Below are 41,298 nucleotides of genomic sequence, written 5' to 3'. Positions count from 1 at the left end.
TGCAGATGAAAACGTCCGCGAAACCCGAAAGCTTCACAAGCTCTCAGGGTGACGGATCAGGACGATCGCCAGACGAAACGCGTGCCGTGCCCTTACGCCGGCGTCAGCTTGGCCACTTCCGCCTTCATGTCGTTCAGCACGCCCGTGATCGCCGCGACCAGCTCGTCGATCTGCGCCTTGGTCGTGATCAGCGGCGGGCAGATGGCGATGGCGTCCAGCATGTTGCGCGAGATCACGCCGCGTTCCTGCAGCATGCGGCTGGCCATGCCGCCGACGGCGCCGGGCGTGCTCGCGGCGGTCTTGCGGCCCTTGTCGAGCACGAGCTCGATCGCCGCGATCATGCCGACGCCACGGACCTCGCCGACCAGCGGATGACTGGTGAGCTCGCGCAAGCGGCCCTGCATGTAGCCGCCGAGCTCGGCGGCATGCGCAACCAGGCCGCGCTCCTCGATGATCTTGAGGTTCTCCAGCGCAACCGCCGAACCGACGGGATGACCGCCCGCGGTGAAGCCGTGGCCGAGCACGCCGATCTTGTTGCTCTCGTCCGCGATCGGCTCGAACATGCGGTCGTTCATGATGATCGCCGAGAACGGGAAATAGCTCGACGTGATCTGCTTGGAGACCACGAGCACGTCGGGCTTGATGCCGTAGGTCTCGCAGCCGAACATCTTGCCGGTGCGGCCGAAGCCGCAGATCACCTCGTCGGCGACCAGGAGAATGTCGTACTTCTTCAGCACCGCCTGGATCTTGTCCCAATAGGTCGCCGGCGGCACGATGACGCCGCCTGCCCCCATCACCGGCTCGCCGAAGAACGCCGCGATCGTATCCGGCCCCTCCTTCTGGATCAGCGCGTCGAGCTCCTCCGCCCGGCGCGTCGCAAAGGCCTCCTCGCTCTCGCCGGGGGCGCCGTCCTTGTAGAAATGCGGCGAGCCCGTGTGCAGGATGTTCGGCAGCGGCAGGTCGAACGAGCGGTGGTTGTTCGGCAGGCCTGTGAGGCTGGCGGAGGCGATGGTGACGCCGTGATAGGCGCGCATCCGACTGATCACCTTCTTGCGCTGCGGCTGGCCGAGCGCGTTGGAGCGATAGGCGATCAGCTTCAGCACGGTGTCGTTGGCTTCCGAGCCGGAATTGGTGAAGAACACCTTGCTCATCGGCACAGGCGCGAGCGCGACCAGCTTCTCGGCGAGGTCGATCGAGGGCCCATGCGATTTGGCAGAAAACGTGTGATAGAACGGCAGCGCCTGCATCTGCTTGTGCGCGGCCTCGACCAGCCGCTTCTCGTTGAAGCCGAGCCCGACGCTCCACAAGCCCGCCATCGCCTCGAAATAGCGCTTGCCCGACGCGTCAAAGACGTAAGGACCTTCGCCGCGTTCGATCACCAGAGGACCGGCCTGCTGATGCGTGCGTGCGTTGGTGTAGGGATGGAGCTGATAGGCCACATCCCGGGCTTCTTGCGAATTGGGCAGCATGGACATTGCTTGAGATCCTTGAAAGCGTCACGTCGCAGGCAGAGCCCGCGTCATCACTCGATGATCAAGCTCCTTGGCTATTGCGACAGCGCGAAGCTTGCAACGCCAATTCGTCGGCAGCAAGCGCTCAGCAGCGTTGCACAAAGCCGCATATCGGGCAGCGTCTACGCCGCGTCATCGTCATGCCCGTCGTCGGCACCGGCAGCGGCTTCCCTCACCTCCACCAGCGCCATCGAGAGCAGATAGACCGTCGTCGGCAGACCGAGCCTGCGCGCCTTCTCGGCGGCATGCGACAGGTCGCTCGCCAGCTCCTTGAGCTCGTCTCCCCGTGACAATCTCGCACCCCATCCGCCGGTTGCGGCGGCCTACACCGCAACGGCGCCGCTGGTTCTGATCAGTTCGGCGCTGGGGAGGATTGTAGCAAAATTCGCAACGACATTCACTACCGCAAGCTTATAGGCGGCGGCATCGCCTGCGCCGGGTTGCCGGCAGGCCACGGCGTCGGCGACCACCTGGTAGCGATGGCTGCGGTGAAACCCGTCGACCGCGGTGGCCAGAATGGTCTCGTCGAGGGAAAAGCCGATCAGAACACAGCGCACAGCGCGGATATTGGACATGTAGTCCACAAACCGCGACGAGCTGTAGGCGGACGGCAGCGGGTGCTCGAACGTCATCTCGCCCGGCCGCGGCCTGGCCTCCGCGACCCAATCGGTCAGCCTCGATGCCGGATTGAACCAGGCGGCCTGCGCGATGCGCTTCAGATGCATCACCGGCCACAGATTGCCGCGCCACAGCGTCAGCAGTTCCAGGCAGCGTGCGGTGGCGCCGTCGCCATCGAGGATGACGTGGCGACGCCCGGGCGTCAGATATTCGACCTGCAGATCCGCGCAGATCAGGATCGGCGGATCGTCGTGTATGGAAGCCAGCATTGTCTTGCGCCGAGCTGCACCAATTTCAGCTGCCGGCGAGTGCGAGGTCCCGCAGCGGCGAGGTCACCGCCCGCCCCGCCGAGGCGTCGAGCACGCCCGGCCGATCCCAATCGCCCTCGGGCCGGATGATCACATAGGGATCGCTGTCCAGCGTGATCGCGTCCGGACCCGGCTCGATCTCCAGCAGCATTTCCGTGTAGGAAAAATCCGAGAAGGTGATCTTGCGGTTGTGGCCGAGCGGCTTGGCGCCAAAATGGGCCCAGAAATCGACCAGCCGATCCTGCGCCTGCCCGTAGATCTTGCGGAATCCCTTGCGCTTCACGTAATCGACGCTCGCCTGCACCAGCTTGAACGAAACGCGCGAGCGCCGGTACTGGTGCCGCACCGCGAGCCGCTCCACCTTGGCGAAATCGCCGAAGAAGCGCACCCGCAGGCAGCCTGCAGGCTCGTTGCCGACGAAGCCGATGAAGTGCGCGGCGACCATGTCGTTGCCGTCGAACTCCTCTTCGAACGGGCAATCCTGCTCGGCGAGATACACCGCGGACCGAATGGCCGTGACCAGCATGAGATCGCTGGGATCGCGCGCCAGACGAACGGTGATGGCGCGGGAACTGGGCTTGGCGAGGGGAATCCTAGTACCGTGCATCTGCAAAACTCCTTGCTTGGATGATGGCGCCCGGCATGTGCATCGGTTGCCGATGCCAGGGCCGCTCGTAGCACCAGAGGTCGGGCTGGAAGCTTGGGACCGGCACGAAGCCGGTCGCCTTCATGATGTCGCGTCCGGCCACCGTTGACGGCTGCGCATAGCAATCGGCGCCGCGAAATCTTAGCTGTCGCAGATGCGCCGCAGCCTTGCCGAGACCGGCGATCCCGCGCCCCGTGGCGGCAATCGCCCAGATGTAGATCGCCGCGACGTCGTCCTTCGCGGAAGCGAGATAGTGCGTCTCGGGCGCAGTGAGGCAGATCTCGTCGAGCAGCAGCGCATCGTGCCCGCGGTCATTGAGAAACAGGAAGGCCATGCCGCCGACCAGATCGCCCTTCCGGCTGAACGTCAGGATGCTCTGCGGATCGAACGCGAAATATCGCGCAAGCTCCGCGGCCCCGATCCGCACGCCCGGCACCAGCCGGTGCGCCATCTCTGCCAGCGCAGCAATTTCGGAAAATTGCGCGCAACGGACTTCGACATCCGGGCTCAGCGGCAAGGCATCGAAATCATGCCTTGCGGCAAACGAGCCCCTTTCCATACCCATATCACGCCTCTATCGTTCGAGGCTTTCGTGCCCCGCTATGTCGACGAGCTTAGCGGCTGGGGATCAGGAGTATGCAGCAGTTATTGCACCGGGGTGCTGCGATGACGCAGCACCGTGAAGAAGCCCTGGATGCGTCCTGGGATGATTTGAAGCTATTTTTAGCGTGCGCGAAATATAAAAGTTTCCGCAATGCCGCCGAGGAGCTCGGGCTCACCTCGACCACCCTGATGCGCCGCATCGACCGGCTCGAGGAGAGCATCGGCTGCAAGCTGTTCCTGCGCGACCAGAGCGGACTCACGCTCAGCGATGAAGGCACCGCGATGATCGCGGACGTTGCGCATATGGAGCGTCATGCCTTCAACGTCTTCCGCCGCGCCTCGCGATCGTCGAACGACACCTCGGGCACGGTGCGCGTCGCGGTGACGGAGGGCCCCGGCAATTTCTGGATCCTGCCGCGGCTGATCGACTTCCAGAAGACCTACCGCAGGATCACCGTCGATCTGCGCTGCGCGATGGAGCAGGCCGACGTCGCGCGGCTTGAATCGGACATCGCGATCCAGCTCGAGCCGCCGACCAATCCCGACCTGATCGTCGCCAAGCTCGGCCGCCTCCACATCTATCCCTTCGTCTCCAAGGAGTACGAAAGCCTCTACGGTGTGCCGGCGTCGCTGGCCGAGCTGAAGAACCACCGCATCATCAAGCAGAGCGCGCCGCAGGTCGACGACGGCGCCTATGCGCGCGTGCTCGGACTGAAGTCGCTCGAGGGCATCGTCGGGATCAAGACCAATTCGTCGGTCGGCGCGCTCTATGCGGTGGAGCGCGGCGCCGGCATCGGCTTCCTGCCGACGGTCTCGATCGCGCTCGGCGCGCCGCTGATCGCCGTGGATCTCGGCGTCAGCCACCATGCCGATCTCTGGCTCACCTATCACAAGGAGTTCCGCGCCTCCGAACGCCACAAGATCGTGGTCGACTGGCTGAAGAAGATCTTCGATCCCAAGACCTATCCCTGCTTCCGCGACGAGTTCATCCATCCGAACGCACTGGTGCCGATGATGACGGCGGCGCGAGAGGGTTTTGGACTGACGGGATATGTCGCGGCGACGCCGACTTGAGAGGCCAAAGCGCTTTCTGGCGAAGTGGACACCGCCGCGCCTGAAGAAAACGCGTCCGAACAGGAATCCAGAGCCCCGCTCCGACCGCATCGGGCGCTCGTTCAACTCACCATTTGTATTCGAAGCCGACCGTGCCCTGGTGCGAGGTCAGCTCGTTGCGGAACTTGCCGTCGTAGTTGACGTAGAGCCGCGCCACGTTGGTCAGGCTGAGCGAAGCCGAGGCGCCGGCATCCATGCCGTAACGGCTCTCGCCGATGCCGGGGACCACGATGTTCTGGGCGCCGAGGCTGACCTGAACCGATCCCAGGTCCTGGTGGAAGTTGTCGACGAACTTGCCATAGGCCGACAGGTCCAGGATCTTCTGGTCGATGATGAAGTAGCGACCGATCTCGGCCCCGATCATGATGCGGGCACGCGAGAGCGCCGTCGAGCCGACATTGAGCGGATCGAGCCCACCGGTCTCCTGGAACGCCGCGCTGGTGGCGCGGACATATTCCAGCGCGCCCTTGGGCACGATGCGCATCTGGTCCTTGGTCCAGTAATAGCTGATCTCGGTCAGCGCACCGTCGACCGCGGCGTGATAGCCCGCGGTCGCAAGGCCGAGGCCGGTGTCGCGGCTCGACCGGACCTTGCCGAAACCATGCACGACGGCGAAGGCCCAGGTCCAGGGGCCCTTGTCGACCGAGCCGTTGAAGCCGATCTGCGTCAGATCGAGCGTTGCCGACTGGAGTGCAAGCGGCACGTCGACGTCGGTGTGGCTCTGGTCGACGGAGAAGCCGAGATTGACGCCTGGGGCCACGCGCGCACCGAAGCCGGCAACGCCGCCCACCGTCTTGCGCCGGTCGCCGACGAAGTCCCCTTGCGGGTCGGTGCGGACCGAGATGCCGTAGCCCTCGAACCAGGTCCGGTAGCGCGGATCTTCCGTGCTCGCGGAGGCGCCGCCGCCGCCGGGATTGGTGCGGAACGTCCGGTTGATACCGTTCGATGCCTGGTTGCCGAGCCGCTCCAGGAAGTTCGAGCCGAGGTCGAGTGCGCTGTTGCCGACCGAGCGGTCGTAGGTGATGGACGTCGGCACAGGCGTCGGTGATGGCGTGGGCGACGCTGCCGGTGTCGGGGTCTGGGCGAAGCCGGGCGTCGCGGCCGCCATCGTCAGGACGAGCACCAGCGCGACCGTGATCGACGCCGCGATCCCGCGAACGCGGTCGAGCCCGATCACCTGCCGTGTCCCGGAGTGCTGCGAGGTGCAGCGCATGACGATTGATCCCGAAGCAAAGGGCGACACGCAAAAATACAACACGAACGCGCCGCAGCCTGCGGCGATTTGTGCTGAACTGCCACGGAGCGTCAATCGGTTGGAGCGCTGAGACAGGGGTGATTGCCCTCGATTGTGGTTCCACGGCCACAGGTCGCAAATTGATAGAGGAACGCGCCCGGCTCGGTCTTGAAATTTACGCGCAGCTTGCTAACGGGCGATTTTCATGTTGCAATATTGGCCACAATCGGAATTGGCCGCTCGGCTGTGCGTTTCGCGACATTGAGCCTCAAGACTCGAACAGACTTCGGAAGCCCGTTTGTGGCGTGGCACGCGAAAAAGCGGCCGCGTCTTTTTTATATCTAGTGGAGGAGACTAGCGATGCCGCAAAAGGGCACCGTCAAATGGTTCAACCCGACCAAGGGCTATGGGTTCATCAAGCCGAACGGCAGCGACAAGGACGTGTTCGTCCACATCTCCGCCGTCGAGCGTGCCGGACTCTCCACCCTCAACGAGAACCAGGTGGTTGAATACGACCTCGTGGAGAACCGCGGCAAATCATCCGCGGAGAACCTCAAGGTCTCCTGATTTCTCTCAAGTCGATACGCGAGAGATCATGACGTTGCCCCCGGCTTTGCCGGGGGATTTTGTTTGGGGGGCGCCGATTCCTCGCGATTTGCCTCGACGTTGATTTCCGGTTATATTTCCGGAAATCAACGTCGAGGCGAAGCCATGGCAACCAAGTCGCAGCGAAAGGCAACACGCACACATCGGCGCCGCGCCGCAGCGCGTGGTCTGGTGCGCGTCGAAGTCCAAGCCGCGAAGAACGACGCGAGCCTCATCCGTGCATTGGCCGAAACCCTGCGCGACAGACCGGAGCGAGCGGCGGCTATCCGATCAACGCTCGCTAACGCCCTCCTCGATCCCGACGTCAAGACGGCCTTCGACGTCTTCGGATCCGATCTTCCCGATGAGGCCTTCGACGGCGTATTTGATCAGACGCGACGTGATGGCTGGCGCGAGGTCGATTTGTGAGATTTCTCCTCGACAGCAACGTCATTTCCGAAATCCGAAAACGCGAGCGCGCCGACCCGAACGTCGTTCGTTGGGTTGAGCAAACCCCGGCGGAGCATATCGGAACCAGTGTGTTGGTTCTGGCCGAAATTCGTCGAGGCATCGAATTGAAAAGGCGAAGTGACCCGCTCCAGGCGAAGTCTCTCGACCGATGGTTTTCGCACATGCGAATCCGCCTGGCCGATCGGGTTCTCCCCATCGATGAGACCATCGCCGAGACCTGGGCCCTCCTTGGAATTCCCAATCCGCTGCCGCTTGTTGACAGTCTGCTCGCCGCCACCGCCAAGGTCCAGGGCCTGACACTGGTGACGCGCAACACCGCTGACATTAGATCGACCGGCGTAGCTCTGCTCGATCCGTTTGCCACGCCATGAGCGAAGATGAATCAGCGATCGAAATATTTCTCTGTCGCCAATGACACCAAGTGGCGCGAACTGCGGGACGCCATGCTCAATCTTGCTGCACCCGATCGACCCCGATTTTACATCGAGTAAGGCTGAGCTGCCTTAGCGCACCACCGGCGCAACCAGGAAATTCTCCGACGGCCCGCTTCCGTCCGTCTTGCACACATCGCCCTCGATCCGCACCTTGCCGGTAGCGAGCAGCCGCAGCGCTTCGGGATAGATGCGGTGCTCGACTTCGAGGATGCGCTCCGAGAGCGTGTCGCCCGTGTCGTGATCGCTGACGGGAACCGCGCCCTGCATCACGATCGGACCGGCATCGGTCTCGGGGATGACGAAATGCACCGTCGCACCGGACAGCTTGACGCCGGCGCGCAAGGCCTGGCCATGCGGGTCGAGGCCGGGGAAAGACGGCAGCAGCGAAGGATGGATATTCAGCATCCGCCCGTACCAGGCCATGGTGAACTCGGCCGTGAACAGGCGCATGAAGCCGCCGAGACAGATCAGCTCGATGCCGTGCTCGTCGAGCGCCGCCTGCAGCAGCTTTTCGAAGCCGGCGCGGTCCTTGCCGAACGGCTTGCTTTCGATCACCAGCGTTTTCACGCCAGCCGCCCCGGCCCGTTCCAGGCCGGGCGCATCGGCCTTGTTCGAGATGACGAGCGAGATCTCCGCCGGGAAATCCGGCGCGCTGGCGGCCTTGATCAGCGCGGCCATGTTGGAGCCGCGGCCGGAGATCAGGATGGCCACGCGGCGCTTCGTCACAGCGCCAGTCATCACAGTGCCATGTCGAGATGGCCGTTATAGACGACGCGGTGCTCGCCCTCGGCCGGGATCACGGTGCCGAGCTGCGCCACGGTCTCGCCGGCATCGGTGAAGACCTGCACGACCTGCTCGACCTTGTCGGGCTCGACGATCGCGATCATGCCGATGCCGCAGTTGAAGGTCCTGAGCATCTCGAGCTCGGCGATGCCGGCCTGCGCCGCCAGCCATTTGAACACCGGCAGCACCGGCAGGCGCGCCAGGTCGATGCCGACGCCGAGGTTCTTCGGCAGCACGCGCGGAATGTTGTCGGTGAAGCCGCCGCCGGTGATGTGGGCAAGGCCCTTCACCGCACCGGTCTCGCGGATCGCGCGCAGGCAGGATTTGACGTAGAGCTTGGTCGGCGTCAGCAGCGCGCCGCCCAGCGTCATCACCGGCGCGAACGGCGCCGGCGCCTCGAAGCCGAGGCCGGATTGTTCGACGATCTTGCGCACCAGCGAGAAGCCGTTGGAATGCACGCCCGACGAGGCAAGGCCGATCACGGCGTCACCCGCGGCGATATCCCTGCGCGGCAACAGCGTACCGCGCTCGGCGGCGCCGACGGCAAAGCCGCCGAGGTCGTAATCGCCGTCCTTGTACAGGCCGGGCATCTCGGCGGTTTCGCCTCCGATCAGGGCGCAGCCGGATTCGCGGCAGCCTTCCGCAACGCCCGCAACGATCGAGGCCGTGGCCTCGGGGTCGAGCTTGCCACAGGCGAAATAGTCCAGGAAGAACAGCGGTTCGGCGCCCTGCACCACGAGGTCGTTGACGCTCATGGCGACGAGGTCGATGCCGATCCCGCCGTGCAGCCCGGTTTCGATCGCGATCTTGACCTTGGTGCCGACCCCGTCGGTCGCGGCCACCAGGACAGGATCCTTGAAGCCCGCCGCCTTGAGGTCGAACAGGCCGCCGAAGCCGCCGATCTCGGCGTCGGCGCCGGGCCGCGCGGTGGCGCGCACCATCGGCTTGATCAGATCGACCAGGCGGTTGCCCGCGTCGATATCGACGCCTGAATCGGCGTAAGTGAGGCCGTTTTTGCGGTCGGTCATGCCCGATTTCCAGTGGGTTTGCGGCTGGTTACGTTGAATTCCGGGGACGCGCAATGGCTCGCATGGCGCTCCTCCCTATACTATGTAGATATCAACCGGTTCAGCCTCCCGAGGGGCCGGATTCGAGGTCAGACCGGGTGCCGGGAAGCGCTTTCGTGAGTATTCCGAACATCATTACCCTGGGCCGCATCATGCTGGTCCCGATCATCGTCTGGGCCATCGTGTCGAGCCAAATGGAGGTCGCGTTCGCCGTCTTCCTGATCGCCGGTATCAGCGACGCCGTGGACGGCTTCCTGGCCAAGCGCTTCAACATGACGAGCGAGCTGGGCGCCCTGCTCGACCCCCTCGCGGACAAGGCGCTGCTGGTCTCGATCTACATGGCGCTCGGCATCTGGGGCGCGATCCCGCGCTGGATCGTGATCCTGGTGGTGTCGCGCGACATCATGATCGTCGCCGCCGTGATCGTGTCCTGGCTGTTCGACCGGCCCGTCGAGATGAAGCCGTCGAAAGTGTCCAAGCTCAACACGGTGGCACAGGTGGCGTTCGCGGCCCTGGTGCTGGCGGCGCTTGCGTTCGGCTTCAAGCCGGCCCCTTATGATATCATCCTGATGGGCCTCGTCACGGTCTTCACGCTCTCCTCGGTGTCGCTCTATCTCGTCGAGTGGCTGCGGCACATGAGTACGATCGAGGCCAAGTAGCGCGAGCGAGGCCAAATGAGCCGGATGTGGCCCTGCAAAAGGCCAACTCTCGCTCGATGAGGTCGGAATTCTCTTCAAACAGGCCGGCACGCCGGCTGGAGCAAGATTAGCGTGGCAGGCCGCGTCCATCCCCGACAATTGGCGTTTTCGCTTCCGCATGCGGAAAGCCTCAGCCGGGACAATTTCCTCGAAGGCCCCGCCAACGCGGCCGGTCTTGGCCTGATCGACAGCTGGCCGGAATGGCCGAACCGGATCATGTGGCTGGCGGGCCCGGAAGGCAGCGGCAAGAGCCATCTCGCCGCGATCTGGGCTGAGATCTCGGGCGCCCGCTCGACCGCGGCCAACGCCCTGACCGCAGCGGCCGTTCCGGGCGCGCTGGCCACCGGTGCGCTGGTGGTCGAGGATCTCAAGGCGGGGGACTTTGACGAACGCGCCCTCTTCCACCTGATGAACCTCGCCCGCGAGGACGGGGCCTACGTCCTGTTCACGGGACGCCAGGTCCCGGCCGCGCTGGAGATCGAGCTTCGCGACCTGCGCTCGCGCCTGCGCGCCTTGCCCGTGGTCACGCTGCTGCCCCCCGACGACCAGCTGTTCCGCGGGCTGATCATCAAATTCTGCGCCGACCGCCAGCTCGCCGTGGACGAGAGCGTGGTCGGCTACCTCGCTACCCGCCTGGAGCGGTCGTCCGCCGCCGCCCGCCAGGCCGTGGAACTGCTCGACAGCGAAGCCCTCAGGCTCGGCCGCCCCGTCACGAGGGCGCTCGCCGCCGAGCTGCTCCGGGACGCCTGAACCCAGCAAGCATGCGCGAAGTCCGCTTGACGCCGCGAAGCGGCGGAACATCAATGTCATCGAAACGTCATCGCTCTAACACATGCTCCCGCAGGTTTTGCGCATAGATCGCAAAGTGAGGCGAGACAGGATGGACCGACTTCTGATGGACTCTGCGCAAGCTGTTGAAATTAAAGAAAAAGCTCCGGAAACCGAGGGTCTGCCGGCAATCGCGTCGAGCCCCGAACGATTCATCAACCGCGAGCTGTCCTGGCTGCATTTCAACCGCCGCGTCCTGGAGGAATCGGTCAATCCCAGCCACCCCATGCTGGAGCGGGTGCGATTCCTGTCGATTTCGGCGAACAACCTCGACGAATTCTTCATGGTCCGCGTCGCCGGCATCAAGGCCCAGGTGCGCGAGGGCATCGCCGAACGCAGCCCCGACGGCTTGACCCCGTCAGAACAACTCGCGCTGATCAACCGCACCGTGTCCGAGCTTGCTTCCGACCAGCAGGCGATCTGGCGCGACCTGCGCGGCACGCTGGCCGATGTCGGCATCGTGCTGGTCGACGGCAAGGACGTCACCAAGGCGGAGCGGACCTGGATCGAGGACTACTTCCTCAACAACGTGTTCCCGCTGCTGACACCGCTGGCGATCGACCCGGCCCACCCCTTCCCGTTCATCCCGAGCCTCGGCTTCACCATTGCACTCCAGCTCACGCGCGCCGCCGACGGCAGGCAGATGAACGCGCTGATCCGCATGCCCGGCAAGATCGACCGCTTCATCCGCCTGCCCGCCGACGGCAAGATCGTTCGGCTGATCTCGCTGGAACAGGCGACCTCCCTGTTCATCAACCGCCTGTTCCCCGGCTACAATCTGCACGGCCAGGGCGCCTTCCGGATCATCCGCGACTCCGAGCTCGAAATCGAGGAAGAGGCGGAAGACCTCGTCCGCCTGTTCGAGACGGCGCTCAAGCGCCGCCGCCGCGGGTCGGTGATCCGGCTCGAGATCGACGCCAAGATGCCGGAGGAGCTGCGCAGCTTCGTGCAGCACGCGCTTTCGGCCGCCGATGACGAGGTGTTCCTGGTCGATGGCGTGCAGGCGATGAACGAGCTCTCGCAGCTCACCCGCCTCGACCGGCCCGACCTCGAATTCACCCCTTACGTGCCGCGCCATCCCGAGCGCGTCCGCGAGCACGGCGGCGACATCTTCGCCGCGATCCGGCAGAAGGACCTTGTGGTCCATCACCCCTATGAATCCTTCGACGTCGTGGTGCAGTTCCTGCAGCAGGCCGCGCGCGACCCCGATGTCGTTGCGATCAAGCAGACGCTCTACCGCACCTCCAACAACTCGCCGATCGTGCGTACGCTCGCCGAAGCTGCCGAAGCCGGCAAATCCGTCACGGCGCTGATCGAGCTGAAGGCGCGCTTCGACGAAGAGGCCAACATCCGCTGGGCGCGCGATCTCGAGCGCGCCGGCGTGCAGGTCGTCTACGGCTTCCTCGAGCTGAAGACGCACGCCAAGCTCTCGATGGTGGTGCGCCGCGAGGGCGGCAGCCTCACCACCTATGTTCACACCGGCACCGGCAACTATCATCCGGTCACCGCGCGCATCTACACCGACCTCTCCTACTTCACCTCCGACCCGACCATCGGCCGCGACGCCGCGCGGGTGTTCAACTTCATCACCGGCTACGCCGCACCGAGCGATCTGGAAAAGATGGCGGTGTCGCCGCTGACCCTGCGCAAGCGCATCATCGAGCACATCCAGGGCGAGACCGCGCATGCGCGGCACGGCCGGCACGGCGCGGTCTGGATGAAGATGAACGCGCTTGTCGATCCCGACATCATCGACGCGCTCTATGAGGCCTCCCAGGCCGGCGTGCAGGTCGAGCTCGTGGTGCGCGGTATCTGCTGCCTCCGTCCGGGAATTCCCGGACTGTCGGAGAACATCCGCGTCAAGTCGATCATCGGGCGCTTCCTGGAACACGGGCGAATCTACTGCTTCGGCATGGGCCAGGGCCTGCCGAGCGCCAAGGCGGCTGTGTATATCTCCTCCGCCGACATGATGCCGCGCAACCTCGACCGCCGCGTCGAGGTGCTCTGTCCGTTGCAAAATCCCACGGTGCATCAGCAGGTTCTCGAACAGATCATGGTTGCGAACCTGAAGGACAATGAGCAGAGCTGGCAATTGTTGCCGGACGGGTCCTCAACGCGTATGAAGACCGCGAAGGGCGAGGAGCCTTTCAACGTGCACAACTACTTCATGACAAATCCGAGTCTGTCTGGCCGTGGAAAGTCGCTCAAGGAATCCTCGCCGCGTCGTCTCACGCGCCGGAACGAACGCCATCAATCCTGATCAGGGATTTTCGACGTGAAGCGGCCGCGCAAGCGCGGCTCGAGCGTCGCGGTCATCGACATCGGTTCCAACTCCGTCCGTCTCGTGGTCTACGAGGGACTGACGCGGAGCCTCATTCCGATCTTCAACGAGAAGACGCTGTGCGGGCTCGGACGCGAGGTGCAGAGCACGGGCCTGCTCGCCCCTGACGCCGTCGACAAGGCGCTGACCTCGCTCAAGCGCTTTCGCGCATTGTGCCGGGTGATGCAGGTCGGGCGCGTGTTCGCGATCGCGACCGCGGCCTGCCGCGATGCCTCCAACGGCCCCGATTTCATCGCCAAGGCCGAGCGCATCTGCGCCGTGAAGATCGAGATCCTCTCGGGCCCGCGCGAGGCGCGGCTGTCGGCGCTCGGCGTGATCTCCGGCATCCACCACCCCAACGGCATCGTCGGTGACCTCGGCGGCGGCTCGCTCGAATTGATCGACGTACGCAGGAACAGCGTGCGCAGCGGCGTGACGCTGCCGCTCGGCGGTCTCGCGCTGCAGGACCTCGCGCACAAATCGCTCAAGCGCGCCGACCGCATCGTGCGCGAGGAGCTCGACGAGGTACCGCAGCTCACCGCGGGCCGGAGCCGCACCTTCTACGCGGTCGGCGGCACCTGGCGCGCGCTGGCCCGCATCCACATCATCCAGAGCGGCTATTCGCTCCAGGTGATGCACGGCTATTCGCTGTCCGCGGCTGAGGCGCTCGACTTTTCCCGCAGGCTGAGGCGCCTCGCGGCTGCCGACATGCTCGCCGACATCGAGAGCGTCGCGGACGCGCGCCGCCCGCTCCTCACCTATGCGGCCTTGGTGCTCGAGCACATCATCCGGGTGGCGAAGCCGAAGACCATCGTGTTCTCGACCTTCGGCGTGCGCGAGGGCCTGCTGCACGAGAAGCTGACGGAGGCGGAACGCAGCAAGGACGGCCTGATCTGCGCCGCGGAAGAGCTCAACCAGCTGCTGTCACGTTCGGCCAAGCACGCCCACGAGCTGATCGCCTGGACCGACCGCCTGGCGCGCGTGGTCAAGCTGCGTGAGACCGAGGAAGACCGCCGCCTGCGCCACACCGCGTGCCTGTTGTCCGACATCGGCTGGCGCGTGCATCCCGATCATCGCGGCGAGCAGACGCTGAGCCTCGTCGTCAACGGCAATTTCGGTGCGATCACCCACACCGAGCGCGCCTTCGTCGGCCTGTCGGTGTTCTACCGCTATGCGGGACTCTCCGAGGAAAACCAGCCGCCGACCACCATGCAGGAGCTGCTGACGCCGGCGCAGCTCGAACGCGCGCGCCTGCTCGGTGCCGCCTTCCGTGTCGCACATCTCATCTCGGCGGCGCGCCCGGGCGTGCTGCCCGCAACGCATTTCCGAAGCCAGGGCCGCAAGCTGATGCTGGTGTTCGAGCATCGCCTCGTCGACCTCGTCGCCGACCGCGTCGGCAGCCGCTTCAAGCAGCTCGCCCGCCTGATCGGCCGCGCCGGCTCGATCGTGCGGCGCTGACGCTGCAAATGCGAATCCATTGCAGATAGGCGACATCGCCCTTCGCCGCCGATCATGAAACATTCTCCATGCACGGCGCCGGTTGATGCACATCAACCCGCCGGCGGCGTGGCGGATTAGCGTGCAGCCACGTTGATCCGGACTCCCATTCGCCATGCAGCTCCACCCAGGGATTTGCCGTTCGCTCCGCGCCCGGAAAGCTGTTGGCGTGGTCCTTCTTGCGCTCGCATTCAGCCTGCCTTCTTCCGCGTCGATGGCACAGGATGAGGTGAAGCTGAGCGATGCGCAGGCGCGCAATCTCGGCGTCCGCGTCACACATCCGATTCCGAGCCGAACCGATCTGACGCTGCCCTATCCCGTCCAGATCGTGATTCCCACGCAGCAATTGTGGGTGGTCAGCGCGCCCGTGGCCGGCATGGTCGCCAATCTCCTGGTCGGGCGCGGCGACCGCGTCACGGCCGGTCAGCCGCTGGTCAAATTGGAGAGCCCAAGCTTCGTCTCGCAGCAACGCGACTATCTGCACGCGATCGCGCAGGAGCACCTCGCCAGCCAGCAGCTCAATCGCAACGTCGATCTGTTCGAGGGCAAGGCCGTGCCGCAGCGCGTGCTGGAGGCCAGCCAGGCCGAAGCGCGCCAGGCCGCTCTCGTCGTCGCCGAACGGCGCCAGATGCTGCGCCTGAGCGGGATGTCCGACGAGGCCATCTTGCGGCTGACCCAGGAAGCGGCGATCAGCGCAACGCTCACCGTCAACGCGCCGCAAACCGCATCCGTGGTCGATCTTGCGGTGTCGCCAGGACAGCGGCTCGAACAATCCGCGCCGCTCGTCAAGCTGGCGCGACTGTCGCCGCTCTGGGCCGAAATCGCAGTGCCGGCCGCCAATATCCGAGCGATCCGCACTGGCGCGAAGATCGAGATCGAGGGCTATGCCACCCCCGGCAAGGTCGTGCTGGTCTCCGAGACCATCGACCCCGCCACCCAGACCATTCTGGTGCGCGCGGAAGTCCCCAACGACGGCGAGTTGCATCCCGGCCAAACCACCGCGGCGCGCATCGGATTTCTCTCCGCCGGCGAAAGCGCGTTCGAGATTCCCTATAGCGGCCTGATCCGGCGCGGGGAGCAGACGTCAGTCTTCGTCGCCATCGACGGCGGCTTCCGCCTCGTCCCGGTGAAGCTGCTCGCGGAAGATCAGGACCACGTCGTCGTGTCGGGCCCCATCACGGACCGGGACGCGATCGCGATCGGCGGCATCTCGGCGCTTCGCGGCATTCTCTCTGGACTGGGGCAGTAAATGCTCCGCCGCCTGGTTGCGTTCGCATTGTCGCAGCGATTGTTCGTGATGCTGGGCGTGCTGCTGGTGATCGGCGCCGGCGCCGTCCTCCTGCCCGGCCTGCCGATCGACGCCTTTCCCGACGTCTCGCCGGTCCAGGTGAAGATCATCATGAAGGCGCCGGGCCTCACCCCGGAAGAGGTCGAGCAGCGCATCACCGTCCCGGTCGAGCTCGAGCTGCTGGGATTGCCAAACAAGAAAGTGCTTCGCTCCACCACGAAATATGCGCTGGCCGACATCACCGTCGATTTCGAGGACGGCACCGACATCTACTGGGCGCGCAACCAGGTTTCGGAGCGACTGTCGAACATCTCGCGCGATTTCCCGGAAGGCGTGACCGGTGGACTTGCGCCGATCACGAGCCCCCTCGGCGAGATGTTCATGTTCACGATCGACAGCCCGGAGCTTTCGCTCGCCGAACGCCGCACCCTGCTCGATTGGGTGATCCGCCCTGCCTTGCGGACGGTGCCCGGCGTTGCCGATGTCAACGCGCTCGGCGGCTATGTCCGTGCCTTCGAGATCGTGCCGCGCAACGATGCGCTGGCCGCGCGCGGCATATCCTACGAGCTGTTTCGCCGGGCCATCGAAGCCAACAGCCGCAACGACGGCGCCGGACGGGTGAACCAGGGTGAGGACAGCGCGCTGGTTCGGATCGAAGGCAGCATCCGATCGGTCGAGGACATCAAGGCCATCGTCGTCGACACCCGCGAAGGCGTGCCGATCCTGGTCAACGACGTCGCGAGCGTCAAGATCGGCACGCTGACGCGTTATGGCGCCGTCACCGCGGACGGCCGCGGCGAAACCGTCGAGGGCCTCGTCCTCGGCCTGCGCGGCGCCAATGCGGGTCAGCTCATCCGCGACGTCCGCACCCGCCTCGACGAGTTGCAAGGCGCGCTGCCCAAGAGCGTGTCGATCAACGTGTTCTATGACCGCAGCCGCCTGGTCAACCGCGCCGTCGGCACCGTGGTGCGGGCACTTGCCGAGGCGACCGCCCTCGTCATCGTCCTGCTGCTGCTGTTCCTCGGCAACTGGCGGGCCTCGCTGGTGATCGCCCTCAGCCTGCCGCTCGCCATCGTGATCGCATTGATCATCATGCGCCTCGTCGGGATGTCGGCCAATCTGATGAGCCTCGGCGGGCTTGCGATCGCGATCGGCATGCTGATCGACGCGCTGGTCGTCGTGGTCGAGAACATCGTCGGCAATCTCGGCAAGCACACCGCTGGCAAGGGGGCCCCGCTGATCCATTTGGTCTACCGCTCGGTCTGCGAGATCCTGGAGCCGGTCGCCTCGGGCGTGCTCATCATCATCATCGTGTTCATCCCCCTGCTGACGTTGCAGGGGCTCGAGGGCAAGCTGTTCATCCCGGTCGCGCTGGCCATCATTTTCGCGCTGGCCGGTTCGCTGCTGCTGGCGCTCACCGTGATCCCGGTCGCGACCTCCTATGTGCTGAAGTCCGCCTCGCATCGCGATCCCCTGCTGGTGCGCGCGGCCCAGCGGATCTACGCGCCGGCATTGGACTGGGCCTTGCGGAACGAGCGCAAGGTAATGGCTGCAGCGCTGATCGCCCTGGTCGCGGCAGGCTTTGCCTACACCAAGCTCGGCAAGACCTTCATGCCGACGATGGATGAAGGCGACGTCATCGTCAGCGTGGAGACGCTTCCCTCCGTCAATCTCGACGAGTCGCTGGCGATAAATGCAAGGCTGCAGAGCGCACTTCTGGCCGTGCCTGACATCGCCGGCATCGTCGCCCGGACCGGATCGGACGAGCTCGGCCTCGACCCCATGGGCCCGAACCAGAGCGACACGTTCCTGGTGCTCAAGCCCGCCGCCGAGCGCGCGACCGACAATCGCGAGGCCCTGCTGCAGAAGCTTCGCGAGGTCTTGACCGGCTTCCCCGGCATCTCGCTCAGCTTCACCCAGCCCATCGACATGCGCGTGCAGGAGATGATCAGCGGCGTGCGCGGCGACGTCGCCGTCAAGATCTTCGGCCCCGACATCGCCAGGCTAAACGAGACCGCGGCAAAGCTGTCGGCCATCCTGTCCAGCATCGACGGCGCCGAGGACGTCTACACCACGCTGAACGAAGGCGCCCAATATTACACAGTTGCCGTCAATCGCATGGAGGCCGGCCGCCTCGGCCTCACCGTGGATTCCATCGTCAACTCGCTGCGCACCCAGATCGAGGGCCGGACCATCGGCACCGCGCTCGAGGAAGGGCGCCGCACGCCGATCCTCGTCCGCGGCAGCGAGACGACGCGGGAGGCGCCGACGCTGCTGGCGAGCCTGCCGCTGACGCTGGCGTCCGGGCGGCATGTCGCGCTGTCGCAGGTCGCCCGCATCCAGCGCGTCGACGGCCCGGTCAAGATCGACCGCGAGGACGGCGCCCGCATGAGCGTGGTGCGCGCCAACGTGCGCGGCCGCGACATGGTCGGCTTCGTCGAAGCGGCCCGCCAGAAGGTGGCGAGCGAGCTGCCGCTTCCGAACGGCTACCGGCTGACCTGGGGCGGGCAGTTCGAGAACCAGCAGCGCGCCGCCGCGCGCCTGTCGATCGTGGTCCCCGTCGCGATCGGCCTGATCTTCGTGCTGCTCTTCACCACGTTCGGGGCCATCCGCCAGGCCCTGCTGGTGCTCGTCAACATTCCCTTTGCCCTGATCGGCGGCGTGTTCGCGCTGGTGGTGACGGGCGAGTATCTGTCGGTGCCGGCCTCGGTCGGATTCATCGCGCTGCTCGGCATCGCCGTGCTCAACGGCGTCGTGCTGGTGTCCTACTTCAATCAGCTCCGCGCCCACGGCCTGCCCGAGGATCGCATCGTCGTCGATGGCGCCATGCGCAGGCTTCGGCCGGTGCTGATGACCGCGAGCATCACGGCGCTCGGCCTGATCCCGCTGCTGTTCGCCACTGGCCCGGGATCCGAGGTGCAGCGACCGCTCGCCGTCGTCGTGATCGGAGGACTCTTGTCCTCCACCCTGCTCACCCTGATTCTCCTGCCGATCCTGTATCGGCGCTATGGCGGGGCAACGAAGGTGGCGAAATGATCGAGCAGCCCGTCTGTCTCACCCTGATCGTGCCACATCAGCTCCGCGACGAGGTGTTCGATCATCTCGCCGAGCAAAGCGACCTGGTTGCGGGGTTCACGGCCGCGCAGGGCTCAGGGCACGGCGCCGAGGTCCGATTGCTGACGGCCGCCGAACGCGTCAAGGGCCATGCCGACCAGACCATCGTGCAGGTGGTGCTGGCGAGCAACGATGCCAGCCGCCTGCTCGAGCGCCTGCGCCTTGCATTCGCTGGAACGAAGCTCGTCTACTGGATCATGCCGGTGACGGAACTCGGCACGATCGACTAGGCCAACCCTACTCTGCCGAGGCCCCGGCGTGGCGCTCGGACGATTCCAGGGCCGCGGCGGTCAGCTTGCGGCGACGCCAGATGGAGCCGACCACGAGCACGACGACGACGCCGAGCGCGGCGCAGAAATATTCGCCGCCGGCCCCGCCATGGCCGAATTGCGGCGGGATGCGCAGGGCGCCGAGCATGCCGTCGAGCGAGGCGCCGAACGGGCCATCGAACAGCGTGTGCAGCTTCGGCGCGACGCCGGGATCGGTCGAGATCACCTCGCCCGCGATCCAGCCGAGCAGCGCAGCACCAGCCCAGACCAGCACCGGCAGCTTTTCGAGCAGCGCCATGATCAGCGCCGCACCGGCGACGATCAGCGGCACGCTGATCGCAAGGCCGAGGACCAGGAGCGGCGCACTGCCATTGGCCGCGGCAGCCACCGCGATGACGTTGTCGAGCGACATGACGATGTCCGCGACCACGACGATCTGCACCGCCTGCCACAGATGCGAGGCAGCATCGACGTCGTCCTCGTCCTCGTGTTCCGGCACCAGGAGCTTGGCCGCGATCACGATCAGGGCGAGACCGCCGACCAGCTTGAGATACGGCAGCTCCATCAGGGTTGCGACGATGCCGGTGAAGATGATCCGCAGCATCACCGCCGCGCCGGCACCGAAGATCATGCCCCACAGCCGGTGTCGCGGCGAGAGGCCGCGGCACGCGAGCGCGATCACCAGCGCGTTGTCGCCGGAGAGCAGGATGTTGATCCAGATGATCTTGCCGACCGCGATCCAGAAAGTCGGCGCAGCCATCTCATTGCGAAACTGGGTGAAGAATGCCCCGATCGTCGCGGGATCGAAGAGCTGCCAGAGCCAGTCCACAATCAGTCCTTTCGCCCTCGTCTTTCGCTTACGGCTGGTTGATCAGCCGACGATCTCGTTGCCCGAGAAGAACTGCGCGATCTCGATCGCGGCCGTCTCCGGCGCATCCGAGCCGTGCGCGGAGTTTTCGCCGATCGACTTTGCGTAGAGCTTGCGGATGGTGCCGTCGGCAGCCTTGGACGGATCGGTCGCACCCATCGCGTCGCGATACTTGGCGATGGCGTTCTCGGCTTCCAGCACCTGGACGACGACCGGACCGGAGGTCATGAACTCGACGAGCTCGCCGAAGAACGGCCGCGCCTTGTGGACGGCATAGAAGGTCTCGGCCTGTTCCTTGGTCATGCGGATACGCTTCTGCGCGACGATGCGCAGGCCCGCTTTTTCGATCACGGCATTGACGGCGCCGGTCAGGTTACGCGCGGTCGCGTCGGGCTTGATGATCGAGAAAGTGCGTTCGATGGCCATAATCTTGTCCTTGGGAAGAAAACCGGGGTTGTCGGGTTGCGGGGCTTATATCGGCGCCTTTGCCATCCGGCAAGCGACCGCCGGGATGATGCCACAGGCGCTTCGCCGCAGGACCGGGAGCTGAGATTTCAGCTTGGGTTACGACAATTTCACCCAGATGAACCCAATCTGAAGGCTCCATTCAGGCTTTGGTTCGGCCTGCCGGCCTATGCTCATTCCATCGAAACCGAAGCCTGAGCATGAGGCGGACCGTTTCGGCGGCCTTTCCATCGACGCGGATCCCCCCGCGCCGGCAGTTTTGAGGAGATCACCATGTTGAGGAAACTTTCGCTTGCCGCTGTCGCTGCGGTTGCGCTCGGAGCCGCGCTGGCGCCGACCTCGGCCTCCGCTCACTGGCATGGCGGCGGCCCGGGCTGGCATGGCGGTGGCTGGCACGGCGGTTACCGCTGGGGCGGTCCGCGTTTCTATGCCCCCGTCTCCTACGGTTATGGCGGCTGCTATATGCGCCGGCTGGTCCCGACCCCCTGGGGACCCCGCTGGCGGCTGATCAACCGCTGCTACTGAGCCCGACAGCACCTTCCTGAAAACCAAGGGGTACCTGCGCCCCCCTCAGGTACCTTCCAAGAGGAGCCCCGGCGATCCCCCCGCCGGGGCTTCGCATTTTGGGCGGACATGACGCGATTCATGCAATTTTGACGAGAATGCCGGGGATCCCCCGGGAATCGCGAAACCATTTGGGGGGCCAATGACTTGGTACCGTGTCGAACCCATGAGAACACGGAACCCAACGCGATGGCTGGCCTTTCTGCCAATGACAGCGAACAGATCGACCGGCGGACCAGCCGATCGATCTGCGATGCCGTGGGCGAACGGCTCCAGCAGAGCCTTCGTCCTGAACCCCGGCTCCCGACCCATCTCGAGCAGCTCCTCAACGAGCTGGAGCGGCGCGACCGCGAGCCCCATTAAGTTGCGGCTTGCGTTTGACCTCGGCTGCGGTGACAAGGCCGCATGCTTGTCATCAACGACCTCTCCATCCGGCTCGCCGGACGCCTTCTGATTGACCAGAGTTCCGTGCAGATCACGCCGGGATCGCGCGTCGGTCTGGTCGGGCGCAACGGCACCGGCAAGTCGACACTGTTCAAGGTGATCCGCGGGGAACTCGCGGCCGAGCACGGCTCGGTGACCTTGCCGCCGCGCTGGAGCATCGGCAGCCTCGCCCAGGAGGCCCCGAACGGACCCGAAAGCTTGATCTCCGTCGTGCTCAAGGCCGATCTCGAGCGCGATGCCCTGCTCACCGAAGCCGAAAGCGCGACCGATCCGCACCGGATCGCCGAGATCCAGACCCGCCTCGTCGACATCGACGCGCATTCGGCGCCGAGCCGCGCCGCCGCGATCCTGTCCGGCCTCGGCTTCTCCGCCGCCGACCAGCTCCGCCCCTGCGCCGAATTCTCCGGCGGCTGGCGCATGCGCGTCGCGCTCGCCGCCACGCTGTTCGCGGCCCCCGACCTCTTGCTGCTCGACGAGCCCACCAATTATCTCGACCTCGAAGGCACGCTGTGGCTGGAGGATCACCTCGCGCATTATCCGCGCACGGTGATCGTGATCAGCCACGACCGCGATCTGCTCGAAAGCTCGGTCGACCAGATCCTGCATCTGGAGCGCGGCAGGCTCACGCTCTACAAGGGCACGTATTCGTCGTTCGAGGAGCAGCGTGCCGCGCGCGAGTTGCTCGATGCCAAGGCCGTCAAGCGCCAAGAGGCCGAACGCGCCCGCCTGCAGGCCTTCGTCGACCGCTTCAAGGCCAAGGCCTCGAAAGCGCGCCAGGCACAATCCCGCGTCAAGATGCTGGAGCGGCTGAAGCCAATCACGGCGCTGGTCACCGAGGACGTGCGCGAGATCACCTTCCCCGCGCCGGAGAAGATCCTGTCGCCGCCGATCATCGCCGTCGACAACGCCTCGGTCGGCTACGATCCGGCGAGCCCGGTGCTCAATCGCGTCACCCTGCGCATCGACAATGACGACCGCATCGCCCTCCTCGGGGCCAACGGCAACGGCAAGTCGACACTTGTAAAATTGCTCGCCGGGCGTCTTGCGCCGTTCTCGGGCAAGGTGACGCGCGCGGACAAGCTGTCGATCGCCTATTTCGCCCAACATCAGCTCGACGAGCTGAACGAGGACGCCTCCGCCTACGATCACGTCCGCAAGCTGATGGGCGATGCGCCCGAAGCCAAGGTCCGCGCCCGCGCCGGCGCGATCGGCTTCTCCGGCAAGGCCGCCGACACCAAGGCCGGCAAGCTCTCGGGCGGCGAGAAAGCACGGCTCCTCCTTGGCCTTGCGACCTTCTTCGGCCCCAACATGATCATCCTGGACGAGCCGACCAACCATCTCGACATCGATAGCCGTGGCGCGCTTGCGGAGGCGATCAACGAGTTTCCCGGCGCGGTGATCATGGTTTCGCACGACCGCTATCTGATCGAGGCCTGCGCGGATCGCCTCTGGGTCGTCGCCGACCGCACCGTCACCAACTACGACGGCGACCTCGACGAATACCGCCGCCTGGTGCTGTCCACGCGCAATGCCGAAGCGCCGCGCGAGCGCAGCGCGCCAGCCGAGAAGCCGCAACGCGCAAGATCGGACAATCGCGGCGGCTTGAAGAAGCGCATCGCCGAAGCCGAAGCCGAGATTGCCCGCGTCAGCGAGATCATCAGCAAGATCGACACGGCCCTCGCTTTGCCCGACATTTTCACGCGCGATCCCAAGCAGGCCGCGCAACTGTCAAAGGCGCGCGCCAATGCGGCCGATGCGCTGGCGCGGGCGGAGGAGCAATGGCTGGAGGCGAGCACGGAGTTCGACGCGGCCACGGGGTAGGTCTAAAATCTGCAAAACAACCCCATGCACAGTACGGGTAACAAATTACCCACACGTAAGTCGCTGAAGAGGAGATTTCTTACGAGCCAACTCGGTCTGCATATTACTCCCCGCCTTGACGACCGGCGCCCAAAAATTCGACCTCGCTCATCGGCACTTGCCGAGCACATTGGAAGCGCGCGGCCATCGCGCCAGGATCTCATTTTCCGTCAACTCATTCACCAATCAGACGACCTCAGCATTCGATCGCAAAGCGCGGTCTTCTCGGCAGGACCAAACTGGTCACGCATTCATCGGCCAATGCGAGGAACGAGCCTTCGAGCGTCCGCTCGCACATACATATTAATCTCGCACCTGCTCTAGGCTTGGCCTGATGAAGCACTTTGTCGTCAATACCCACCGTCTTAGCCGAGATGATGATTTTGCCGTGACGAAGCTTTGGCTCTTTCGAACTTGACTCCCTGTGACAACCTGCAAGAGCATAACCTTCTTTCGTCCTGAAATACTGGAGCTAGTAGTGGATATCGGCATCTTGCAATTCCATGCTCAGGAACAGGCGAAATTCAACGGCGGCGCCAAATGAGCCGATTTCGGAGTTACGAGCTTGTCTTGGGGTGCCTCATTACTGTCGCTGTGTTTGCAATCGGACAAACACTTTTGCAGCAACAATCCTCCCAGCAACGACCTCAAGCAGAACAACAACGAGTGTCCGGCCAAACGCAAAATTCCAACAGTCAAGATTCTCTGCTAACCGGCTCAACATGGCTTACCAAGGACGCCTCCGGATTCTTTGCTTTCGGGCAAGTCATGGTTGGCCTTGGACAGGCCCTGCTGTTCTTCGTGCAACTCCGCTTTATGCGCAAAGGAATGGAGGATGCCACTAATGCTGCAAACGCAGCTAGAGAAGGAGCAACAGCAGCGCGGGATAGCGCTGATGTCTCGAAGCTCGCTTTGATCGCCGGGGAGCGGGCTTATGTCCACTATTCTGGGTGTCGCTTCATATCTCACAGGAGCCGTGTGGACGGTTCTGTGTTCTGGCGCTTGCGCCCGGTTTGGATAAATGCAGGCAAAACGCCCGCTCGCCGAGTCAAGGTTTACTGGAGGTATGAACTACTCGATGGCGCGTTGCCGGACGACTATCCTTTTGTTGTGCCCGAAGATACTTCGGCTCCTGAAGCCATGATCGCGGCCGGCGGCAGAATAGAATCGGCTGGGAGCGATATCGACGGGCAGACGCTCTCAAGTGTCTCTGAGGGACGCAAGCATCTGTACGTGTGGGGTGTCGCAACCTATCGAGATGTGTTTCCAGACACTCCCTTACGGGTAACGAAATTCTGCGTCTTCGCCCACAATCTCACCGGTGATCCAACGATCGAGTGGAATGAGTCCACAAATCCGTTCGACATGCCCCTTGGAACACTAAACAGGAACAACTGCATGGACGACGATTGCGGCATGCCTCAGAATTCTTGACCGCCGATATGACTACGGGTGAGGGTCCCATCGATTGCGCATCGTCAGGCTTGCGCCGCCGGGTCGGCACGGCATCAATATCCTAGGCGACCTCGATTCGTTCGTCGCGTTATGCTTGCTCCGGAAAATCACTCTACGCGTGCTTCTTCTTCGGCTTCACCGCCCTCGGCACCGGCTGCGGCTCGGGATTGCCTTCGATCGAGGACAGGCGGCCCGACGTGAAGGTGTAGATGCCGGCGCGCGGGCCGGTCGCCCAGGTCACGACCGCGACGCGGCGGCCCGCGGCGTCGTTGGAGAGATTGACGTTCGAGGGCGCGCCGATACCGCGCACCACGTCGCATTCGGTATGGCCGAGCGCGACCGTGCCGCCCACCGGTGCGGGCGACGTCGTCGATGCATTGGCATCGGCAGGACCGGGCGGCGGCGCCATGCCGGGACAGGCGCCGTCGGCGCTGACGAGATCCTCAGCTGCGACCGGCTTGTCCGGGGTCAGCGGCGGCGACTCGATCGAGATGTTCTTGATGAAGAGACGGCCGGGCTTCTGGAACCATTCGGCGTCCTTCGACAGCAGATCGGTCCCGCCCGAACAGCCCGCGACCAGCGGTGCTACGGCAACCAACGCAATGATGAGCGAGCCGGGAAGCTTTTGATGTCGCACGATAAACCAAATTCCCTGCGTGAAGGACCAGCCCTAAGCGATTGTCCCAACATCACTTTGCGGCACGAAGGTGACAAAAGCCAGCATCGCCCGAAAAGTGCAAATTATCATTAATTGCCAAGGATGACTGCCAAGGATGACTGCCAAGGACGCTAATTCCGACGTTGCCACCGCCCCCGCTCGTCGGCCTGCCAATAGGTGACATCAAATCCCCGCGCCTTGCAATCCGTCCAGGCGCTGCGGGCGAGCGCGAGCGCGTCCGGATCGTCGCCGTTGAACAGCAGCACCATGCGCGCATAGTCCTGGGCGTCCTGCGGGAGGGCGGCGCTGTCCACGAGAAAGCGGACATGGGCGCCGTTGGGATTGCCCTCCTCGATCGCCAGCACGATCGGCTGATCGGCGGCATCGTTCACGCGCCATGTCGCGTGCGGCAGGAAGGAATCGTCGCGATAGGTCCACAAATGCGCGTCGAGCGCGTCGGCCCGCTCCTCCGAGGTCGACTGCACCACGACGCGCCAGCCGCGCTCGAGCGATTTCTCGAGAAGCGGCGGCAACACGTTCTCCACCGTCATGTTTTGCAGATGGTAGAACAGCACTTCGGTCATCGTGAGGTCACTTGCGCTCGTAGTGGTCGGCGACCAGGCGATCGAGGAGACGGACGCCGTAGCCCGCGCCCCAGCTGTGGTTGATGTCGGTCTTGGGCGCGCCCATGGCGGTGCCGGCGATGTCCAGATGCGCCCACGGCGTGCCGTCGACGAAGCGCTGCAGGAACTGCGCCGCGGTGATCGAGCCGCCATGACGGCCGCCGGTGTTCTTCATGTCGGCGAACTGGGAATCGATCAGCTTGTCGTATTCGGGACCGAGCGGCATGCGCCAGACCTTCTCCCCGCTCTCGGCGCCGGCCGCGAGCAGCCGGTCGGCGAGCTCGTCATTGTTGGAGAACATGCCGGCATGCTCGGTGCCGAGCGCGACCACGATGGCGCCCGTGAGCGTTGCCAGGTCCACCATGAATTTCGGCTTCACCTTCTTGGCGACGTACCAGAGCACGTCGGCCAGCACGAGGCGGCCTTCGGCGTCGGTGTTGATGATCTCGATGGTCTGGCCCGACATCGAGGTGACGATGTCTCCCGGCCGCTGCGCATTGCCGTCGGGCATGTTCTCGACGAGACCGATGGCGCCGACCACGTTGGCCTTGGCCTTGCGCGCCGCCAGCGCGTGCATCAGGCCGACGACGCAGGCCGCACCACCCATGTCGCCCTTCATGTCCTCCATGCTGCCGGCCGGCTTGATCGAGATGCCGCCGGTGTCGAAGCAGACGCCCTTGCCGACGAAGGCGACCGGCGCCTCGCCCTTCTTGCCGCCGTCCCAGCGCATGATCACGGTGCGGCTCGGCCGCGCCGAGCCCTGGCCGACTCCGAGCAGCGCGCCCATGCCGAGCTTCTGCATCGCCTTGACGTCGAGCACCTCGACCTTGACGCCGAGCTTGCGGAGCTGACTGGCGCGGCGGGCGAACTCCTCGGGGAAGAGCACGTTCGGCGGCTCGTTGACGAGATCGCGCGCGATGACCACGCCGTCGACGACGTGGCCGGCGGCGACAAACGCCTTCTTCGCAGCCGCGACATCGCCGACCGCAAGCGAGATGTCGGCGCGCGAGCCGCCCTCCTCGCCGTCCTTCTTCTTGGTCTTGTAACGGTCGAACTTGTAGGCGCGCAGGCGCAGGCCCGAGGCGATCGTGGCCGCCTGTTCGCTGGTCATGGCGCCAGTGGGCAGCTCCGCCACCAGGGTCATGGCGGCGGTCCCGGCGGGGAGCTTGCCCGCCGCCACGCCGCCGAATTTGAGGAAATCGTTCGCTTTCAGGCCGGATGCCTTGCCGGCGCCGATCACGAGCAGACGAGTGGCTTTCACCCCCTCCGGCGCCAGGATGTCCAGCACGGTCCCGCTTTTACCTTTGAACGCGGCGGCTGCAGCCGCGCGCTTCACGAGTTCGATACTCCCGCCGAGGGCCTTGGCGGATGCCGGACCGACCTTCAGGCTGTCGTCACAGAACACGACCATGATGCCACGGGCGGCCGATGACAACGGGACGAAGCCGACCTTGATGGCATCGGACATGGGTAACTCCTTCAAAATCTTGATCTTTTTATCATCCACGGTCTCGGCCGGGGCCGCACCTGAATGACGATTCACTGAGCCATGCGCACTATGGGCCAGCGGCCCGGCAGATGCCAAGCACCCCCCGTGGCCTCAAGGCCACAACGAGGGAAATATTAACCATATATTGAGGGTGCCACGGGGCAGCCATTTTGTTGACGGATCAAAGGGATGGTAGTGAGAGAGTGAGCTGGCGGAAGAGGCGTTCGGCCAACCTTGGGGATCCCCGGATCGGGGATTGGTTGGGAGAGCGGAATTCCGGCCGACATTGGGGACGTGGTGGGGTTCGTGCGGTAGCGCATGGGGTCGATCGATAGGTATATCTTCCGCACGACGCTGGCGTCGTTTGCGCTGGTCCTGGTCAGCCTCACCGGCGTGATCTGGATTACGCAGGCGTTGCGCGGCATCGACCTGATGACGAGCCAGGGTCAGACCATCCTCACCTTCCTCGGCATCACCAGCCTCGTCGTGCCGGCCCTGGTCCTGATCATCTCGCCGATCGCGCTGATGATCGCGATCTCGCACACGCTGAACAAGCTCGCGACCGATTCCGAGATCATCGTGATGAATGCCGCCGGCTTCTCGCCGTTCCGGCTGTTCTATCCGTTCTTCTACGCCACCTGCGTGGTGGCGCTGCTGGTCGCCTTCATCGCGGCCTATCTCGCCCCCGACGGCATGCGGCGGATCAAGCAGTGGGATGCCGAGATCACCGCGGACGTGCTGACCAACATCCTGCAGCCCGGCCGCTTCGCCCAGCTCGACAAGAATCTCACGATCCGGATTCGCGAACGCCAGCCCGGCGGCATCCTCGCCGGCATCTTCATCGACGACCGCCGCGATCCCAACGAGCGCGTCTCGATCGTCGCCGAACGCGGCGAGGTCGTGAAGAACGCCACCGGCTCGTTCCTGGTGCTGGAGACAGGCAATCTGCAGCGCTTCGAGGCGGGCAAGCGCGATCCGGCGCTGGTGGCTTTCGGCCGCTACGGCTTCGACATGTCGAAATTCTCCAACCAGGGCCGCGACGTCACCCTGGGCATCCGCGAGCGCTATCTCTGGGAGCTGTTCTCGCCGTCCGAGAACGATCCCGTCTACAAGCAGATTCCCGGCCAATTCCGCTCGGCCCTGCATGACAGCCTGCTCGCGCCGATCTATCCCTTTGCCTTCGCCGTGCTGACCTTCGCCTTTCTCGGGGCGCCGCGCACCACCCGCCAGAGCCGCAACTTCTCGATCGGCGGCTCGGTGCTCGCCGTGTTCGGCCTGCGCATGGCGGGATTTGCCTGCTCGGTGATGGCCGTGAAGTCGTCTGCCCCGGTGCTGGTGCAGTACGCGATGGTCTTTGGCGCCATCGGCGTCGGGCTGTGGATGATCATCGGCGGCATCGTGGTCGAGCCGCCGCCCGGGCTGATGGAGGCCATCAACAGGTCGAACGCGCGCATCGCGCGGCTGTTCGGACGTCCGGCCACCGCATGAGCATGCTCACCAACACACTCGGGCGCTATTTCGCCGGCCGCTTCGTGGTGGCGGCGCTCGGCGTGTTCGCCGGCATCTTCCTGCTGCTGGTGCTGGTCGATTACATCGAGATGGTGCGCAAGACGTCGGGACTGGCTTCCGCCTCGGCACTCATGGTGGCCGAGACCTCGCTGTTCCGGGTGCCGCAGCTCCTGGAGAAGCTGACGCCGTTCTGCATGCTGATCGGCGCCATGACCTGCTATCTCGCCCTCTCCCGCCGGCTCGAGCTCGTGGTCGCGCGCGCCGCCGGCATCTCCGCATGGCAGTTCATCTCGCCGGCGCTCGGCAGCGCGCTGCTGATCGGCGTGATCGCCACCGTCGCCTACAATCCGATGTCGGCGAATCTGCGCGAGCTCTCCAAGCGCATGGAAGCCGAGCTGTTCGGCTCGGCGCCCGGCGGCGGCGTCCAGGACGCCTCCGGCTTCTGGCTCAATCAGGTGACCAGCGACGGCCAGACCATCATCAATGCGGCGCGCAGCGAGCAGCAGGGCGTCCGGCTGACGGGGCTGACGCTGTTCCGGTTCGACCCGGAGCAGCACTTCAAGGAACGGGTCGAGGCGCGCGAGGCGACGCTCGAGACCGGCCGCTGGCTGTTCAAGGGGGTCCGCCGCTTCTCGCTGGACGCGCCGCCGGTCGACCAAGCCACCCTGGAGATCCCGACAACGCTGACCGAGGCGCAGGTCCGCAACAGCTTTTCCACCCCCGAGACTGTGTCCTTTTGGCAACTACCGAGCTACATCCGCTCGTCCGAGAGCTCGGGCTTCGCGACAGCCGGATACCGACTCCAGTATCAAAAGCTTCTGGCGCAGCCGTTTTTGCTGGCGGCCATGGTGATGCTCGCGGCCTCCGTGTCGTTGCGCTTCTTCCGGATGGGCGGCGTGCAAAAGATGGTTTTGAGTGGCGTGGGCGCAGGCTTTCTGCTCTACGTTTTGTCGAAAGTGACTGAAGACTTGAGCAAGGCTGAGTTGATGCATCCGATCGCTGCGGCGTGGTTGCCCGTGGTGGTGGGCGGCCTCACCGGCTTTTTGGCCTTGTTGTACCAGGAGGACGGTTAGTGACTGCCGTCCAACGAGGACCCGTGTCTCGTTTGACGCGCCGCATGGTGATGCGCGCGAACGGGTGCGGCTTGTCTCTTCGCAGGCTGTTGATGGCTGTCGCTGCCGTGGCATCGCTCGGCGCGCTGATCGACGTTGCCACACTCGCCCCCGCCTCGGCCCAGAGCTTCACCTACAATCCGCTGCCGCCGCGCCCCAAGCCGCCGAAGGCCGCCAACGACAACCAGATGCTGGTTCAGGCGACCGAGGTCGACTACGACTACAACAATTCGCGCGTCTCCGCGGTCGGTAACGTCCAGCTGTTCTACAACGGCACCAGCGTCGAGGCCGACAGGGTCATCTACGACCAGAAGACCAAGCGGCTGCACGCCGAAGGCAACATCCGCATGACGGATGCCGACGGCAAGATCACCTACGCCGAGATCATGGATCTCTCCGACGATTACCGCGACGGTTTCGTCGATTCGCTGCGCGTGGACACCGCCGACCAGACCCGCATGGCCGCAAGCCGCGCCGACCGGTCCAGCGGCAATTACACGGTGTTCGAGAACGGCGTCTACACGGCCTGCGCGCCGTGTAAGGACGATCCGAAGAAGCCGCCGCTGTGGCAGGTCAAGGGTGCACGCATCATCCACGACCAGCAGGAGAAGATGCTGTATTTCGAGACGGCACAGCTCGAATTCTTCGGCGTGCCGCTCGCTTACATGCCCTATTTCTCGACGCCCGACCCGACGGTGAAGCGCAAGAGCGGCTTCCTGATGCCGGGCTACATTTCCGGCACCAACAACACGGGCTATGGCGTCGAGGTTCCCTACTACTGGGCCATCGCGCCCGACATGGACGCCACCATCACCCCCCGCATCCTGTCGCGGCAGGGCGTGCTGCTGCAGGGCGAGTTCCGGCAGCGCCTGATCGACGGCGCCTACCAGATCCGCGCCTATGGCATCGACCAGCTCGATCCCGGCGCGTTTTCCGGGCAGCCCGGCGACAAGCAGTTCCGCGGCGCCGTCGACACCAAGGGTCAGTTCGCGCTGAACGACAAATGGGTCTGGGGTTGGGACGGCGTCCTGATGTCCGACTACTATTTCTTCTCGGACTACCGCCTCTATCAGTACCGCGATCCGCTCGGCTCGTTCCTGCTGCTGCCGACGGAAGCGCTGTCGCAGCTCTACCTGACCGGCGTCGGCAACCGCAGCTTCTTCGACGCGCGGACGATGTACTGGCTGAGCTATTCGGGCAACCAGAGCCAGGTGCCAATCGTCTATCCGGTGATCGACTATTCCAACGTGCTCAACTACCCGGTCTTCGGCGGCGAGTTCAGCTACAAGACCAATTTCGTCAACCTGTCGCGTGACGAGGCGGTGTTCGATCCGATCACGACGATCGCCAACACCAACAGCCTGTGCACGACGGCATCGGCCGATCCGCTGGCCCGCACGCCGTCGCAGTGCCTGCTGCGCGGCTTCCCCGGCACCTACACCCGCCTTTCGGCCGAAGCGCAGTGGCGCAAGTCGTTCACCGATCCGTTCGGCCAGATCTGGACGCCGTTCGCCAGCCTGCGCGCCGATGCGATCAACTCCTCGGTCTCCAACCAGCCGGGCGTCTCGAACTATCTTCCCGTCGGCGACACCCAGGCGTTCCGCCTGATGCCGACGGTGGGCCTCGAATACCGCTATCCCTTCATCAACGTTCAGCCCTGGGGTTCGACCACCGTCGAGCCGATCGCGCAGATCATCATCCGGCCGAACGAGACCTATGCCGGCAAGCTCCCGAACGAGGACGCCCAGAGCATGGTGTTCGACGCCTCGAACCTGTTCAGCGTCGACAAGTTCTCCGGCTACGACCGCGTCGAGGGCGGCGGCCGCGCCAATGTCGGCGTGCAGTCCACCACGCAGTTCGACAAGGGCGGCGCCGTCAAGGTGCTGTTCGGCCAGTCCTACCAGCTGTTCGGCATGAACTCCTTCGCGGTCCAGGACTCCATCAATACGGGTCTGGATTCGGGCCTCGACAAGCCGCGGTCCGATTACGTCGCGAGCGCCAGCTATTCGCCCAATAGCACCTACACGTTCAGTGTCCGCTCCCGCATGGACGAGCAGACCTGGAACGTGCAGCGCTTCGAGGCCGAAGGCCGCGCCAATTTCAATCGCTGGTCCGTCGCCGTGCTCTACGGCAATTACGCGCCGCAGCCGGAACTCGGCTATCTCACCCGCCGCGAGGGTATCCTGACCTCGGGATCGCTGAAGGTCGCGACCAACTGGGTGGTGTCGGGTTCGGCGCGCTGGGACCTCGAGGCCAACAAGATCAACCAGTATGTGCTCGGTGCCGGCTATGTCGACGATTGCTTCGTGCTGGCGGCGAACTATGTAACTTCGTATAGCTATGCGGCGGGCACTGCGCCGCCCGTGCTGAGCCACGCGTTCATGTTCCAGATCGGCCTGCGCACGCTGGCGAACTCGTCGACGACCAGCAGCTCCGCCGGCCTCCAGTGAACGGTTTGAACTGCCGGCGCGTTGCCTCATCACAGGCTCGACGCGGCTGACATGCGAGCAACAATCATGACGACCTCATTGCCCGTCTTCCGTCTCCTCCTCGCCATCGTGGCCGGACTGATTCTGACCGGACTGCCCTCGCCCTCGCGCGCGCAGAACATCGTCGTGATGGTCAACGGCGACCCCATCACCGATTACGACATCGAGCAGCGCTCCAAGCTCGACCAGCTGACGACGCAGAAGACTCCGAGCCGGCAGGAGGTCATCAACGAGCTGATCGACGACAAGGTGAAGATGAAGGAGGGCAAGAAGTACGGGGTCGATCCCGGCGTCTCCGAGATCAACCAGTCCTATGAGGGCATGGCGCAGCGTATGCGCATCACGCCGGAGCAGCTCACCAAGTCGCTCGAATCCAAGGGCGTCCGCCCCGAGACGCTGAAGGGCCGCATGAAGGCCGAGATGGTCTGGACCAGCCTCGTGCGCGGCCGCTACAAGGAGCGCCTCCAGGTCGGCGAGCGCGACGTCGCACAGGCCGTGCAGGCCCAGACCGGCGACAAGCTCCAGATCGAGGGCACCGAATACAAGATGCAGCCGATCGTGCTGATCGTGCCGCGCGGCTCGTCCGCGGCGTTCCTGGAGACGCGGAAGAAGGAAGCCGAGAACTATCGCGCCCGCGTCGGCAGCTGCGAGGAGGCCAACTCGCTGTTCCGCTCGACGCCGAACGCGACCATCCGCGACACCGTCACCAAGACCACCGCAGAGCTGCCCGAGGCGCTGCGCAAGATCCTGGACGACACCCCGATCGGCCACTTGACCGCACCCGAGATGACCAAGAACGGCATCGAGATGGTGGTGCTGTGCTCGCGCAAGCCGACCATGATCGACACGCCGAAGAAGCGCGAAGTCCGCGAGAAGATGTATCAGGAGAAGTACGAGAAGACCCAGAAGGCCTATCTCGACGATATCCGCAAGGCGGCGATGATCGAATATCGCAACCGCTGATGGCCGCTTCCGCAGCAAAGCCGCTCTCCCTCCCCCTTGCCCTGACCCTGGGAGAGCCCGCCGGCATCGGGCCCGACATCACGATCGCAGCCTGGCTGAGGCGCCGTGAGCTGAACCTGCCCGCCTTCTATCTGCGCGGCAACGAGGCGCTGATCGCCCGCCGCGCCCGATCGATCGGTGTCGATGTCAGGACGTCCGCGGTGAGCCCCGGCGAGGCCGCGTCCGCTTTCACCGAGGCGCTCCCCATCGTTGAAACCGGCGAGCGCGCGACCGCCGAGCCCGGCAAGCCCGACGCATCGAGCGCGCCGGCCGCGCTCGCCTCGATCCGGCAGGCTGTCCGTGACGTCCGCGAGGGCCGTGCCGGCGCAATCGTCACCAATCCGATCGCCAAGAGCGTGCTCTACCGCGCCGGCTTCCGTCATCCGGGCCACACCGAATTCCTCGCCGAGCTCGCCGCGGAGAACGGCCGCGCGCCGCAGCCGGTGATGATGCTGTGGTCGCCGCGGCTCGCCGTCGTGCCCGTGACCATCCACGTCTCGATGCGCGATGCGCTCGCAGAGCTCACCAGCGAGCTGATCGTCTCGACCGTGCGTATCGTCGCAAGCGAGCTGAAATCCCGCTTCGGAATCGCGCAGCCGCGCATCGCGATCTCCGGCCTCAATCCGCATGCCGGCGAGGACGGCTCGCTCGGTCACGAGGAGCAGACGGTCATCGCTCCCGCGCTCAAGACCTTGCGCGGCGAGGGCATCGAGGCCAGGGGCCCGCTGCCGGCCGACACCATGTTCCACGAGGCGGCGCGCCGCACCTATAACTGCGCGGTGTGCATGTATCACGATCAGGCGCTGATCCCGATCAAGACCATCGCCTTCGACGATGCGGTCAACGTCACGCTCGGCCTGCCCTTCATCCGCACCTCGCCCGATCACGGCACCGCCTTCGACATCGCCGGCTCCGGCAAGGCCAATCCGGCGAGCCTGATCGCGGCGCTTCAGCTTGCCAGCCGCATGGCGGCTGCAAAAAGCGAATGAGCGCGATCGACGACCTCCCGCCGCTGCGCGAGGTCATTCGCCAGCACGCGCTGTCGGCGCGCAAATCGCTCGGCCAGAATTTCCTGCTCGACCTCAACCTCACCGCCCGCATCGCGCGCTCCGCGGCACCGCTCGAGGATTCCACTGTTCTCGAGATCGGCCCGGGCCCGGGCGGCCTGACGCGCGCCCTGCTCGCGCTCGGCGCACGGCGCGTCATCGCCATCGAGCATGACGAGCGCGCGATCCCCGCCTTGCAGGATATTTCCGCGCGCTACCCCGGCCGGCTCGAGATCGTGCATGGCGATGCCATGACATTCGATCCGCGGCCGCTGCTCGCCGGCGAGCGCGGCAAGATCGTCGCCAACCTGCCCTACAACATCGCGACGCAGCTCCTGATCAACTGGCTCACCACCGAGCCGTGGCCGCCCTGGTTCGACCTGATGGTGCTGATGTTTCAGCGCGAGGTCGGCGAGCGCATCGTCGCGCACGAGGACGAGGAGGCCTATGGCCGGCTCGGCGTGCTCGCCAACTGGCGCTGCGAGACCAAGATCCTGTTCGACATTGCCCCGTCCGCCTTCGTGCCGCCGCCGAAGGTCACCTCCTCCGTCGTGCGCCTGAAGCCGCGCGCAGAGCCGCTGGCCTGCGATCGCAAGATGCTGCGGCAGAGCCTGAAATCGCTGGGTGTCGATCCGGCCCGACTTGCGGCAGCCGCAGGCGTCGATGCGACGCGGCGCGCCGAGACCATTCCCATCTCCGGCTTTGTTGCCATGGCGCGTGAATTGGCGGATATACGAGCCGAAACATGAGAACGGAAATTCCGGAGGAAAGAAAATGGCGTTGATGCGTCGGCAATCCCTGGTCAAGTTCGATGCGCCGCTGTGCGAGACCATCGTCGATACGCCCAAGCCGCAAGGCCGCGAAGTCCTGGTGCGCATCGAGCGCTGCGGCCTCTGCCATTCCGACCTGCACATCCAGGACGGCTATGCCGATCTCGGCGGCGGCAAGAAGCTCGACACCACGCGTGGCATGACGCTGCCCTTCACGCTCGGCCACGAGATCGCCGGCGTGGTCGACGAGGTCGGCCCGGACGTCGCCGCCGGTCTCGTCGGCACGAAGAAAGCCGTCTTCCCCTGGATCGGCTGCGGCCAGTGCCGCGACTGCGCCAATGGCGACGAGAACCTTTGCGTGAAGCAGCGCTTCCTCGGCGTCTCCATCGACGGCGGCTTCGCCACCCACGTGCTGGTGCCCGACGCGAAATATCTGCTCGACTACGATCCGCTGCCCGTCAACCAGGCCGCGACGCTGATGTGCTCCGGCGTCACCGCCTATGGCGCGCTCAAGCGCCTGGTCGACCGTCCGCGCCAGCGCAATCTCCTGCTGATTGGTCTTGGCGGCGTCGGCATGATGGGTCTGTCGTTCGCGCAGGCGATGTTCAAGCAGCCGATCACGGTCGCCGATCTCTCGCCGGCTGCGCGCGACACCGCGCTGAAGAACGGCGCCGCCAATGCCTATGATCCGTCCGAGCCCGACGTGATCAAGCGCATCCTGAAAGAGACCGAAGGTGGTTTTGACGAGATCGTCGATTTCGCCGGCAACGAGAAGTCGATGGCCTTCGCGGTCGCCGTCGCCGCGCGTGGGGGCAAGATCGTGGTCTCCGGCCTGATGGGCGGCCAGTTCACCCTGCCGATGGTGCAGTGGGTCTACAAGCGCATGACCATCGAAGGTTTCATGGTCGGCACGCTCGAGGAAGCCCACGAGCTGATGGCGCTGGCGCGCGCCGGCAAGATCAAGCCGACACCGATGCGCGAGGAGCCGATGGGCGACGTCCAGAAATGGATCGACGAGCTTCGCGCCGGCAAGGTCGTCGGCCGCATCGTGCTGAAGAACTGACCGCATCGCTGCGACGGGCCCGGCGCGAGTCGCGCCCGCCGCAGCGGAACACCTGCGGCCCCGCCGCGTTGGCAGCGCATGTCCATTCGCTGCACCGTCGAAAGCGCATTCTTCATCGCCTGGAGCTGCCTGGAGCAGAGCGGCGAGCTCGGCCCGCCCGACGAGAGCGCCAACGTCATTCTCGACGCCATCGAAGCGCAGCTCAGGACCGGTGAACGCCGGCAGTTGATGCTGGCCAACAAGGCGATCGACGCCTATCGCGCCCATGCGGCCGAGCGCCGTCCCACGGGGGATCGCGAAGCGCGCTTCGGCTGATGCTCGTCGCCCCTCGGGCCCGCCGGCCCGGCGGCGTTCGAGCGGATTGAGGCCGGCGGTCCGTCGGGCAGAGCGCACGGGGTACGGCGCCCGGCGGAACGACGCTACGCCAATCCGCAAGCGCGCTATGTTCACTCCTGAACAGATTTGCAAGATCGATGCGGCCGGGCCGCGCCCAGGTCACTTCGCCTCACCCGATTTTGCGGAATTCCGGAAGTCGCTCACGAGAACTTCTCTACCGTCGTAGCGGTCTTGTGTGCACTTTGGAACCGTCGGTTCCGGCGCGGAAACGTAGGATTTTGGCTGGCGCCGATTCCCGGCCAGCTAAGAGAAGAAACTGTGACCGGTCGGCCCCACAACGATCTGCTCCGGCAGCTCTCCCACCAGGATTTCGAACTGCTCGCACCCTACCTCCAGCCGGTTGAAGTCGAGGCGAGCCAGATCCTGCATCACGCCGGTGACGCCGTGACCGCCATTCATTTTCCCTGCGGTTCCACGCTGGTGTCGTTCGCCGTGCCGGTCGAGGATGACCGCGAGGTCGAGAGCCTGCTGGTGGGGCGCGAGGGCGCGGTGGGCGTTGCCGCGGGCCGCAGTCCTTCGCTGACCTATTCGCGCATCGTCGTGAAGCTGGGCGGCACCCTCGTCCGGCTGCCCCGGCGTTCGCTCGAGCAGGCGCAGCAGAGGTCGGCCGTGCTGCAGGAGGTATTCTCGCGCTACGCCGACTGCCAGTTCGCGCAGTTGCTGCAGACCGCGGCCTGCAACGCCGCGCATTCGATCGAACAACGCGCCGCCAGGTGGATCATCTCCACGCAGGAACGGATCGGCCGGGCCGAGATTCCCCTCACCCATGAGCAGCTCGCCAGCATGCTGGGCGTCTCCCGCAGCTATGCCAGCCGCGTCATCCAGATGTTCAAGGCCAGGCGCATCCTCGCCACCCGCCGAGGCGCCATCCTGATCCTCGACGCGCCGGCGCTGGAAGCCAGGGCCTGCTCCTGCAACGACTGGGTGAAGAAGCATTTTGACGAAGTGCTGGGCGCGGCGACTGCCGGCGGCTAACGCTCCAATCCTACGCCTGGCGCAACGATTGCCGTTTCAGGTGTAGATAGACCGGGCTGAAATCTCCGATCCGCTGCAGCTCACGCCATTTCAGCACGATCAGCTCGCCCTCCCGCAGATCCATCGCGCCGCTCCGCCTGAGCTCGGCAAGCGTGCGGTTCACCGTCGCGATTGCCATGCCAAGCGTCTCCCCGAGCTGTGCCAGGCTGATCGGCATGCGGAAACGATTGCCGCGGACGAGGCCCGCCGCGCGGGCGCGGTAGAACAGCTCGCAGAACAGGTGCGCCATGCGTTCCGCCATGGGCCGGGCGCTGTTGTTGGTGATCGCTTCGCGAAAGATCGCGGCATCGCGCAGCGTCTCGCGCCACACGGCCAGGCTGAAGATCGGCCGCCGCCGAAAGGCTCTGAACAATTCGCGGTGCGGGATGAAGGCGACCGTGGCCGGCCCCAATGCGCTCAATCCGTGATCCATCTGGTCGATGAACAAGCCCTGCGCATCCGGCAGGTCGCCGGTGATATGGAACGCAAGGTATTGCCGGCGCCCGCTGCCGAGCAGGTGGTAGCGCGCCACCATGCCGGACACGACCAGCGCCGAGTGCTCGGGCTGGTCGCCCTGACGGATGAAATCCTCGTTCGGCTGGAAATCGCGCACGGCGAAGCTGAGCGCGCGGATCTCGGCAACATCCTCCTCGTCGAGCGCGGTGTGCGCGCCGAGGTTCCGGATCAACACGTCGTGGGCCTTCTCCATGGCACCGCCAAAAAATGCGCCGGCTCTATCAAATGATACGTCCGGCCTGGGTTCAGCGGATTAGAACGCGAAACGGGAGCACAGGTTGCTATTCGATTTGCGATCGGACCGTTCGCATCCAGCCCGTCCCCTCAACGACGCCGTGGGACGGCCAGGCAGCACGCGAGGTCCATGCCGCATCCAAAGTTCATCGCGCGTCTCCAGGCCATCGAAGGCCTGTCCGAAGACGAACGCCGGCAGGTCTCCGCCCTGCCCTCGACACTGCGCCAGGTGGCCGACGGCGAGATCGTGCTGCACCGGGGCGAGGCCGCCTCGCGCTGCGTCTTCGTCGTGAGCGGCTTCCTCTACCAGGCCCGCATCGTCGGCGACCGCAGCCAGATCCTCGCGTTCCACGTGCCCGGCGACATGCCGTGCCTGCACACGCTGCTGGTCTCGCCGATGGATGCAGACCTCGTCGGCCTCGGACCGGCCATCGTCGGCACCGTCGCGCATGCCCAGCTCCGCCAGTTGCTCGACGGCTCCCTGCACCTGACCCGCGCTTTCTGGCGCGAGACGCTGATCGATGCGGCGATCTCGCGGCAATGGATCGCCCGCCTCGGTGCGCAGGCGGCCTTGCCCAAGGTCGCGCACCTCATCTGCGAGCTTGCGGCACGACTGGATGTCGTCGGCCTTCTCAAGGAGGGCTGCTTCCAGATGCCGATGACGCAGCGGCACGTCGCCGACGCCTGCGGCCTGTCGATCGTCCACGTCAACCGCACCATCCAGGAGCTGCGGCATCGCGGCCTGATCGCCTGGGAAGGCAGCGAGATCGAGCTGCTGCAACCCGACGAGCTGCGCACGCTCGCGGATTTCACGCCCGACTATCTGAGCTGAACACGGCGGGTGGGTGCGCTGCCCCTTCGTCTCATCTCCTCAGGCCGGCTCTCGACCTCCTCGGCGTCTTTGTCGTGGACCTCCGCGAGATAGCCGATGGTCGCGGCCGCCACGCGCGCGCTCGGGCCAGCCTCAATGCCATACGGATTGCCCTGCTCCGCCACAGCGCCCCTAAACAGTCCTTGGCGGCGTTCTGCCCCCCGTGGCAAAACCGCAAGATCAGTCGAGCACCTCATGCCCGCCTGCGCTTTAGCTGGTGCTGCCACGGAGAACGACATGATGACGGCGGCGCTTCAAAACTACCATGCCCGGATGCAGCGGGTGCTGGATCACATCGACCGGCACCTGGACGACGATCTGGACCTGGATACGCTGAGCAGCGTCGCGGCCTTCTCGAAATTTCACTTCCATCGGCAGTTCACGGCGACCTTCGGGCTGTCCGTGCATCGCTATGTCCAGTTGGCCCGTCTGAAGCGCGCGTCGCATCAACTGGCCTACAGTGACGCCCAAAGCGTGACGGATATCGCGATGGATGCCGGTTACGATGCCCCGGATGCCTTCGCCCGCGCCTTTCGGCAACGGTTCGGGCAATCGCCGTCGTCGTTCCGCAACGCTCCCGACTGGGAGCCGTGGCTTGTGGCCTTCGGGCCTCTCGACAATGCGAGGAGCAAGCTCATGAGGACTTTTACCCCTGACGACGTGATGATCCGCGATGTGCCCCCGACGCGGGTGGCGATCATGGAGCATCGGGGCGACCCGGCAACACTCGGCGACACCATCCGGCGGTTCATCGCCTGGCGCACGGCAGCCGGCCTGCACCCCAGGACAAATCCGACCTTCAATGTCTGGCGGTCCGAACGGCGGCCGGCCTCGCCCAGCACTTACAGCACGGACCTCTGTGTCGGAACCGACCAGCCGATCGAGGCCAACGGCGAAGAGATCAAGGCCGGCGAGATTCCTGGCGGACGCTGCGCGGTGCTGCGGGTGGTCGGGTACACCGACAATCTGGAGCCCGCCGCGCTCTATCTCTATCGTGACTGGCTCCCGGCCAGCGGCGAGGAGGCGCGCGACTTCCCGATCTACTGCCAGCGGCTGAGCTTCTTCCCTGATGTCGGCGAGCACGAGGCGACCGCAGAAGTGTTCCTGCCGCTGAAGTAACGCGAGGCGGCGCGCGAGATTTCTGCTCTCGTGCCCCGGACGCAGCGCAACGCGCCCGACGATGCGAAGCATCGTCCGGTGCGGTGCGCTGCAGAGCCGGACCCATGCTGCAGCGTTCCGTGCCGCCCGCTGGGTCCCGGCTCTGCGCAGCAGCGCAAGAGCGCTGCAGCGCGTCCGGGACATGCGCGAGGCGTCGGGCAAAACACCCGGTCAAGCCCTTGCCGCAAAAATATTCCACTTTACCGAATTTCGGATTTATGGCATACGCAGCCTATCCCGGCCCTGCCAAAGGGGCGCTTCGCGATCGTCACGAGATGCGGGCCGGGGTGCGGTGGACGCGGTAG

At 65.1% G+C, this 41,298-nt stretch carries 41 protein-coding genes; 27 read left to right on the top strand and 14 right to left on the bottom strand.

Annotation, left to right across the window (positions count from 1 at the left end):
- Positions 1–92 precede the first annotated feature (92 nt).
- The 5 genes from Q0743_RS33890 to Q0743_RS33870 form a co-directional block, all read right to left on the bottom strand.
- On the bottom strand, positions 93–1,475 hold the full coding sequence (locus Q0743_RS33890) for an aspartate aminotransferase family protein (protein ID WP_298245742.1): 1,383 nt from the start codon (positions 1,473–1,475) through the stop codon (positions 93–95).
- A 158-nt stretch (positions 1,476–1,633) separates the two neighbouring features.
- Positions 1,634–1,804: a hypothetical protein gene (locus Q0743_RS33885; protein WP_164718707.1), complete on the bottom strand. Its 171-nt coding sequence runs from the start codon at positions 1,802–1,804 to the stop codon at positions 1,634–1,636.
- A 30-nt stretch (positions 1,805–1,834) separates the two neighbouring features.
- Positions 1,835–2,398 (bottom strand): isochorismatase family protein, encoded by a 564-nt coding sequence (locus Q0743_RS33880; RefSeq protein WP_298245741.1) that lies wholly within the window; start codon positions 2,396–2,398, stop codon positions 1,835–1,837.
- 25 nt (positions 2,399–2,423) lie between these two features.
- Positions 2,424–3,044: a GNAT family N-acetyltransferase gene (locus Q0743_RS33875; protein ID WP_298245740.1), complete on the bottom strand. Its 621-nt coding sequence runs from the start codon at positions 3,042–3,044 to the stop codon at positions 2,424–2,426.
- Positions 3,031–3,648 carry a hypothetical protein gene (locus Q0743_RS33870; protein WP_298245739.1) on the bottom strand — a complete coding sequence of 206 codons (618 nt, stop codon included), beginning with the start codon at positions 3,646–3,648 and terminating at the stop codon, positions 3,031–3,033. Before Q0743_RS33870 ends, Q0743_RS33875 begins: the two co-directional genes overlap by 14 nt.
- Before the next feature lie 71 nt (positions 3,649–3,719).
- Here Q0743_RS33870 and Q0743_RS33865 point away from each other — a divergent pair, with 71 nt between their 5' ends.
- A complete protein-coding gene (locus Q0743_RS33865) occupies positions 3,720–4,760 on the top strand; it encodes a LysR family transcriptional regulator (RefSeq protein ID WP_298245738.1) in 1,041 nt (346 codons plus the stop codon).
- A gap of 106 nt (positions 4,761–4,866) precedes the next feature.
- On the opposite strand, the gene Q0743_RS33860 is transcribed toward Q0743_RS33865, so the two are convergent.
- Positions 4,867–6,012, bottom strand: coding sequence for an autotransporter outer membrane beta-barrel domain-containing protein (locus Q0743_RS33860; RefSeq protein ID WP_298245737.1), 1,146 nt, complete (start codon positions 6,010–6,012; stop codon positions 4,867–4,869).
- 381 nt (positions 6,013–6,393) lie between these two features.
- On the opposite strand from Q0743_RS33860, the gene Q0743_RS33855 reads away from it, so the two are divergent.
- The 4 genes from Q0743_RS33855 to Q0743_RS34335 all read left to right on the top strand — a co-directional run bounded on the left by Q0743_RS33855 (position 6,394) and on the right by Q0743_RS34335 (position 7,580).
- Positions 6,394–6,600 carry a cold-shock protein gene (locus Q0743_RS33855; protein ID WP_008129967.1) on the top strand — a complete coding sequence of 69 codons (207 nt, stop codon included), beginning with the start codon at positions 6,394–6,396 and terminating at the stop codon, positions 6,598–6,600.
- A gap of 144 nt (positions 6,601–6,744) precedes the next feature.
- On the top strand, positions 6,745–7,047 hold the full coding sequence (locus Q0743_RS33850; protein ID WP_298245736.1) for a hypothetical protein: 303 nt from the start codon (positions 6,745–6,747) through the stop codon (positions 7,045–7,047).
- On the top strand, positions 7,044–7,460 hold the full coding sequence (locus tag Q0743_RS33845) for a type II toxin-antitoxin system VapC family toxin (protein WP_298245735.1): 417 nt from the start codon (positions 7,044–7,046) through the stop codon (positions 7,458–7,460). Before Q0743_RS33850 ends, Q0743_RS33845 begins: the two co-directional genes overlap by 4 nt.
- A gap of 6 nt (positions 7,461–7,466) precedes the next feature.
- Entirely contained in the window at positions 7,467–7,580 is a 114-nt protein-coding gene (locus Q0743_RS34335) for a DUF6678 family protein (protein WP_367184968.1), read from the top strand.
- A 12-nt stretch (positions 7,581–7,592) separates the two neighbouring features.
- Here the strand turns inward: Q0743_RS34335 and purN are convergent, their stop codons facing one another.
- Complete coding sequence (gene purN, locus Q0743_RS33840) at positions 7,593–8,261, bottom strand: phosphoribosylglycinamide formyltransferase (RefSeq protein WP_298245734.1); 669 nt, start codon at positions 8,259–8,261, stop codon at positions 7,593–7,595.
- Complete coding sequence (purM, locus tag Q0743_RS33835; RefSeq protein ID WP_298245733.1) at positions 8,261–9,334, bottom strand: phosphoribosylformylglycinamidine cyclo-ligase; 1,074 nt, start codon at positions 9,332–9,334, stop codon at positions 8,261–8,263. The genes purN and purM overlap by 1 nt, the downstream gene beginning before the upstream one ends.
- A gap of 155 nt (positions 9,335–9,489) precedes the next feature.
- Between purM and Q0743_RS33830 the strand changes: the two genes are divergently transcribed.
- The 7 genes from Q0743_RS33830 (at position 9,490) to Q0743_RS33800 (ending at position 19,348) form a co-directional block, all read left to right on the top strand.
- Positions 9,490–10,032 carry a CDP-alcohol phosphatidyltransferase family protein gene (locus tag Q0743_RS33830; protein WP_025035876.1) on the top strand — a complete coding sequence of 181 codons (543 nt, stop codon included), beginning with the start codon at positions 9,490–9,492 and terminating at the stop codon, positions 10,030–10,032.
- Between the two features lie 111 nt (positions 10,033–10,143).
- Positions 10,144–10,821 carry a DnaA/Hda family protein gene (locus tag Q0743_RS33825; RefSeq protein ID WP_298245732.1) on the top strand — a complete coding sequence of 226 codons (678 nt, stop codon included), beginning with the start codon at positions 10,144–10,146 and terminating at the stop codon, positions 10,819–10,821.
- A gap of 145 nt (positions 10,822–10,966) precedes the next feature.
- Complete coding sequence (locus tag Q0743_RS33820) at positions 10,967–13,159, top strand: RNA degradosome polyphosphate kinase (RefSeq protein ID WP_298245746.1); 2,193 nt, start codon at positions 10,967–10,969, stop codon at positions 13,157–13,159.
- A gap of 15 nt (positions 13,160–13,174) precedes the next feature.
- On the top strand, positions 13,175–14,677 hold the full coding sequence (gene ppx / locus Q0743_RS33815) for an exopolyphosphatase (protein ID WP_298245731.1): 1,503 nt from the start codon (positions 13,175–13,177) through the stop codon (positions 14,675–14,677).
- 253 nt (positions 14,678–14,930) lie between these two features.
- Complete coding sequence (locus Q0743_RS33810) at positions 14,931–15,965, top strand: efflux RND transporter periplasmic adaptor subunit (protein WP_298245745.1); 1,035 nt, start codon at positions 14,931–14,933, stop codon at positions 15,963–15,965.
- The gene (locus Q0743_RS33805) at positions 15,966–19,040 is read left to right on the top strand and encodes a CusA/CzcA family heavy metal efflux RND transporter (RefSeq protein ID WP_298245730.1); all 3,075 of its coding nucleotides are present in this window, start codon (positions 15,966–15,968) and stop codon (positions 19,038–19,040) included.
- Positions 19,037–19,348 (top strand): DUF3240 family protein, encoded by a 312-nt coding sequence (locus Q0743_RS33800; RefSeq protein ID WP_298245729.1) that lies wholly within the window; start codon positions 19,037–19,039, stop codon positions 19,346–19,348. Before Q0743_RS33805 ends, Q0743_RS33800 begins: the two co-directional genes overlap by 4 nt.
- A gap of 7 nt (positions 19,349–19,355) precedes the next feature.
- Here Q0743_RS33800 and Q0743_RS33795 read toward each other — a convergent pair whose 3' ends face one another.
- Together Q0743_RS33795 and ndk are read right to left on the bottom strand one after the other, a co-directional pair.
- On the bottom strand, positions 19,356–20,216 hold the full coding sequence (locus tag Q0743_RS33795) for a TerC family protein (protein ID WP_298245728.1): 861 nt from the start codon (positions 20,214–20,216) through the stop codon (positions 19,356–19,358).
- Between the two features lie 42 nt (positions 20,217–20,258).
- The gene (ndk, locus tag Q0743_RS33790; protein WP_018317541.1) at positions 20,259–20,681 is read right to left on the bottom strand and encodes a nucleoside-diphosphate kinase; all 423 of its coding nucleotides are present in this window, start codon (positions 20,679–20,681) and stop codon (positions 20,259–20,261) included.
- Positions 20,682–20,993: 312 nt separating this feature from the next.
- Between ndk and Q0743_RS33785 the strand changes: the two genes are divergently transcribed.
- The 4 genes from Q0743_RS33785 (at position 20,994) to Q0743_RS33770 (ending at position 25,022) form a co-directional block, all read left to right on the top strand.
- Positions 20,994–21,245, top strand: a complete 252-nt coding sequence (locus tag Q0743_RS33785) for a sulfur globule protein precursor (protein WP_298245727.1) — start codon at positions 20,994–20,996, stop codon at positions 21,243–21,245.
- Between the two features lie 228 nt (positions 21,246–21,473).
- Complete coding sequence (locus Q0743_RS33780; protein ID WP_174719102.1) at positions 21,474–21,647, top strand: hypothetical protein; 174 nt, start codon at positions 21,474–21,476, stop codon at positions 21,645–21,647.
- A gap of 42 nt (positions 21,648–21,689) precedes the next feature.
- Positions 21,690–23,549: an ABC-F family ATP-binding cassette domain-containing protein gene (locus Q0743_RS33775; protein ID WP_298245726.1), complete on the top strand. Its 1,860-nt coding sequence runs from the start codon at positions 21,690–21,692 to the stop codon at positions 23,547–23,549.
- A 657-nt stretch (positions 23,550–24,206) separates the two neighbouring features.
- A complete protein-coding gene (locus Q0743_RS33770; protein WP_298245725.1) occupies positions 24,207–25,022 on the top strand; it encodes a hypothetical protein in 816 nt (271 codons plus the stop codon).
- Between the two features lie 133 nt (positions 25,023–25,155).
- On the opposite strand, the gene Q0743_RS33765 is transcribed toward Q0743_RS33770, so the two are convergent.
- From Q0743_RS33765 to Q0743_RS33755, 3 genes are all read right to left on the bottom strand, one after another.
- On the bottom strand, positions 25,156–25,641 hold the full coding sequence (locus tag Q0743_RS33765; RefSeq protein WP_298245744.1) for a hypothetical protein: 486 nt from the start codon (positions 25,639–25,641) through the stop codon (positions 25,156–25,158).
- A gap of 191 nt (positions 25,642–25,832) precedes the next feature.
- On the bottom strand, positions 25,833–26,285 hold the full coding sequence (locus tag Q0743_RS33760) for a DNA polymerase III subunit chi (RefSeq protein WP_142253003.1): 453 nt from the start codon (positions 26,283–26,285) through the stop codon (positions 25,833–25,835).
- A 7-nt stretch (positions 26,286–26,292) separates the two neighbouring features.
- Positions 26,293–27,792 (bottom strand): leucyl aminopeptidase, encoded by a 1,500-nt coding sequence (locus Q0743_RS33755; protein ID WP_298245724.1) that lies wholly within the window; start codon positions 27,790–27,792, stop codon positions 26,293–26,295.
- A 339-nt stretch (positions 27,793–28,131) separates the two neighbouring features.
- On the opposite strand from Q0743_RS33755, the gene lptF reads away from it, so the two are divergent.
- The 9 genes from lptF (at position 28,132) to Q0743_RS33710 (ending at position 38,175) form a co-directional block, all read left to right on the top strand.
- On the top strand, positions 28,132–29,301 hold the full coding sequence (lptF, locus tag Q0743_RS33750; RefSeq protein WP_298245723.1) for an LPS export ABC transporter permease LptF: 1,170 nt from the start codon (positions 28,132–28,134) through the stop codon (positions 29,299–29,301).
- On the top strand, positions 29,298–30,395 hold the full coding sequence (gene lptG / locus Q0743_RS33745) for an LPS export ABC transporter permease LptG (protein WP_298245722.1): 1,098 nt from the start codon (positions 29,298–29,300) through the stop codon (positions 30,393–30,395). Before lptF ends, lptG begins: the two co-directional genes overlap by 4 nt.
- 92 nt (positions 30,396–30,487) lie before the next feature.
- The gene (locus Q0743_RS33740) at positions 30,488–32,884 is read left to right on the top strand and encodes an LPS-assembly protein LptD (protein ID WP_298245721.1); all 2,397 of its coding nucleotides are present in this window, start codon (positions 30,488–30,490) and stop codon (positions 32,882–32,884) included.
- A gap of 66 nt (positions 32,885–32,950) precedes the next feature.
- Positions 32,951–33,886 carry a SurA N-terminal domain-containing protein gene (locus tag Q0743_RS33735; protein WP_298245720.1) on the top strand — a complete coding sequence of 312 codons (936 nt, stop codon included), beginning with the start codon at positions 32,951–32,953 and terminating at the stop codon, positions 33,884–33,886.
- A complete protein-coding gene (pdxA, locus tag Q0743_RS33730; RefSeq protein ID WP_298245719.1) occupies positions 33,886–34,914 on the top strand; it encodes a 4-hydroxythreonine-4-phosphate dehydrogenase PdxA in 1,029 nt (342 codons plus the stop codon). Before Q0743_RS33735 ends, pdxA begins: the two co-directional genes overlap by 1 nt.
- Positions 34,911–35,720 (top strand): 16S rRNA (adenine(1518)-N(6)/adenine(1519)-N(6))-dimethyltransferase RsmA, encoded by an 810-nt coding sequence (gene rsmA, locus Q0743_RS33725; protein ID WP_298245718.1) that lies wholly within the window; start codon positions 34,911–34,913, stop codon positions 35,718–35,720. Before pdxA ends, rsmA begins: the two co-directional genes overlap by 4 nt.
- A gap of 25 nt (positions 35,721–35,745) precedes the next feature.
- Complete coding sequence (locus tag Q0743_RS33720) at positions 35,746–36,804, top strand: alcohol dehydrogenase (protein ID WP_298245717.1); 1,059 nt, start codon at positions 35,746–35,748, stop codon at positions 36,802–36,804.
- A 78-nt stretch (positions 36,805–36,882) separates the two neighbouring features.
- Positions 36,883–37,119, top strand: a complete 237-nt coding sequence (locus Q0743_RS33715; protein WP_298245716.1) for a hypothetical protein — start codon at positions 36,883–36,885, stop codon at positions 37,117–37,119.
- Positions 37,120–37,458: 339 nt separating this feature from the next.
- Complete coding sequence (locus Q0743_RS33710) at positions 37,459–38,175, top strand: Crp/Fnr family transcriptional regulator (protein ID WP_298245715.1); 717 nt, start codon at positions 37,459–37,461, stop codon at positions 38,173–38,175.
- A gap of 10 nt (positions 38,176–38,185) precedes the next feature.
- On the opposite strand, the gene Q0743_RS33705 is transcribed toward Q0743_RS33710, so the two are convergent.
- Positions 38,186–38,923: a Crp/Fnr family transcriptional regulator gene (locus Q0743_RS33705; RefSeq protein WP_298245714.1), complete on the bottom strand. Its 738-nt coding sequence runs from the start codon at positions 38,921–38,923 to the stop codon at positions 38,186–38,188.
- Positions 38,924–39,094: 171 nt separating this feature from the next.
- Between Q0743_RS33705 and Q0743_RS33700 the strand changes: the two genes are divergently transcribed.
- Together Q0743_RS33700 and Q0743_RS33695 are read left to right on the top strand one after the other, a co-directional pair.
- Entirely contained in the window at positions 39,095–39,796 is a 702-nt protein-coding gene (locus tag Q0743_RS33700; RefSeq protein ID WP_298245713.1) for a Crp/Fnr family transcriptional regulator, read from the top strand.
- 279 nt (positions 39,797–40,075) lie between these two features.
- Entirely contained in the window at positions 40,076–40,954 is an 879-nt protein-coding gene (locus Q0743_RS33695; RefSeq protein ID WP_298245743.1) for a GyrI-like domain-containing protein, read from the top strand.
- Positions 40,955–41,298 lie beyond the last annotated feature (344 nt).

The sequence above is a fragment of the uncultured Bradyrhizobium sp. genome (assembly GCF_936943645.1).
Lineage (GTDB): Bacteria > Pseudomonadota > Alphaproteobacteria > Rhizobiales > Xanthobacteraceae > Bradyrhizobium.
Note: the sequence above shows the minus strand (reverse complement) of the source record. Positions and strands in the feature narration are given on the sequence as shown.

What these genes read in the sequence shown, in the direction of transcription:
- Q0743_RS33740 (WP_298245721.1), top strand. Translation starts at nt 30,488, where the DNA reads ATGGCTGTCGCTGCCGTGGCATCGCTCGGCGCGCTGATCGACGTTGCC.
- Q0743_RS34335 (WP_367184968.1), top strand. Translation starts at nt 7,467, where the DNA reads ATGAATCAGCGATCGAAATATTTCTCTGTCGCCAATGACACCAAGTGG.
- Q0743_RS33755 (WP_298245724.1), bottom strand. Translation starts at nt 27,792, where the DNA reads ATGTCCGATGCCATCAAGGTCGGCTTCGTCCCGTTGTCATCGGCCGCC.
- Q0743_RS33880 (WP_298245741.1), bottom strand. Translation starts at nt 2,398, where the DNA reads ATGCTGGCTTCCATACACGACGATCCGCCGATCCTGATCTGCGCGGAT.
- Q0743_RS33855 (WP_008129967.1), top strand. Translation starts at nt 6,394, where the DNA reads ATGCCGCAAAAGGGCACCGTCAAATGGTTCAACCCGACCAAGGGCTAT.
- ndk (WP_018317541.1), bottom strand. Translation starts at nt 20,681, where the DNA reads ATGGCCATCGAACGCACTTTCTCGATCATCAAGCCCGACGCGACCGCG.
- rsmA (WP_298245718.1), top strand. Translation starts at nt 34,911, where the DNA reads ATGAGCGCGATCGACGACCTCCCGCCGCTGCGCGAGGTCATTCGCCAG.
- Q0743_RS33715 (WP_298245716.1), top strand. Translation starts at nt 36,883, where the DNA reads ATGTCCATTCGCTGCACCGTCGAAAGCGCATTCTTCATCGCCTGGAGC.
- Q0743_RS33890 (WP_298245742.1), bottom strand. Translation starts at nt 1,475, where the DNA reads ATGTCCATGCTGCCCAATTCGCAAGAAGCCCGGGATGTGGCCTATCAG.
- purN (WP_298245734.1), bottom strand. Translation starts at nt 8,261, where the DNA reads ATGACTGGCGCTGTGACGAAGCGCCGCGTGGCCATCCTGATCTCCGGC.
- Q0743_RS33775 (WP_298245726.1), top strand. Translation starts at nt 21,690, where the DNA reads ATGCTTGTCATCAACGACCTCTCCATCCGGCTCGCCGGACGCCTTCTG.
- Q0743_RS33875 (WP_298245740.1), bottom strand. Translation starts at nt 3,044, where the DNA reads ATGCACGGTACTAGGATTCCCCTCGCCAAGCCCAGTTCCCGCGCCATC.
- Q0743_RS33805 (WP_298245730.1), top strand. Translation starts at nt 15,966, where the DNA reads ATGCTCCGCCGCCTGGTTGCGTTCGCATTGTCGCAGCGATTGTTCGTG.
- Q0743_RS33700 (WP_298245713.1), top strand. Translation starts at nt 39,095, where the DNA reads ATGCCGCATCCAAAGTTCATCGCGCGTCTCCAGGCCATCGAAGGCCTG.
- pdxA (WP_298245719.1), top strand. Translation starts at nt 33,886, where the DNA reads ATGGCCGCTTCCGCAGCAAAGCCGCTCTCCCTCCCCCTTGCCCTGACC.
- Q0743_RS33785 (WP_298245727.1), top strand. Translation starts at nt 20,994, where the DNA reads ATGTTGAGGAAACTTTCGCTTGCCGCTGTCGCTGCGGTTGCGCTCGGA.
- Q0743_RS33850 (WP_298245736.1), top strand. Translation starts at nt 6,745, where the DNA reads ATGGCAACCAAGTCGCAGCGAAAGGCAACACGCACACATCGGCGCCGC.
- Q0743_RS33720 (WP_298245717.1), top strand. Translation starts at nt 35,746, where the DNA reads ATGGCGTTGATGCGTCGGCAATCCCTGGTCAAGTTCGATGCGCCGCTG.
- Q0743_RS33820 (WP_298245746.1), top strand. Translation starts at nt 10,967, where the DNA reads ATGGACTCTGCGCAAGCTGTTGAAATTAAAGAAAAAGCTCCGGAAACC.
- Q0743_RS33860 (WP_298245737.1), bottom strand. Translation starts at nt 6,012, where the DNA reads ATGCGCTGCACCTCGCAGCACTCCGGGACACGGCAGGTGATCGGGCTC.
- Q0743_RS33705 (WP_298245714.1), bottom strand. Translation starts at nt 38,923, where the DNA reads ATGGAGAAGGCCCACGACGTGTTGATCCGGAACCTCGGCGCGCACACC.
- Q0743_RS33760 (WP_142253003.1), bottom strand. Translation starts at nt 26,285, where the DNA reads ATGACCGAAGTGCTGTTCTACCATCTGCAAAACATGACGGTGGAGAAC.
- purM (WP_298245733.1), bottom strand. Translation starts at nt 9,334, where the DNA reads ATGACCGACCGCAAAAACGGCCTCACTTACGCCGATTCAGGCGTCGAT.
- Q0743_RS33865 (WP_298245738.1), top strand. Translation starts at nt 3,720, where the DNA reads ATGCAGCAGTTATTGCACCGGGGTGCTGCGATGACGCAGCACCGTGAA.
- Q0743_RS33695 (WP_298245743.1), top strand. Translation starts at nt 40,076, where the DNA reads ATGACGGCGGCGCTTCAAAACTACCATGCCCGGATGCAGCGGGTGCTG.
- Q0743_RS33810 (WP_298245745.1), top strand. Translation starts at nt 14,931, where the DNA reads ATGGCACAGGATGAGGTGAAGCTGAGCGATGCGCAGGCGCGCAATCTC.
- lptG (WP_298245722.1), top strand. Translation starts at nt 29,298, where the DNA reads ATGAGCATGCTCACCAACACACTCGGGCGCTATTTCGCCGGCCGCTTC.
- Q0743_RS33870 (WP_298245739.1), bottom strand. Translation starts at nt 3,648, where the DNA reads ATGGGTATGGAAAGGGGCTCGTTTGCCGCAAGGCATGATTTCGATGCC.
- Q0743_RS33800 (WP_298245729.1), top strand. Translation starts at nt 19,037, where the DNA reads ATGATCGAGCAGCCCGTCTGTCTCACCCTGATCGTGCCACATCAGCTC.
- Q0743_RS33780 (WP_174719102.1), top strand. Translation starts at nt 21,474, where the DNA reads ATGGCTGGCCTTTCTGCCAATGACAGCGAACAGATCGACCGGCGGACC.
- lptF (WP_298245723.1), top strand. Translation starts at nt 28,132, where the DNA reads ATGGGGTCGATCGATAGGTATATCTTCCGCACGACGCTGGCGTCGTTT.
- Q0743_RS33735 (WP_298245720.1), top strand. Translation starts at nt 32,951, where the DNA reads ATGACGACCTCATTGCCCGTCTTCCGTCTCCTCCTCGCCATCGTGGCC.